The sequence below is a fragment of the Tissierellales bacterium genome (assembly GCA_025210965.1).
In the GTDB taxonomy this organism is placed as follows: Bacteria; Bacillota; Clostridia; order Tissierellales; family JAOAQY01; genus JAOAQY01.
Map to the genome: position 1 here is coordinate 1 of JAOAQY010000159.1, position 47,731 is coordinate 47,731.

The window sequence follows — 47,731 nt, forward strand, 5'->3', positions numbered from 1 at the left end:
ATCAAACCGTAAAGCCTAGTTTCACTATTTACAAATACATCACTCATCTAAAAACCACCACACCTTTCTGCAAGTATTTTTTACATTCTAGCAGGGAAAAGAAAGAAAAACAAGCAAAAAAGAAATATCAGGTAACGAAAAAGAATGAAACCATCTTACCTATTTGTGTTTTTCAGACTCAATTTTTATAAATTCAGGTAAATAGTTAGGAGTGCAACCTTTTGCTACCTTTTCACTCTTGTATAAACCAACTTTTTCTCCTAGAGCAACTAATCTATCTTTATAAATAGGCTCAAAAATTCCAATCCATGCAGCACACATATTCATAGTCCACTGAACAATCGGTTCTTCTGTCGCTAAGTCAGATTCTATGTCATGAACCAACCTATTGGTATTCTCAAATTCTGTTTTGCCTGTCCATCTTAATCTGGCTTGATAATACCAAAATAGTCTTCTAAGTATTGATTGATTATGGTGTTGAAAACTTTCTAGTAATTTGATTGTCTTCTTGCTTTTAGTAAGTTGGTTTGCCAGAAACCACTCGGATATTCTTAGAGCTTCGGTTTCTTCATGAACAGCCAAGTCCGACATCATGGTTTCGATAACAGACAATGACAGTGTATTTTTATCTAAAATAAGAACAGCCACAAGTCTCGGGTAATATTTTTCAGTTGACCACAGTTCCATAGCTAAGGCATGGTCTCTTTTAATGCCTTTAGCTATGGATTTAAGTTTTCCCATTGGTACACTATCTGCATTTAAGGTTTCAAGTACTTCATTTGCTTTAGTAGATAACATTTAGTCCTCCTTATATAAATGATTTTTATTGGTAGTTCAATTATATCACAGTTCTTTAAATTACCTCGCATAAAAATCTATTTACTTAGCAAATAGCTATGAATCACAACAAAAACAAAGCCAAGAATTTAAAGCAACCCTAAATTCCTGACTTCATCGATTATTCTTCGCTTTTCACTTCTCATCCGCAATTTTTAACTTATTTTAAAAATTGTCGTCAAACTGAACATCAACTATCTCAAATTGCATATAACAAAAATCTCCCTCTGGCAAATGCCAAAGCACTCTACCAAATTGAGGCACTTTAAAACCGTGAAATTCTTTCCAACCTTTAACTGGAACTGACCATTCGTAAGTTCCCTTTTCCTTGCCTCTATACTTGTATCTATTCGATACAAAATTAACTGGCACACCATCCTCTGTAAAATAGAACAGTGCAGATCTAGTTATCGTTCCCTTGGTAATTATAGCCCTTGCCGATTGATCATCAACAGGCTCCCAGTGAATATCTTGGTGCGTAAACGCTGTTGGAAACCAAAGTACATCACTTAGGTATTTTAGTACTGCTGCTTCATTTACAGCTCTTCCCGAGTGTTCGAATCGCTTTATACTTCCAAATACCTTATAAATCATATAACCCATAGCTTCCCCTAGTCTCTCATACATAAGCGTAAGCGGAAATCTACCTATGTAGCTTCTCTTACTCCATACATATGCTATAGGGTCTATAGTGTAGTACTGTTCTGATGTAAACGTTCTCCAAACCTCGTGCTCTGCGTGTCTTACCTTGCCTTTCATCTTGAGCTTAACTCTAGAAATTTTCTTTTTACCAAAAACACCTGCAAAATTGTAATATTTCCAAACTATTTCCGGTACATCTTCTATATCCGATTCTTTTATCGTCTCTTCTAAATTAATACTATCCTTCATCATATTCTCAACTGAAGTCTCAACCTTTTCATTGAGCATAATCGTCGATATAATAATCCATAAAATGACCATTACCATAAAGATTCCGAATATTGTTCCCATCCGAGCTCCCCCTCTTTATATCATCGATACAAATTATATCTATTCTCTTATCTCATAAGTCCATGTATCTAATATAATACATTCAAAGGGTAAAATCAATGCTTATTCCTACTTCTATAGCTTGAAATGACTTACCTCATTTGACAAATTTTTAGCTAAGTTTTCAAGAGCCTCTCCTGCACTCTGCGTCTCCTCCATAGATGCAAGCTGTTCTTCTGCTGCTGCCGACACATTTTGTGACTCTGCCGCCGTCTCTTTTGCATAATTTGAAAGCTCAGAAGATTTTTCCACTACGCTCTGCATTATAGCCCTTATATCAAGTATTTTTCTTTCAACTGAATTTATTCCTGAATTTACATTTGCTACTTGACTCTCTATATCTCCAAAATATTTTCCCGAAGTTTTTATAGCTAAAACACTCTCTTCCATGACTTCTGTAACTGCTTCAATCGATTTTATTATCCTCTCAGTATTAGAAGTATTCTTTGATACGATATCATTTATCTGTTCAGTAGAGCTCTTCGAATTCATGGCTAGTTTTCTAATCTCCTCTGCTACTACAGCAAATCCTCTTCCGTGTTCACCAGCTCTCGATGCTTCTATAGCAGCATTTAATGCCAACAAATTAGTTTGTTCAGTAATCCCCTGAATGACAGAAAGTATATCCCCTATTTCTTTAGAGCTTTTATCTAGCTCCTCTACAAAATTTGAAAGCTCGGCGATATTTTCACCAGTCTTTCCAAGTTTTTCTTCAGTAATTTCCAATGCATCTCTGCCCTTTATCGTTACTTCTTTCGTCTTTTTCGCTTCATTTTGCATATCTTTCGACGCATCCAATGTCAAATCCACATGACTATCTGCATCTACAAGCTTATCAGAAGCTGATTGCACCACTTCCATTTGTTCTCTAGAATTTTCCGCTACTAATCCTATAGATTCTGCTATCTGAGTAGATGCTTGACTATTTTGTTCTATAATCTCTCCTAATTGACTAGCTGAAGAATCAACATCCTCTGCATGCGATTTAAGATGTCCTATAAGTTCTCTCAATTGCCTCTTCATAGAATTGAAATCTCTAGACAATTCTCCAAATTCGTCATTTGTGCTTATTTGAAAATTTTCTCCATCTAATATTCCTTCTGAAATCTCATTTACCTCTCGTGTCAAATGCTTTAATGGTCTAAGGTAAAAACCAACAATTATTATAGATGTTACAAGTATAATTACTGCAAATATTATTATCATTGAAATTGATTTTAAGCTTTCCCTCTCTTGTATACCCTGTATACTCTCCATGTGCTTCGTCGCTATATCTAGATTCCTATAGTACTCCACTGTATCTAACTGTAACTTAAGAGCGTAAATCACCTTTCCTTGCTTTTCGATAGGCGCATATATAGTTACATTTCTTCCCAGGCCTTCTATTTTAGATTCTTTAGAGCTAAATACCTCATTTATAAACTGATCACTACTTTTCTCACCAATTTTTATGCTATTATCTATTCCCTCTGCTGATGATTCAATTAAAACCACACCATCTGAATTTACAAGGTTAAACAATTCAATCCCGCTTTTGCCATCAATTAACTCTTTTAGTGATTCTCCTATAGTATTAGCATCTATTGCCGCCTCAACTATTCCTCGTCCATCAGCTCTCGGAAGTGCAATAAATTTAAATATATCACCAGTTTCTGCTTGTATAGTAAGTGGCGTAATTATTTCATCAGTTTCCCCAGTAATTAATCCTCTATATCCTTCCCATATATCAAATAAATTATTTCCAACTGCCTGATTTGATGTCGAATAAGTAAATACGCCAGCAGCGTTAGTAACGTACAAATCATCCACATCAAAACGCTCTTTAAGCTCAACTAAATTTTTTAGTGCAAAATCCTTACCTCCATTAGTTCTCTCTCTGTCAATTACAATCATACTTTCTCCAGCGATCTTGAGCATATGCTCTAAATCATTCTCGAGAATTAGCACGTACTCACCAATCTGCTTTGATAATTCCATCAGCGTATTTTCTACATCTTTTTCACTACTTCTATTAAGTTCCCATTTGCTCTCTTCAACAGCTGTAGATGTCTTTTTTTGTATACTTCTAGCAAAAAAAGCACTTATCCCGGTTATAAGAATAAGTATCACTGCCAAATACATTGTCATTTTTCCTTTGATCTTCATTATCTGTCCCTCCAATAACTATTAAAAAACCCTATAAATACATCCCTTCTATTATATACAAATTATTAGCCACAATGAAGATATACAAAAAAAATTTGCAGTTTACTTTTCTTAATTTACGTTTATATCGTTTTTAATCAAATCTTAATTGGGTAATTATATAATAATGTGATTTCAAATTTTAGGAGGTTCAGTTTAATATGAAAAAACAGTCAATATTATTAGGGTTAGTTTTAGCGGCTGCAATAGTAGGTGGGGGAATCTATTTGCAAACATCTAAAACAGATACAGTATCTAACGAAATAGTTAGTTCTGAAAAAGATTCATCTCAGCAAAACACAAATGATTTAGTGGTATCAGAGTGGGCAAAAAATCAAAATGAAAAAGAAGTGAAAACAAGCTCAAAAAAAGCTTTAGACTTCTCCGCTTTTAAATCAGCTATGGATTCAATGAGTAACGAACGAGTTCAAGAATTAGATAAAATAGTGCTAGAAGCTAGCGTATCCGATTTACAAAAAGCACTAGATGACAAATCAATAACTAGCGTAGAGTTGGTTACTTACTATCTAAAGAGAATAGAAGCTTATGATGTAAATAAATTAAATTCAATAATAACTTTAAATTCAAAAGCATTGGAAAGAGCTATGGCTCTAGATAGCGATAGATTCTCTACAGATGTTAGAGGCTCACTATATGGTCTTCCTGTGTTATTAAAAGACAATATCGCAACTGGTGACCATATTCCAAACACTGCAGGTGCAAAGGCTCTCGAAAATGCTCTCAGCAAAAAAGAAGCGCATATAGTAACAAAACTTAGGGAACAAGGTGCTATCGTTCTCGGTAAGGCAAACTTGAGCGAATGGTCAAATTTTATGACTTCAAATAGCAATAACGGTTATTCGGCGCTAGGTGGCCAAACTCACAACCCCTACGGAACATTTGATGTAGGTGGATCAAGTTCTGGTCCCGCAGCTTCAGTATCAGCTAACCTATCAGCACTAGCCATAGGTACAGAAACTAGCGGATCGTTAATTTATCCTTCGGGACAAAATAGCGTAGTTGCATTAAAACCTACATGGGGTCTGTGGAGCACAGAGAACATAATCCCTATAGCAGATTCACAAGACACTGCCGGACCAACAGTTAGACACGTCGAGGATGCAGCTGCTCTATTGTATGCACTCACAGATAATGAGAAGTACAAAGGCAAAGACTATAAAAATGTTTTAGATTCTAGTTATTTGAAGGGCAAGAAAATAGCACTAGCTACTGGTGAAGTATTCTCTTATCTACAGAGAAGCGAAGATAAAGCTGCACTTGAAAATGTAAAAACAGAACTTGAAAAACTCGGCGCAGAAGTTATCGAAGTAGAAATTCCTATGTCCGCATTTAATATAGATTCTATGAATGTTTTGAAAAGCGAATTCAAATACGGAGTAAATGCTTATATAAAATCAAACGATATTGAATCTATACGTTCTATAGAAGATCTTATAGCATATAATAAAGAAGACATTGAAAATAGAGCTCCTCTTGGTCAAGATTTAATAGAATCAGCTCAAAAAGAAGCTCTTTCTGAAGATAAGCTGAAAGCTCTTGTAGATTCTAATAGAACTACAACTCGAACAGCTTTAGATGAAGCTCTGAAAGATGTGGATGCAATATTCTCTATTAGCAATCATTTATCTGGAGTCTACGCAGCAGCAGGATATCCAGCTCTAACCGTTCCTGCAGGGTATAGAGAAAATAATGAGCCTATTGGTGTTACTTTCGTAGGTAGAGCATTTGAAGATGATAAGTTATTAAGCATCGGTTATGCTTATGAGATGGGAACAAAACATAGAAATATTGAGAAGCAAACTCTAAACGACAAATAAAATTTTTTAGTACTATTTTAAAATAGGCTACCTATTCAATATATATTACTGGGTTATTTTTACCAATAATTATATAATCTGCAAAAGGTAGCTTATTTTTATTTTGAAATTTTTTAGAACACAAAAAAAGGAGATGCAATCGCATCTCCTTTCGTCATCACTCAGCAAGTGATGACACTCTCTGGTGCCGAAGGTGGGACTCGAACCCACACGATGTTTCCACCACTGGATTTTGAATCCAGCGCGTCTGCCAGTTCCACCACTTCGGCCTAGCATGTCAGCGGTTTGTCCTGCTGACAAGATATATAATACCACGGGCAGATTGATAAGTCAATACTTCTTTTCAAATTCAGAATTTACAGATTTTAGTAGCCCATTTCTTCAGTCAATGAGTCATCATTTTCAATCCAATCCGATACCAAAATCACTCTATATTCCTCATGGGTGTCTCGTATAACCACTTCTTTTATACCAGAGTTAATAACAAGTCGTTTGCACATTGCACATGAATTCGCATTTTCAACAAGTTTTCCAGTCTTTACATCTCTTCCAACTAAATACAATGTTCCATCAATCATCTCTCGTCTCGATGCATGTAAACAAGCATTTTGCTCAGCATGAACACTTCTGCACATCTCATATCTCTGCCCTCTAGGTATTTGTAATTTATTTCTCATACAATACCCCAAATCTGAACAATTCTCTCTACCTCTAGGAGCTCCTGTATATCCTGTAGAAATAATTTCATCATGCTTAACTATTATCGCACCATAATTTCTTCTAAGACAAGTCCCTCTCTCTAGTACAGTTTCTGCTATGTCCAAATAATAATTGTGTTTATCGCGTCTTGCCATTTTAATCCTCCTCAAATCTATCCAAACACCCATACAACCCATTATATGCTATAATTATAACATATAATGACACAGAATTTTAAATGTAAAATTGGAGACAAATAATGAAAAAACAGTTTATGAAAATAATCGGAGCAGGATTTTTAATTATTTTTGTATTTATTTTAATCTCATTATTAGCACTTGAGCCATCAAATATAGATATAGATTATACTTCTGCCCAAAATGGCTATTTAGATTTATCTGAATACGATTTTCAAAGATATATTCACTCATTAAACGGCGAATGGTCCTTTAACTATTTGGATTTAAAAAATTCTAGCTTAGGTGAATTTGCAAAATTACCAGGTTCTTTTTCTCAAAATCCAAATTATTCACCGCAAGGCTATGGTGAATATATGTTGAAATTAAAACTAAACCCGAACTACGAACTCTACTCATTTAAATTTATGGATATGCCATCAGCTTATAGCTTTTCAATAAATAATAGTGAATTGATATCATCTGGTCTTATCGGAAATGATAAAAGCTCTGAATTTGCTCAAATAAAACACCAAACAATCATATATAAACCAAGCAGTGATGTCTTATATCTGTCTCTAAAAATTTCTAATTTCCACCATTTTAAGGGCGGTGCTTGGACACCCATACTAATAGGTATCCCTGAAAACATACAAAATATTTCAAAACATGAATTGTTCAAATCTTCAATTCTTTTAGGAATATTTTGCTTCATATTTTTCTGGAATCTAAGTATGTCTTTTTTACAAAATCAAAGTCAACTATATTTTAAATTAGCTACCACATCACTCTTTTGCATTTTCAAACTAGCTTTGACTAGTAGCTTTATATTGAGTGCTTTTTCTTTAGACTTCTCTTTTGAAATGCAATTTAAATTGGAATATTTTTTTAGTGTGCTAATTATTCTTATTATATTTGAAATTATTTTCAGCTACTTTGAAAATATTATTCCTAGGGAACTATTTCTATTTGCTAGAATAACTCTTATTAGCTATTTATTTATAATATTGATTTTTCCTTTTGAAATCTATGGCAAAGTTCTGCTGATGATAGGCGCATCTATGATTTTGCTATCAATAATCATATGCTATTTTATAATTATTGAAATAAAATACAAAAAACACTATGCGATAGTTCTATTTGGAATTTTAACTTCGTGCACAATGATATGCATTGAACTCTTGTACACAAAAAGGACTGATAGTTTTTAATGAATATTCAAATCTATTCTCTTTGGGCATACTAGTATTTTTACTCTGTTTCTCACACTCTCTAAATTTAGATATATCTAAAGCATTTGAAGGAGCCAAAGAACAGACTAATTTCAAAATATCACTATTGCAATCTCAAATCGCACCACACTTTCTTCACAATTCCATAAACACAGCAATTTACATGATTGATACTGAACCAGAACAAGCAAAAGATTTACTGATTGATTTCAGCAATTACCTGAGAGCTAAGTTCAGATCCGAAACTCAAAATTTAGACAAAGTAGTCTCTATAAAACAAGAACTAGATGTAGTGCATTCGTATATCGCTCTTCAAAGAGCACGATTCGGCAATAAAATAAATGTAAATTATGATATAGATCCAAATTCTTATTTTTTAAGAGTCCCTCCACTTTTATTACAACCTTTAGTAGAAAATGCTATAGAACATGGGAATATAAATAATAACATATTTCTATCTATCTCTATAAAACATTCGAATTCAGGGGTAGTAATAAGCATACAAGACAACGGACCTGGAATATCAAAAACCAATGTAAAAAAACTTCTTTCGGGCAAATTAGTAGAATCACAATCTCAAAAAAGAGTTGGGCTCGGTCTCTATGCAACTCATCACAGGTTAGAAATGCTTTATGGACGTGGTCTAGTCATAACAAGCTCAAAATCAACTGGAACTAGAATTGATATACAAATTCCAATAACATCTAAAAGGGGTATTGAAAATGGTAAAAACATTCATAATAGACGATGAACCAAATGCTGCTAAATATCTAAAAAGTCTACTAGAGCATAACACAGAAGTTGATATAATAGGACTTTATACATCAGCACTTGAAGCTTTATCTGATTTTAAAACTAAAGCTCCGGATTTAGTATTTACAGATATTGAAATGCCTGATTTAAACGGAATATATCTTGCAGAGCAGCTTTTAAAGATAACTCCACATTGCAATATAGTATTTACTACAGCTTACGACGAATATGCGATAGAGGCCTTTGAGATAAATGCCCTTGATTATCTTTTGAAACCTATATCTACTCAGCGCTTAAATCAAACTCTATCTAGAATAGTAAATAAAAGCAAATCTATAAATCCCGACATTTTAGAAGAGATATCTACTAGTTCTATGAAGCCTCTGGGTAAAATAGTAATTTCTCAAGATGAAAGCATGATACTTATCGATATAAACGATATATCTTACTTCGAATCTAGAGGAAAAGAAATACACATCCATACTTCTGACTGCCACTATACTATTAACAAGACTCTTTCGTATTATGAGAAAAAACTCGTAGCTAGTAACTTTTACAGATGCCATAAAAGTTATCTAATAAATTTGAATAAACTTGTAAAACTATCTCCTACAATAGGGTATTCTTGGAATGCTTATCTCGAAAAACACAAAGAAAAAATCCCCGTGAGTCGATCTAGAGTCGGGGATTTGAAAGAATTATTAGCGCTATAATAAGCGCTATTTTTTTGATTTTTTGATTTTCCTAACTTTATTAGTTCTATTTTTGATATACACAACTGCCGTAGCTGGTATAGCACAAACTAGTCCTATACTTCCCGCAAGTGCTCTTATTATCTCCGACGCCATTTGATCCATATTCATTATAACAAATGGTGATATTTGATAAGCTAAAAATAGTAGCAATATCTGTATAGAACCACCTACATATGCAAGTATAAGTGTATTTGACATAGAACCCATAACATCTCTACCAACATTCATACCAGATTTAAAAAGCTCTGCATTGCTTATTTTAGGGTGTATAGTCTCTATTTCGTTCATAGCCGAAGCCATACTCATAGCAACGTCCATAACAGCTCCTAGAGCCCCTATTATGATTCCTGCAAACAAAAGACCTTGATAATCCATATTCCTATGCTGTGGTATATATGCAAGCAATTGTGCATCTTCATTTCCTAGACCTGTAAGCTGCGCCCACTGACCAAAGAAAATTGCAACGCAGCCAGCTATTACAACTCCCGCGATAGTTCCCATTATAGCAGTAGCTGTTTTCTTATTTCTACCACTAACTAGCATCAATGTAAACACCGATGTTATGGATGCTATACCTACAGCAACTAATATAGGAGAAAATCCACGTAATACCAGTGGCAGCATAACACAAAATATCATAAATATGGTAAAAATAAGTGTAGCTATTGATTTTAGACCTTTTTGTCGGCCAATCAATATCACTAAAACTGCAAACAATATTACAATAAGATAAATTGGAACTTCTCTAGATCTTCCGAAAAGTCTCAATCCTTCGATAGTACCATCTTCATACTCAGTGTAATACATTATTATACTCTCGCCCTTTTTATATATTATATTGTAAGGCATAACCATTTCTATAGTATTTCTAATAGTAAAAATTTCTCCTTTGTGCTTTGTATTAGATAACCTTACCTTTAAATTTTGATACCTAATATCTGACTCTATGGGCAGATTTGGTCTTACTTCATTAGTATCATCATATACTATGTCTATAATTTTAGCCTTTACAACATGCTCTCTAAGACGAACTTCTTCTTCAAAATGCTGTTTAAGTCCTGCTTCTCTGTCAAAATCACTATCACTATTATCTCCACTTGCCAAAACTGCTCCAAGCGGAAACATCATTGCAAATACAATCAATAAATATATGACCCTATGTATTTTACACTTCAATTTCATATCATCGACTCCATTTCACTCTATTATATGCTCTTTTAGATTTGTAGCAACAACAACATGTTTTATTCACTACATCTCTCTTTTTCTCAATTAGCTTTTCTCAATTAGCTTTTTCAATTAGCTTTTTCAATTAGCGAAAAAGAACCTGAGGTCTTCGCCCCAGGTTCTCCTACCTACCCCATGCTATAATTCAAAATTCGTTTCGTTCAATCCTATTTGCTAGGAACTTTTAACTGTTGTCCAACATGAATCATGTTCACGTCTTTTAAGTTATTTAATTCACCTAACTCTTTATAAGTCATACCGAATTTTTCAGCGATTTTCCAAAGAACATCACCTGATTGTACAGTATATACTGTGTAAGAAGCATCTGCTTTTTCTTTTTGAGCATTTACTTTAGTAGCTTCTTGATCTTCTGAAGCTGACTCTTTAACTTCCTCTTTAGCTACTTCTTTAACTTCTTCTTTTTTAGGTTCTTCTTTAGCTACCTCTGTAGCGTCTGTTTTGCCTTCTACATTTACTTCATAATCAACAACTTCTGGAGTTACAGTACCTTTTTCTTTGATGTAATCAGCCATAGCATCTCTGATTGGAACCATAAGATTCTTTGGATTTTTACCTTTAGAGAAATCGTATCCGTCTGCTCCTGGATTTTCTACCAAGAAGTCATTTGAAACAACTTTGTAGTACTTGTCTGCTTCGATTGGAGTTCCATCTTCAAGAGTAATTTTTACAATTCTCTCACCAGCTGCTTTACTCATGTCATATTCTACATAAAGACCTGAGAATGATCCAGCTTTAGCATTTTCTGGTTGTAAACCATTGTCGATATTCATCTTAAGATCTGCACCAGTTATTTCGATTGTGTATAGTGTATTGTCAAAAGGCATGATTTCATACATAAGTCCCATTGTCAAATCACCTTTTGGCATATCTCTTCTAAGTCCACCACCATTTTGGATAGCGATTGGAGCATCAGCTAATTCTCCCATCAATTTACAAACAAATGAGCCTAAAGCTGTTGTTTTGTTAACCGATGTGTCATGTCCAAATGTTTCAATAGCAACACCAACTTTTTCATGCATAATTGGCTTTAACTCTTCTTCCCACTTAGCATAAGTTTTAGTTCCTTCTTCGCTAGCAACTATATCTCCACTACGCTTGTATAATAAGTCGATAGATGGTGTAGCAACTACTGTTCCATCTTCTTTAAATTCTACTGACATTTTACCCATTGCACGTCCATACTTGTAAGCCTGTACAACTGGCATTTTTTCAACATAACCTGCTACAGTTTGGTGTGAGTGACCAGAAATAACTCCGTTAAGTCCTTCAACTTTAGCTAATTCTACCATTTCTTCACCTGTTACAGGAATAGTAGGATCGCTACCATATTTATCTTGCCATGATGGCACGTGAGTAAGTGCAAATATTGCATCTGGAGTTCCCTCTTCTGCTTTACCTGCTTTTAAGAATTCAACCCACTCTTTAGCAGTTTCTGCTGCGTTTTTGATATCTAAACCTTTAAGGCTTTTAGCACTTGTAGACTCTAAAGTATATACTGTAGAAAGTCCTATAAATGCAATTTTCTTTCCGTTTTTCTCAACAATTTGGTAAGGTTTAGCCCAAGCTGGAGTCTTACCAGTTGCTTCTTCTACAACGTTAGCTGCCAAGAATGAGAAATCTCCTCTTTCTTGCCATTCTTTCATATAGCTTGTACCCCAGTCAAATTCGTGGTTACCAACAGCTGATACTTCAACGTTCATAGCTTTGAACATATCATTTACTGGCTTACCATAAGTAAGATTTGACATAGCTGAACCTTGGTAGTTATCTCCACCAGATACAACAATTGTGTTCTCATTTGCAGCTTGCTTTTCGTTAGCTACAGCTATCATTTTAGCCATACCAACATTCTTTCCGCTCTCTTTCAAGTTTCCGTGGAAGTCATTGAAAGTAACGATGTCAATTACATTTGATGCTACCTCTGCTTTTACTTCTTTTTTCTCTGTTGCTGCTGTAGTCGTTTCAGCTTTAGTTGTTTCAGTTGCAAACGCTACAGGTGCAAACGACGTACCTACCATAGCTGAAACCAATAAAGCAGCTAGTATTGTCTTAAACTTTTTCATTCTACATCCTCCCCAACAAATAAGATTGAACGCAAATCGCGCTATCCTCATTTTACACAAAAATTACTAATTCTTCAACTAAATACGGTAAATTATCAAAAAATGATATCCATTATCAGTAACCGCTTTCCTCTAAGTTGACATCTGTCACTTGCCCCATTGCTAAAACACCATTTTTTAATCTATATCTCAATACATCCTCACTACGTTTAACACATCTTTACTGCTTTTAACACATCCTTACTGCCACTTTTTACCTATAACTTGCATTTCCACATCTATCTGCTATAATATTTTCATTGGATATTATAATAAAGGAGTGAATAAAATGAATTTAAATAAAAAAACAAGACAGGTAATCTGCCTTGTCATTACTGCGGTTATGGTAATCGCCACTGTTAGTATGGGACTTGCCGCTTTTATTTAGTTCCGAAAATTCTATCGCCTGCATCACCAAGACCTGGTACGATGTAGGCGTGATCATTTAAGCCTTCATCTACAGCAGCTACATAGATATCCACGTCAGGATGTGCTTTTTGAACTGCCTCAATTCCTTCTGGAGCAGCTATTAAATTCGCCATCTTGATATTTTTTGCCCCTCTCTCTTTTAAAAGAGTGATAGCAGCAATAGCAGAACCACCTGTTGCAAGCATAGGATCAAGTACTATAAGTTCTCTTTGATCTATATCTGAAGGCATCTTGCAATAGTATTCTACAGCCTCTAAAGTTTCTGGATCACGGTATAAACCAACATGTCCAACCTTTGCAGATGGAACTACAGATAACATACCTTCAACCATCCCTAAACCAGCTCTTAATATTGGTACGATGCCTACTGTCTTCCCTGCCACTACGTGAGCTTTTGTCTTACAAACTGGCGTCTCAATTTCAATTTCTTCAAGTGGGAAATTGCGTGTTACTTCATAAGCCATAAGGATTGAAACCTCTTTAACTAATTCCTTAAATTCCTTTGTTCCAGTACGCTTGTCACGAATAAATGTCAATTTGTGTTTTACCATTGGATGGTCCATTTCAAAAACTTTACCCATATGAGTTCCTCCTTTATTTTAATGAGCTATGCTCAAAATTACAAAAAAATATACAGCTAGTAAAAGCCAAGTCACAAAAAAACAACTTGCTAAAAACTAACTTACTAAAAACTAACCTTCGATTTTGCCAACACGTCTAGCGTGACGACCACCTTCGAATTCTGTATTAAGCCAAGTATCAATAATTTCAAATGCCAAATCTCTACCTACAACTCTGCCACCTATAGATATCATATTTGCATTATTATGTGCTCTAGACATTCTAGCAGAATAAACATCACTACAAATAGCGCATCTTATTCCTGGAACCTTATTAGCAGATATTCCTATGCCTATACCAGTTCCGCAAACCAAAATAGCAAGTTCAACTTCCTCTGCAATGACACCATTAGCTACTTTTTTACCTATTTCTGGATAGTCTACAGAATCCTCACTATAAGTTCCATAATCTTTTACATCAAACCCTTTTTCCTCTAGATGCGCTCTCAAATGCTCTTTAAGTTCAAATCCACCATGATCACTACCAATACCAATTTTCATCGAATGCTGCCTCCTCTAAATTTAATAAAATAAATGTAGCAAAATCTATCTAAACTATACCCAAACCCATCTAAACGATGCCTAATCTATAACAATTACTTGCCCCGCTGCCGCCTTTTTCAAGCGATTCATCGTTGCAAGATTGATACCCAATTGATTCAATCCCTCAGCCAAAATAACATCCACACCTAATTGATCGAATTCTCTTAATCTCTTAAATAACCTAGAAGATAAACTTATAGGATTTGATCTATCTCCCAATATCAGTTGAAGTCTTTCACCATAACTTTCACTAGTTTCAGCAGTCGAAAGTATTCCTGGTTTCTTGCCCTCTTTTACATAATCATCGTACACTTTAGATATACCTGTTGAAAGTTTATCTAAATCACTAGAAGTGTAAATTATGACCTCTGCCTCTGGTGAATAATGCTTGTATTTTTGTCCCGGTGATCTCGGAACTGCATCCGATACACCATACTCTAGCGCAGGATCTAAGCTCACCTTTTCAAATACTCCTCTAAGATCCTCAGCAGTTATTCCGCCTGGTCTAAGTATCATCAGTTCATCACCTGAAACATCAACAACAGTAGATTCTACTCCATATCCAGCATCTCCGCCGTCTATTATCATATCTACCCTTCCATCCATATCCTCTACAACATGGCTTGCTATTGTAGGACTTGGTTTTCCCGATGTATTTGCACTAGGTGCAGCTACAGGTACCCCTGCTTCTTTTATAAGCTCTAAGGCGATTTTATGATTCGGCATTCGAATCGCTACAGTATCAAGTCCTCCTGTAATAGAATCCAAAACCAATTTACTCTTCTTAAATACTATAGTAAGTGGACCTGGCCAAAATTTTTCCATAAGTCTCTCAGCTCCATCAGATACAGACTCTACCAACGAATCCAAATCTTCTCTGCGAGCTATATGAACTATCAGCGGATTATCAGAAGGTCTTCCCTTTGCCTTGTATATAGACATAGCTGCTTTTTCATCAAGTGCATTTGCACCTAATCCGTAAACCGTTTCTGTTGGGAATGCAACCAGTCCCCCATTTCTCAATATATCGCCTGCTTCTTCTATGGCTTTTTTATCTATATTATCTTGGGTCATTTTTACAATCTTTGTTTCCATATCCACTCACCTCAACTCTTATAGATCTCATTTCAAATAAAATTCCGATCAAAATACAATTTTTCTCCCCTAAACTTCTTCAGTTAACCTATTGTCCGTAAAAAAACCAGGAATACAGCTCCCCTGGTTTAAGCACTCTCTTTTAATTTCTTTTCACCCTTAAATGAAGCCTTAAGCATAATAGGAGTTACAATTGTCGATACTAATACTAACAATATAATAGATGTGAAAATCTCATGACCTATTATATTCATCTTTAGTCCCAAATTAGTAACAATCAACGCAACCTCTGCCCTAGGAATCATACCAATTCCGACCTGTAACGATTCCCGAGTAGAAAATTTGGAAACCCTAGCTCCAACAAAGCACCCTACTAGTTTACCTGCAATAGCCGCAATGATGATAGCAATAGCCACCCCTAGCGACTCGCTAAGTCCATCGAAATTAACGCTTAGCCCAATATTTACAAAAAATACTGGAGTAAATAACACATATGCAATACGCTGTGTTTCACTAGACACTCTATTTCTATAAGAAGTCGTCGAAAATACTACTCCTGTGAAATAAGCTCCTATTATAGCTGCTACCCCTAATTCCTCTGCTAAAACTGACATTACAAAGCAAAAAACAAGGGCTAATTGCAAAATAGTATTACCTCTATTTAAGTATCTATGGTACTTTTTCATCATCCTAACAAAAAGCACTCCTACAAAAAATGTCAATGTAAAAAATCCTATAATCTGTATAAGAACTAGGTATACACTAGATCCAGAATCAGGACTTATCATCCCAACTGTAATAGTAAGTAGTATGATACCTAGCACATCGTCAATAATAGCCGCACCAAGTATTCCTATACCTACCTTAGTTCTTAGCTGTTCCAATTCTCTAAGTGCCTGAACAGTAATACTTACACTAGTTGCAGTAAGTATTATCCCCACAAACAATCTCTCATTAAAACTAGAACTAGGTTCCGCAATCATTACCGCTAGGAAACCAAATAAAAGTGGTGTCAAAACACCTCCGATAGCTATGAGAGATGAAGACTTCCCTGAAGCCTTCAAATCCTTGAGATCCGTTTCCAATCCTGCTATAAACATAAGAAGTATTACCCCGATTTCTGCAAAATGAGCAATAAATGAAGATTGACCAATCAATCCAATAACCGCAGGTCCAATTATCACTCCAACTAAAATTTGTCCCAAAACACTTGGTTGCTTAAGTTTTTGTGCTAAAAAACCACCTAAATTTGCAAATACCAAAATTACTACTAAGTCGATCAAAAATTCGGATCCCCCATGTTCCATCTCGTTCATCTCCTTAAATTAGCCTACATGCACTCCCCAGAAAAACTCCTCTTCTAACTCTAAATTCTGATCTGTGTTGTGGTCCATAGGTGTCATTTTTAATGGTTGGACTGTATGGTGTCTAAGACCCAATACCAATCCCAAAAATACTGCGACTACTAAAGCATCTCTCAAAAGGTGCCTTTTACTTATTCGGTGCATCCATTTCATCTCCTACTATTAAACTAACTAAAGCTCATCATCTAAATGATTTAATTTATCTGTTTGCTCCTGCGTAGTAAGTGCATCAATCATCTCATTGATTTCACCATCTAAAAACGCGTCTAATTTATAAACAGTCATATTAATTCTATGATCTGTGATTCTACCTTGTGGGAAATTGTAAGTTCTAATCTTAGCACTACGATCTCCTGATCCTACCTGGCTCTTACGCTCAGCAGCAATCTCTGCTTGTTGCTCACTTTGATACTTCTCATAAAGTCTAGCCTTAAGTATTTTAAGTGCCTTATCTCTATTTTTCAGCTGAGATTTCTCATCTTGCATAGAAACCACTATTCCTGTTGGAATATGAGTCATACGAACAGCTGAATCTGTAGTATTTACACATTGTCCACCATTACCTGATGCACGGAACACATCAATCTTTAAGTCATTTGGGTTTACATCAACTTCCACATCATCAACCTCTGGAAGTACAGCTACTGTTGCTGTAGATGTGTGTATACGTCCACTTGACTCTGTCGCCGGAACTCTCTGAACTCTGTGAACTCCACTCTCGTACTTAAGTCTGCTATACGCACCGCTTCCCTTTATAAGTGCTATAACTTCCTTAACACCACCAACACCAGTGTCGCTCATACTCATTATCTCGATTTTCCATCTATTTCTCTCTGCAAATCTAGAGTACATACGGAACAAATCGCCAGCAAAAATACCAGCTTCATCTCCACCTGCTCCTGCTCTGATTTCCAAAATAACGTTTTTATCATCATTAGGATCTTGTGGTATAAGTAATAATTTAATTTCATGCTCTAGTTCTGGCAAACTCTTCTTAAGACTATTTATTTCTTCCTTAAGCATCTCTACCATTTCTTCGTCACTTTCAATCTTAACCATCTCAAGATTTTCTTCTAACGCTTCTTCCGCCTGCTTAAATTCACCGTATTTTTTAACAATCGGCTCTAAATTAGCATGCTCTTTAATCAATTTTTGCCACTCTGTAATATTGGCAATAACATTTGGATCGGCAATTTTTTCTGTCAATTCTTCAAATCTATCTTGCAAAAAATCCATATTCTTCAACATACTTTCACCTTCTTTCATTCTATGAGCTCCTGATTTTCGCTCATCAACAACTCTCTTTCCCTAATTGAGTATATTATCATCTTTTAACTACTTTGTCAATCTATACACTCCGGCCACAACTCTGTCTCTATCACCATAATCCTTCTTAATCTCAATATTTTCAAAATTATTTTTTAGTAATTCCGAAACACTTAATCCCTGATCATGTCCTATTTCATATGCCAATAATCCGCCACACTTAATCCACTCTGTCGACTCTCTCGTTATTTTTCTATAAAAGTCCAGTCCATCAACTCCACCATCAAGTGCATTTTGCGGTTCAAAAGAACGCACCTCTTTCTGTAGCCCTTCAATTACCTCACTAGGTATATATGGTGGGTTTGACACTATTATATCAAAAATTTTACCATTTTCATCTTCTAAACTTGCTCTAAATTCTTTTAGCCCTTCAAATACATCGCTCTTTACTATATTGACGCAATCTTCTATCTCGAAGTTTAAAGCATTTTCCCGGGCAATATCTATAGCTCTATCATTTACATCTACTGACCACGCCTCTACATTGAGCCCCATCTCCTTGACATAATACGCTAAGCTCAAAATTATGGCTCCAGATCCCGTTCCTATATCAAGTATTCTAATCTTATCTTTTTGAGGCAGTTTGTAAACCTTTATCCAGTCCAATACATACTCAACTAATATTTCTGTATCAGGTCTAGGAACTAAAACATAATCATTTAATTTAAAATCAAGCCCCATAAATTCTTGATGACCAAGTATATATTGAATAGGTCTCCCTGTGCTTCTATCTTCTAGCAAGTTCTCGTATTCTCTATACTTTTCATCACTAATCTCCAAATTGCCATTCATCATAAGATACAGTCGGTCGCAGTCTAGAATGTGTTCAAGTAGTAATCTAGACTCTAGTTTAGGATTATTGTACTCACGCTTTATCAAAATTTTTTCACCAACACTTAGACATTCATTAATAGTTTTATTCACTAAAGTTCTCCTCACTTTTAATCACATGGTGAAACCGAATTCGAATCAAGACCATTTTTTTCTGCCTCGTATTCTGCCTTATATTTGAAATAGCAACTTGGACAAAGCGACTGATACTCTACATCATTTTCTTGATCTATAGCCACTTGATTTCCTTCAAATACATATTTCCCATTTACTTTTCGTCCATTTAACGTAGCTTTCTTGCCACAAGTACAGATAGTTTTCAATTCCTCAACACTGTGAGCAAGCAGTAAAAGTCTCTCACTACCTTCAAATCCATTCATTTGAAAATCTGTTCTAAGACCATAACAAATAGTTGGTATCTCCAAGCAAACAGCAACTTTAAAAAGACCATCAATCTGCTCTTTTTTCATAAATTGAACTTCATCTACAAGTATGCAATCTGGTCTTCCTTTTTTTTCTATCCACTCTCTAATCATAGTATATACATCTGTTTCCATCGGAACTAGTATATCTACCTCACGCTGAACACCGAGCCTAGATATAACCGTGTTCCCTCCTTTAGAATCTATAGAAGGTTTTAGTATTATAGCCTTCATACCGCGTTCTCCGTAATTGTAAGCTACCTGCTGTAAGTTGGTAGACTTACCACAATTCATAGCTCCATATCTAAAATACAATTTACTCATCATCTTCACCTCATTTATTTCTACCCATACATTATATCAAACTATGTGCAAAGGGCAAAAAAAAACTAGAGGTTTTGAGAAACCCCTAGTTCTAAATATGACTACTTCATGCCATATTTCTTTTTAAATTTATCAATACGTCCGCCAGCCTCAACACGTTTTTGAGTACCAGTGTAGAATGGATGACATTCTGAACAAACCTCTACTTTAAGTTCATCTTTAACTGAACCAGTTTCAAAAGTGTTTCCGCATGCGCAATGTACCTGAATTTTTTTATATTCTGGATGGATTCCTTGTTTCATTCTTTTCACCTCTTTCCTTCGCTCAACCTTAATAAGTGGAATAGCCAAGCATAATCTTGACTATAAAAAACGCTATTTTCTAGCGCTTATTGTATCCAACAGATTAATCCTTCGCAATATTCGACCCCTATAGTATATCACGCCTACATATGGAATGCAAGCTTTTATTTCTTAGTTTTTTTACCTAATATTAAACCTACAAACTCCGCATTGTCACTAGTTTTCTTGAACCTTTCAAGTAGCGCTTCTGAAGCTTCTACCGTGTCCATTGAACCATAACTGCGTCTTATCTTTAGCACTGCTTCAAGCTCATCGTTCGAAAGTAATAAATCCTCTTTTCTAGTACCAGAAGATAATATCTCAATTGCTGGGAATATCCTTCTTTCAGAAAGTTTTCTAGATAATTTAACTTCCATATTCCCAGTTCCCTTAAACTCTTCAAATATAACATCATCCATTCTGCTTCCAGTTTCAACTAAAGCCGTTCCTAAGATTGTCAAACTACCACCACCTTCGACATTTCTAGCTGCACCAAAAAAGCGTTTTGGTTTGTGAAGCGATCCTGGGTCTAATCCACCTGAAAGCGTACGACCACTTGGTGATACTACTAAATTGTAAGCTCTAGCTAATCTAGTAATACTATCTAGCAATATAACTACATCCTTGCCGTGCTCTACAAGCCTTTTTGCTCTCTCTAGTACCATCTCAGCAACCTTTGCGTGATGTCTTGGTTCCTCATCAAATGTAGATGCTACAACATCGCCTTTAACACTTCTCTGCATATCAGTAACTTCCTCGGGTCTTTCATCTATTAACAAAACTATGACCTCAACCTCTGGATAATTCTTTTCTATACTACTCGCTATTCTCTTTAAAAGTATAGTCTTACCAGCTTTTGGTGGCGCTACTATCATACCTCTCTGTCCTCGCCCTATAGGAGCCATTAAGTCTATAATTCTATTGGCCAAATCATGTCTCTCTGTTTCTAAATGAAATCTATCATCTGGATAAATAGGAATTAAATCTTCAAAATTCGGTCGTCTAGTAGCTCTTGATGGATGCTCTCCATTAATTTTTTCTACATAAAGCAAAGCATCGAATCTTTCGCTCTGTTTAGGTGGTCTTATAATTCCAAAAACCTTATCACCTTTTTTCAAATTAAATTTCTTAATTTGAGTCGACGAAACATAGATGTCAGCATCACTTGACAGGTAATTATTACATCTTAAAAATCCATACCCTTCCGCATGCAAATCTAATATTCCCTCTGCCTTATTCACTTTTCCAGTTCCCTGAAGTTCTTCACCAATCTTATCTGGTAAGCGCTTGACCTCTTTTTCAAATGCACGTTTTTCTTCTTTTTTTTGATCTTCTGCAAAATTCAATATAGCTTCTATGAGCTCTGCTTTTTTGTAGGAAGAAACTTTAGATATTCCCATTTCTTTAGCAATTACTTTCAAATCTTCTAGTTTCTTTCCCTTTAATTTTTCACTATTCATCCAGTCACCACCGCTTTTATTAATCTTACACTACATAGTATCATGTTTTCGGTCATCTGTTCAAGTTCTTATGCAATAGAAAAATCCGATTCGCGTTTACACTATTTCACTTTTTATTTATACCCTTTATATTTTCATTGGTTTATTCTTCTGCAAAAATAGAAAGGGTATCAGGAACAAACCCGATACCCACATTTTCATTTATATGATTTATTTAGGAACACTTTCCCAATCTTTTAAGAATTTTTCTATACCAATGTCTGTAAGTGGATGCTTAAACATCTTCTCAAATACAGCATATGGAATAGTCGCAATATCAGATCCAGCCTTAGCTGATTCAACAACATCTTGAGGACCTCTTATACTTGCTGCAATAATCTCTGTTTCGATACCATGAATGTCAAATATAGCAACTATATCGTCAATAATGTTGATTCCTGGATTGCTTATATCATCCATTCTACCAAGAAACGGACTTACATAGGTAGCACCAGCACGAGCTGCTAAAAGAGCCTGACTAGCAGAGAATATCAATGTAACATTAGTTTTAATGCCCTTTGCAGAAAGTTCTTTAACCGCTTTCATTCCTTCTGGAATCATAGGAATCTTTATAACTATGTTTTCATGAATTTTAGCAAGTTCCAAAGCTTCTTTAATCATTCCCTCTGCCTCTAAGCTAATTACCTCTGCACTTATAGGACCATCAACGATAGATGTTATCTCTTTTACTACCTCTTTAAAATCTCTTCCTTCTTTAGCTATCAAAGATGGATTAGTTGTAACTCCACAAATAACCCCCCAGTCATTTGCCTCTCTAATATGATCGACATTGGCCGTATCAATAAATAATTTCATTAAAACTTCCTCCTCTATATCTAAAATCTTAAACAAACTACACTCTATACTAGAAGTCTATACCAATACAAACAAAAACACAATGGACTAGGTCACGCTTTTTCACTTTTTGCAAAAATTTGTGCGTTTGTTCACACCTAATCCGAATACATTTCTTTAATCTTTAGTATCTCATCTATCTCTTCAAAGAAAATCGCTGCAATTTTAGGGTCAAATTGAGTTCCCACCCTCTCTCTAATATAATCGAGAACTCTTTCTGTATCCCAAGCTTTCCTATATACTCTATCCGATGTCAATGCATCAAACACATCGCAAATAGCCATTATCCTACCAGATATATGTATATCCTCGCCTTTTAGCCCCATAGGATATCCCCTACCATCAAAATGTTCATGATGCTCTAGCGCAACAATAGCAGCAAGTTTTAACAGTTTTCGTTTTGAGTTCTTAAGCATCTCATATCCTATAGTAGTGTGCCTTTTCATTATTTCAAACTCTTCTTCTGTCAGTTTACTTGGTTTGTGTAGTATAGCATCTGGTATTCCGACTTTCCCTAAATCGTGCATAGGAGATGCTACCCTAAGTCTTTCAGCTTCTTCTTCTGAAAAACCAACTTTCAGAGCCAAAAGTTTGGCATACTCTGCAACTCTTCTTACATGATTTCCTGTTTCTTCGCTTCTAACCTCAACTACTTCTCCAAGTGTAAATATAAGCTCCGACTGAGTTTTTTCTATCTCTCTATTCAAAAATATATTGTCAAATGCAATTCCGACGTTTTTATCAAACACTCCCAAAAGATGTTTTTGCCAAGTCTCCAACTTTCCAAAACCATCAAGATAAATCAAACTCTCTTTTTCAACATGGCTTTTGAAATAACCCACGTAATAATCATCACCATATTGAGTTTTTCTTTGATTCATGCTCTTTTCAAGTCTAAGTTTTACTACTTCTTCACCTATATCATCTATATTGTCATAACACTTATCACAAAATCTACCGTACCCAGCAGTAATATTAACTTTTCTAACTTTTTCATCAACTATTAACGACAAACCCGAAACACCTTTTTTAGAACCAACATCTACTATCAAATCCAGCATACTTTTTAAAAGCCCCTCTGATAGATGTCTTATCGATCTAAGTTCAAATATATCTCCTGATGACTCTATTATTTTTTCAAGACCTTCGTTATTTCTATTTATAGCTACTATGTCCTTATATGCTCTAAGTGCCGAAATGACACTTGTAAATAACTTTTGGCTTGTAAGCTCTGTTTTCTCCTTATAATCATTAATATCATAATTAAGTATTACATCTCGCTCTGGTGCCTCTCCTGGATAACCAGTCCTAAGTATTATCCTTACAAACGGATTTTTCAAATCATCTCTTATATACTTAACTAAATCCAATCCCGAAGTATCTTTCTCCATAACTACATCTAGTAGAATAACTGCTATATCATCATTTTTACTCAATATCTCTTTTGCACTTTGAGCAGAATAAGCATTTATAAAATCAATCCCCTTACCATCGAACGAAACATCTTTTAGCACCATCTGAGTAACTTGATGTATATCTTTTTCATCGTCAATGACCATTATCTTCCAATATTTATCCAATACTTCCTCGCCTTCATCCTCAGCAAAAATGAGCTCATCCTCTTGAAATAAATATTTTTCATCACTCATAGATCTCAGTCCCTTCGCTCCCTAATTAACCAAACTTACACTTATCTCTTAATTTTTACCCAAAAGCCAAGCTCAGAAACAACTAAAAAAAGAGATGCAAAAGCATCTCTTAGTATTTACTATATAAATCTAATCTTCAAATATTGAAAGTGAATCTTCCAAGTAACTGTCTATTAGTTTTTGTACATGTGCATCTTTTAGTACTATTGATATCTCTATACGTCTATTTTTTGCACGACTCTTTGTATCACCATTGTCATCTATAGGCCTAAATTCTGAGAAAGAACTAGACATAAAATAACTAGCATATTTGCTTTCTAATGTAGGATTCTTATCCATCATAAACTTCACAACATTCGATGAACGACTCGCTCCTAAATCTCTATTGTCTATTGAACCCTTGACAGTATCTGTATGACCTTGAACATTTATAGCATCTATATTTTCTCTTATACTTTCATCATCTAGTACTTTTTCAAATGCATCTGCTAATTCACCTATCAAAGACTTACCTTCTGACTTCATCGAAGAACTTCCTGGCTCGAAGAATAAACTTTCATTTATTACAATATTTCCATTGTCCGCAATATTAACTAAAGTCTCTCCATCGTCATTTTTTCGGCCAAGTTCTTTTTCTATTGAATCTTTAACCTTCTCTACTATATTAACTCTCAAAACAGCAATATCTTGTAAGCTAGATCTTAAGTTTCCAAGCTCCTTGTTGCTTGCTGCAATTATATCTCTCTGTCTTTCAATTTCATCTCTCGATGCTCTAAGCGCTATTTCGCCCTGTTCCAACTCTGCTGATGTTTTTTCTACTTCATCCTCTAATAATCTCAAGCGCTCTTCCTTTTTAGTAATTTGAACGTTTGCATCTTCTAATTGACTCTGTGCGACATTCCAATTGTTACTCAAAATCAAATTTCCAACATAAGCTAAAATCATAAGGAAAAACAAAATCAACGCTATGGTAGAAATCATATCTGTAAAAGACGGCCAGAAGTTTTCTTCAGCTTCTTCGCCACCTAATCTTCGTACGCGTTTCTTCATGCCATCTCACTCCCTTAGTATTTTTCAATCGATTTCGCTGTAATTTTCTCTGCTGTAGTCTTAAATTGATCGCTCATATCTGCAAAATTTATGCTCATGCGGTCAATATTATTTCTAAGGTGGTGATTGAATTCTGAGAAATCTCTAGTATTGTCAGTAAATCTCTCAAGAGAGCTTTCAAATTTATGAACTGATGCAAGCAACGCTTGCGATGCTTCTTGCATCCCCTTTGTAGCTATCTTAACGTACTCTACGTATTCTCTAGATTCAGTTTTTATAAACTCAAGTGATATAGTATTATCTAAATACTCTTCCATATCTACCATAAACACTTCACGAACTGAAGCTGGTGAAGTTGTTAAATTGGCTATAGTAAGTATAATAGCCGATGTAATACCAAAAAGCGATGTTACAAAAGCAACACTCATACCTTGTATAGACTGCAATAAACCATCAATTATACCTTCCATTGAGTTAAACATATCCAAGTTATTACTTTGACCAAGAACCTTAACTATGTCTCCAATAGATAATGTAAGTCCATAAAATGTACCTAATAAACCCAATATTATCATAAGTGATATCGCTTTTTTACAAAATCTCTCGCCAAACATGGCTCCCTTTAAAGATCTACTCAAGTGTCTCTCAATAATAGCTTGAGTATTTACATCTCCATATTGGTCTTCTGCTGTTATTCTGTAGTCTTTGATGATATTGTCTACCACCGAGCCTTCGTCAAACCCTGTTCCACTTCTCCTTTTATCCAAATCCGCTTGAAGCGCTGAATATTTTCCCTTAGTTATAAACAAACTAATAAATGCAATAATTAAAATTGCTACGATAGTTCCTGCAATAAAAAGTGCTACAGGATTCAATTGTTGAATTACTTCCATCATATTTATTTCCTCCTATTCTATACGGCCAATTCATCATCCGATATGTATAGTTTAAGTAAATTTGACTCGTCTTTTGTTACAAACAAGTTACAATCGAATGAAAGAACAGAGGCAATTATCAATAAACTTCAAACAATCTTAATCCTCCAGCTACAAATAATGCAAAAACGATAGCCATTATTATAGCTCTTACGAACCAAGGAACAAATACGAACAAAGTACTAAGAGCAATAAGTATCAAACCAATTCCCAAATAAATATATACATTGGTTCTAGCTGGTAAATAAAATTTGGTATTCAAATAACTATTTATACTTCCTTCCATATCAAAAAATTCCAAAACGCCTTCTGATTTAAATCTGATCAATCCAATTATTCCCTCAAACCATACTAAACTCAGCAAAATTATAGGATAAAATTCAGAAAGAGAACCTTCTATAAGTGGCATCTCTTTTGACAATAGAAGCATCCATATCATAACAATTCCATAACAACCGCTCGCTCCAATTTGAATTTTTGCAGGATACAAATTAAAGAATAGAAAACCAAGAGATGACACAGCTAATACCAAAGCTAAATCTTCAGTAATTCCTTGACTCATATATATACCTACTCCGCTTATAGCTGCATATCCCGCAAGCTGTCCCTCAAAAGTATTTGCTAAATGCGCTCCCAATACTACCACTCCAAAAAATATGAGCGTTAATAATCCATTTACTGTTGAAAAATCAGTAAATGCAAGTGAAAATCCACCAAACCCAGTCATTAAACCCATTACAAGTACTGCTATTATATGCCAGCCTACTTTAAGTTTTTTAAAATCACTAAATATACCAAATACAGTAGCTAAAATTAATAAGATCAATCCCATTCCTACTCCAAGCTCAAATAACCAAGCAACTATTACCGGAAACATAATAGCAGCACCTCCTGATTTTGCAACTGGCTTATCAACCATTTCCTCTTTTAACGATCTTTTCATAATATTAAACGCTATCATTCCTAGTGTAGCAACTACCGAACCCACGAAAGAGCCTCCGATAAGCATCATTTTCCCCAACTCCCTTCACTTAATTATAAAATCACGTTTTATTTAATTATAACAAAAAAAGGCTGAGGCTCAAAGAACAAAACAATTCCCCAAACCTCAACCCAAAACTCATTTTTTATATCTAACTTCTAAAATAGTTCATCTTCTGTAGTGGTTACAATAGATGCCCCTACGACAAGTTTCAAATCTCCGTTATTTGTTTCAAAAACATCCGATGCGATAATCTCTGTCATAGCATTTTTAACTGTCTCCTCAGTCAAATCTGGTTTAGGATCATCCACACTAATCTTAGAATTCGAACCCTCCGAATCCTTAAAAACCATTTCTAATTTTTGTGTTTTTTCCACATCATCGCCCCCTCTCATTGAAATACATGACATTCAAATTTACAGGTCTTATGCTTTTTTTAATATTAAGCTTCTTTCAAAGTAACTTCATCAATTCGATGAACCTCTTTGATGTCATGCTCCTGTAAATTGCATAGCGTATTAGCAACGCTATAGATGGATTCATCAGTTGACTCTGATTTTACATGACTATACGTTTTATTCTTAGTCATGCTTTTACCATCTTCATCTACTCCATAATCGAGAGCTATCTTTAATTTCGAAGCAAACGCCTCATTTATAATTGCCATTTGCTCTCACCTCCTTTCACCCTATAAATAGAATGATCAAAGGTATTTACAAAAACAATTTTATTTATTCAGCCATTTCTTCAGACTCTGCCTTGGCACTAATCTCTGCAAAGAATGGATCTTCACCTTCTAGTCCTTTGGCTTTTCTAATTTTTTCAATCTCATTTTTCCACTTAGTCTGATCTTCGATATTTCCTAATATCTTAGCTTTCACCCAACGATCTCTGAGTGTTTCTATTCTAGTCTTATCAATATAGTTAAATTCATCATCTTGAAATAATTTTGCATACATCTCAAATGATTCTTCGTTTCTCATCAGTTTATCGTCAATATAAAAATTCTGTGGCCCTATCTTGTATCTTGGGTCCATCATATCAGTAGAATCTCCAGACAAAAGCATCTTTGCAACCTCTAATGCATCAAATCCTCTAGTGTTTATATCAGGTTCCACTCCTACATGATTTATAGTATTTTTATTTGGTGAATAAAAATGATCAATAGTAACCTTTAGCATATCGTTGTTTGAAAGAGGATACATCACTTGAACACTACCTTTTCCAAATGACAAATTCCCTACAAATGTCGCTTTTTGGTAATCCTTAAGAGCTCCACTAAGCACTTCTGAAGCACTAGCGCTATATGGATTTATAAGTACTATGACTTTTCCATCACCTATATCTCCTAAATTCACACCAGTTTCAGCACTTTCTCCTTCGCGCCCCTTTATCACTACAACTTTTTTAGAATCAACAAAATAACCGGCTAATACGCGCGCGGCCCATAAATAACCTCCGCCATTACTCCTCAAGTCAAAAATCCAGCTATCCACATTTTCTTTTTTTAATGCTTCAACCGCATCTCCAAAATGCTTAGGAGTCTCATTTCCAAACGTATTTATATCTACATAACCTATGTGATTATCCAATACCTCATGCGTAACTTCGGGCACTTGAATTTTAGCTCTAGTAACTTCCAGCTCAAAAATCTCTTCTCCACGCTTTATTTTAAGCATTACTTTAGTACCAGGCTCTCCCATAGTCTTAGCAGCTGCTTCTGCATAAGAAGCTCCTTTCAAATCATAGCCTCCTGCACCTATTATTATATCGCCTTCTTTTAGTCCAGCTTTTTTTGCAGGTGAGCCCTCTATAGGGCTGGTAATCATCATTCCCTGCTCTATCATTTCAATATAAACCCCTATTCCAGAAAACTCATTTTCAATTCCGTCTATGAAATCTTCATATTGTTCTCTGGTTTGATAAACTGTATAGGGATCTTGATATCCTTCTAAAATCTCATCTATCGTCGATTTCGCCAATTTTTCTTCTGGAATTTCCTCTACATATGCCTGTTTCAAAATGTTTCTTATTTCGCCCATCATTTCTGGTGGCGCATCCTCATTTGCTGCAAAAACCGGTGCTCCAGCACTTACAACCATTGTTCCTGCTAGCAACATAGCTATCAATTTTTTCGCTTTATTCATAAGTCCGATCCCCTTTCTGCTTTAATTATCGGCATTATTTTCAAAATCTACAGAAAAACTAAATGTAGAACCATTCTCTGCATCACTCATTATATAACTGCCACCAATTTTTATTGTAATAGCATCTAATACTTTATCTTCTATAGTTAAATCTTTCAATTTAGGTTCTTCTATATTCATTAAAATCTTATATTTTCCACTAGATTCTCTAATTACATCTGCTACCACTAAATGATAATCATCACTTGGAAAATACTTAGCTATTGTAATTTCAAGTTCTATAGCTCCTGTCTCTTTATTTTTATTCGCTTTAGAAAAAATTCCTTCTGAAAAAGCTTTTCCCTCATGTATAGTGTAAAATATATCATCCAAAGCCTCATCTGTTTTTTCTACCTCTGTATTATTTTGTTCCTCAATATTTTCTTTTGTGCGATCAGCACGCTCTTTTTCTATTTTTTCAAGTTCTTCTATTCTCTGTTTTTCAGAAATTTTATCCTTAACAATTCTTTCTATTCTCTGCAAAACTATGATTCCCTGAGCGTAAGTAACTCTTTCATCTGGTTTAAATTCGGTTTCACTATAACCTCGCAGTATATGCTCTGCACTTAGAACATTTATAGCCCTTTGTTCCTCTTCATTTAAATCAATTATATCTATAAATTTCTTAGGTTCATCATTATCAAATTCAATATCATATTCCTCTAGAGACTCTATTGTATCAACTGCTAATTGTTTTCTCGTCAAATTATTTTCCCAAATACCAACAATCTCAACATCCCCATCTCTACTCTTATCCTCTTTCACATCTACATTATTCAGGTTTAAAAGCATCGATTTCATGGCCTTCTGATATAATCTCTTCTCCATTTGCCTATCTAATAAGTCAACCGACAGCGTCCCACTATAATCATATAAATACTCACTATAGAACTTTTTATCAATAAGTGGTTCAGCCCAGTGCTTATAATCTATATTCGTTGCCAAAGCGCTCTCTGCACAAATAGCAAATATCAACACTAATAATAATACTATTTTTCTAATATCAAAGCACCTCACCCACTCACCTCCTAAAACCTTGGGTTTAGCATTTTCAAATACCATACTTAATTATATCATCAAATGGGCACTTAGATATTTCATTCCTATTACAAAAAATATTTTTTGATTAATATCCCTGATCTTCTATCCATTTTTTTATACTATCTGGATCAATTGTGAGCTTCCCTAAATCTCTATTTTTGCTGACATAAGCAACAAAGCTTCCCTTATATAGAATTTGTGGTGGATTTTCTGCAGACTCGTTGAATGCACTGACATCAGAACTTTTATCTCCATAAACCCCACTTTTATTCCAGATACTCATATTACTACTCTCCATACCATAATCTCCTAGTGTATTGAATATCGAATTTGGTGCCGTCTGGTCAGAAATGAGTTGTCCCAAATATTTTCCCTCACCATCGACTAAATACATTTCGCCTTTTTCCTCTTCATCCATTTCCTCCGCATCCTTCGCATCTACCTCAACCTGCGATTCTGTTTGATTTGTATTTTGTGTTTGATGTATTATAATTCCAGATAGTGAAATCAAAAGACCAAAAAATGAAAACAATGATATTAAAAAAATTCTTGTTTTTCTCTTTTCCAAATCAACTTCCGCTTTATCAAAATCATGTCCACAATTTGGGCAAATCTCTATTATTTGAGCCAATTTGATTGCACATTCAGGGCAATGCTTCGTTTCAACCTCTCCCTTTATACGTTTTAAAACCGCACCACAAGAACAAACTGTACCATGCTTCATTTTATATCCATCATAAGATATGTCTAAATCTTTTCTCTTTATTTTATATTTTTTCTTGCAAGTTTCACACTCCCCATAAACATGGGTCTGATCTTCATTTAAAAAACGCACCTTGACTCCTCCAGTATTTTTAATCTTAATTTTGATTTAAAATTCACAAAACAACTTTACACTCTTCTATACCTATTATACAATAAAACCAGAATATATTTTATTGATTGTTCTGAAAATTCTATATTACATTTTCATGTCAATTTGTAAAAACATTCAAATTCGAGTAAGTTTTTTGATAAAATTTACGATAACAATAGTAACTATACCAAAGCACGAGTTCCTCTGAATCAAGAACTCACATATAAGACAAGGATGTCTTAAATCTATTATAGCACGGATGGCTTTGAAACTAGGAGGGAAACCATGAAGCGTTTCAAAAGCTTTAGTATTATTCTAACTTTATCTCTTATTTTACTTTTACCGATTACTGTTTTTGCAGTAAATAACAATCAATTCAAAACCTATCCTGATCAAGTAGTAGATTCTCTACAAAAAGGATGGATATTTGAATTTAATAACGAGATAAATCCAATAACAGTAAATTCAAATAACATATACATCGAAGACCGAAATGGACAACATATAGATTTAGATTTAGGCATAACAAATTACAACAATGAGTCTAATGTTTTAATCATATATCCTAGCAAACCATATAAAAATTTTTGCGAGTATACTTTGTATATAGATAGAAATTTAGAATCTGTCGATGGCGAAGCTCTAGATATGCCTATAAAGCTAGTATTTAAAGTTGAGGTTTCAAAAAAAAACATACCCACTTCTATAAAAACTGTAATAAAAGATAGCTTAATAAATTCTGAAAAAGAAGTCGATTTAAAAAATTTCAAAATTAATTACAAAGATGTGCGTTTGTTAGTAGATGAGGTTCTAGACTCATCTCCCGAAATTTTCCATTATGATCATTATAAAATCTATTTTGATCCTGAAACTGAATATGCGAAGTTTATAAGGTTGTATTACACTGAATCTCATAAAACCCAACTATATCAGCGTAATAAATTGCAAAACACCGCTGGAGCTGCCGTTTTTAGTCGAAAAGAACTATATGCTGACGATATACAATTAATAAGTTCTCTATATGATTTTGTTTTATCAACTGCAAACTATTATCCTGAAAGCGAAAATTCAGTAAATGCTTATGGCACACTCATAGAAGGACGTGCTTGCTGCAGTGGTTATGCAAAATCATTGCAACTCCTTCTAGACGAAGCAGGATATGAAACTAAGCTCGTAAAAGGTTATGGTAAAGAAGAAGCTCACATATGGTTAAAGGCCAAAGTAAACAACATTTGGTATCACTTTGATCCAGCTTGGGATGATTCAAACAATTCTCCAGTCAGACGTTACTTTATGCTTTCAGAAGAAACTATACAGAAAGATCATACAATCGTCTCTAACACAAATACTATATACGAAGTACATGATGATGACGGTCTTAAATATATAAAAAATCTCAAAATTGATTTTTATGATGAAGGCGATAATTAGTATTTAATATTGGTATTTAAAAACAGCTACAGACTAAAGGCATTGTGATGTGACCCCTAAAAGTTAGATTCTTAGTTCTAACTTTTAAGGATCGGTTCATTATCGCTCTCAGTCCATAGCTGTTTTTTTATTTAATTTCAAATTCGTATTTAAAATCTTTAGATAAATTTCTCCCTTTTATATCCTTTAATTTTGAATTTAGTAAAATGTAATATCTTCCTCTTTCACTAAAAAGCTCATCGTGCTCCAATTCCATTTCTTTCGAACCTTTCTTTATTGATGGGATAACTCTTATAATATCTTTTACTTTTTCACTTTCATCATCAACTCTAACTACATTTATATTTCCATCTAGACTCGATACATCAATCTCTTCATTGAACTTTATTACCCAAACCTTTTCTTCATTTACATCCTTTGTTTGAAACTCTATCCGTTCATAAGAACTTAAATTTGGATTTTTATCAATCAAAACATCACCCCAATTGACTGCAACCCAGCCCTCTTTCTTGTACTCAGAATCATAAAACAAGACTTTATATCTATTGTATCCATTTTGTAAATAAGGTCCTTCTAACACATACATAGGAGTTCCTACACTCACTCCGCCAATTACCCTCCAGTTATCATCCTTATCCCTTAAATTCAATCCGTTTCTACAAATGAGAACTTGTCCCCATTCATAGTCATTCAAATCTCCATAATGTATTTCATTTGGTAAATCAAACGTTCTACTAGCGCTTGGTAACCCAGACTTAGGAAGTTCAAGTTTATCTATCTCTGTAATTTCAGTATCAAATCGAGTTTCTGCAAAATAAATAACTCTATCTTGATAAGCATAAGGCTTTGTCCAAGAAGCCTCATCATTTGGATTATTTACTCTACTCCATCCATTGTATGCCCATATCGTAAAGTACCAACTTTCTAATATATTAGGATCGTTTTTGCCAATTCTAGGAATAACAGGCCTTGATCCAAGTGCGTATCCCCATTTTCCAAGAAGAATATCTGCCCCTTTCTCTATGTTATAATCTATATCATATTTTAACCTCTCAACATCATAATATCCAGAATCTATTTGAGATTGAGATGGCGTAACTTGCATTATTCCATATCCTCCATCAAAACTTATCACTGGCTTACCATTTCTAAATTGAAGCCAGTTACTCTCTGCATACGCTATTGATTTTAATATCACTGACGGAATTCCTCTATTTTTAGCAGCCTTTTCTATTTTATTTTCTATAATCGCCTTATCTGGGTTCTCATAATATTTTGTATCCTCTACTCCCTTAGTCATAAGTTTAGGCAATTCGTACTCTACAGGCTCACTTAATTCTATTTTGTCATCGTTTTTTAAAACATATACCTTTTCAGCTCTGTCATAAAATGCATTCGAAAAATAATCATCATTGTATAACGGATATGCTATCCAAAAACCATTTTCATCAATTCCGTATATCCCTTTGTAGAATTCTTTATAGAATCCTTCAACTTTAACACTTAAAACACCAGCACTTCCAAACGTTTTTTCTATCTCTATTTCTTCAAAATTATCATCACTATCTAAATCTATCTCTTCAACAAATTTTTGACTCTTTTCAATTTCCATTTCAATCATCAGTTCACCCTCATTAGCAAAAACTCCTGTTGGAAATAGTAAAGCAAATAAGATAGCTATACAAACAAGTTTGATTTTCATGTTAATCTAACTCCTTTCTCAAAATTTAAAAAGCTCTAACCCTAAATATGTACTATTCTAAGGTCAGAGCTAAATTGATTATTCGTTAACTACAACTCGCTTCGTATTAAACACTTCTTCTACTATCTTCAATTTTACATTATCGTCTTTTTTGAGTTTCGAAATATCTTTTTTAGATTTTAGTTCAACACTGCCTTCTTCAATTAAGAAATTTGCAATTTCTCTGAAATCATTTATTTTCATACCAGTCGTATTTAATATATGCTTGACAGGTCCCTGAACCAATCCATTACTATTAACAATAAGAGTCAAAAGCAAGTTCATCTTTTCATGATGTTTAAGTTCAAATCTTAGAGTATTTACCATAGCTCGTTCTTCCTCATCGTATTCAAACAAGTCTTCTGGTTTTTGTATAGGCATCTTGTATTTATAAACACCCTCATTTCTGTCTACTTCTATTAATTGATAATCCTCTAAAAGTTTCAAATCATCTTCGATATTCTGAGGATACTTCTTGCCAATCTTAACAAGAGCTTTCATTTTTTCAACTTTCATTACAGGGTGCTCTTCTCTCTTTGGTGCAACATTAGATTCTAAAAAATCAACTGCTGCCTGCCCTTTAAGCTCATTTTGATTTACCAATGAAATCATAGCATAAGTAAAAACAGTACTAGTTGGCATGTATCTAACCCACAAATAATCGTTTAACTCTCTCGGCAATTGTATATTTATATTATTCTCTGACATAATCTTCCTCCTACTGTATCATAAATTGTTTTGCATATATTACTTTTTCATCTAAGATGAGACGCATCTCATATATACCACTTGGAAATCCCGTTTCGCTATTTAGTGTAAGTGAACCCTGCGCTAACTGACTAGCTTTTATAGGAAATTGCATAATTCCTTGCTGATTTTGTATATCTATCATCTGACCTACAAGCATTGCGTCACCTTCACCATCAATCTTAACTTGTATTCCTAAGTTTAAAGCATTTGACTTCCCGTCATATACATCTACAAACATTATCGGCATATTTATGCGTTGTTCTTCACTAATTTCTATTAAAAGTGTAATTACCCCTTTAGTCCAGCCATTTTCTGGACGCTTCATCTGAATTTGACATTTTCCATCTGACTTAACTGGTACTTCAAAAGATTGTTTCAATCTCTTGTTTACAAATAAATGTACCTTTACACTTTCAATACCTGGTTTTAAATTCAAATCAAAATTCACTTGTTCCTTATTTTTAGGTAAAAATTGAATATTGGAATTAGCTGCATTTTTATCTTTTTCAGCCTTCATCTGTTTTTTCATTTCCTCAAGTTTTGCTGTATCCTCCACATAGAAATCTATGCTTTTAGCTAGTTGCCCAATTACATATACCCTAGCTTGATACCAACCTAGTTTCCAGGTGCTACCTTCATTTAAATCGAATCCTAATTTAAATTCACCATCTATTATCTGGCTAGAATCATGTTCAGACAATCTTTCTTCCAATCCATCTCCAAGATAATAAAGCTTACTAGTAATTTCCAGCTCTTCATTAGCATTTATATCTACATCAAATTCTATTCTAGGTAATGCATCAGGTACCCTAGGTAAATGCTTTTGCTCTAACTTGAATTTTTCTTCTAGCTGTTCTATTCTCTCTAGTTTTTCTTCCTCAGTTTGCGACTTTTTGATATGTTCTATCTTTTCCGCTTCTTGTTCGTCTGCAGATTTAAGCTTAAATATTTCTTTAAAAGTCTCATACTTAACTCTCTGAAGTGTCTCTTCAAACATATAGTGAGCTTCCCTATTATACTCGTCAATAGGGTTTCTAACACCTATATATTGCATCGCGACACCCTGCTTCATTTGATCAACCAAATCAATATGCTCCATCCAGAGTCTATCAAGTGTTCTCATAAGAATAAGTCTCTCTACAAATCGCATCTTAGATGGAGTTATAGCATTCTCCCTTTCACCGTATATTCTAAGAGCTTCTCCTTCATAGTACTCAACCAACTCTTTAAAATCAAGCTCTTCAACTTCGTCTTTTTCAAGACTAGTAAGACTGTAGTCAATGTCTAACCCAAGTTCATCTTTAATAAAAGATTCCATAGATTTCAAATCCCATTCTTCTGGGAATCTTGCCTCTCCTACAATTTGACTTAGTCCGTCAGATATACTTCTGCCAATCGCCGATTTAATCCACTCACTCATATCTTCGCTATCAAGTATTTTATCTCTTTCTTCGTAAACTATCGCTCTTTGTTTGCTTAGTATCTCATCATATTTCATCGTATTTTCACGAATACGTTTAAACATCATATCAACATTCAATTGAGCAGAATCTATAGCTTTTTGGAAAGCTTTAGCCTCAAGTCTTTCACCTCGCTCTAACCCTGCTTTATCTACTAATTTCCTTACATCATCTAGTCTTTCTTCATCAAAATAATCAAATATCTTATCTTCCAATGATACAAAAAATCTAGATTTACCAGGATCACCTTGTCTTCCAGATCGACCTCTAAGCTGATCATCTATACGAACAGCATCATGCTTCTCTGTACCAACAACATAAAGACCGCCAAGTTCTGAAACTCCATCGCCAAGTTTTATATCAGTTCCACGGCCCGCCATATTAGTAGCTATAGTAACTGCTCCTTTTTGCCCAGCAAGAGCTACTATCTCAGCCTCTTCTTTATTTTGCTTCGCATTTAATAAATGATGTTTAATTCCTGCTTTTTTAAACCTCTTGCTAAGTGCTTCTGAATCCTCTATATAAATAGTACCAACTAGTACTGGTTGTCCTTTTTCATGTGCTTCCTTAACCTCTTTCGTTACTGCCTCGTATTTTTCATCACGAGTAGCATATATCCAATCTCCCTCGTCCACTCGAGCTAATGGTTTGTTTGTAGGTATACTAACTACTCCCATACCATAGACTGACTGAAACTCTGCTTTTTCAGTTCTAGCAGTACCTGTCATTCCTGATAATTTATTAAACAATTTAAATAAATTCTGATATGAAATAGTAGCAAGGTTTTTAGATTCTTTCTGAACTTTTACATTTTCTTTAGCCTCTATTGCTTGATGTAAACCGTTGCTAAATCTTCTTCCTGGCATCAATCTACCTGTAAACTGATCTACTATTATTATTTCTCCATCTTGAACTACGTACTCTTTATCAGCTTTATAAACATAATTCGAAATCAAACTCTGTCTGATATGATGAAGTAATTCAACATTTTTCTCTGAAGCAAAATCCTCAAGACCAAAAATCTTCTCTGCCTTGTCCATTCCTGATTCAGTCAAATCTACTTTTCTTTTATCATCATCTATTTCATAATCATCTTCTAATTTTAAACTCTTAACAAATCTATCAACAGTAACATAATATTGCGATGGTATATTCCCCGTTCCTGAGATTATAAGAGGAGTTCTTGCTTCATCTATAAGTACACTGTCAACCTCATCTATGATTGCATAATTAAGTCCTCGTTGAACTATTTTATTTTTTACAACAGCCATATTATCTCTCAAATAGTCAAAACCTATCTCGCTATTTGTTCCATATGTTATATCCGCTGCATAGGCTTCTTTTTTCTGCAAAGGTTGCATTTGTCTTAAAACTATACCTACTTTAAGTCCTAAAAACTCAAATATTTGTCCCATTTCTTCTCTATCTCGACTCGCCAAATACTCGTTTACCGTTATAATATAAACACCTTCACCAGCTAGTGCATTCAAATAGGCTGGCAGTGTTCCAACTAATGTTTTTCCCTCTCCAGTCTTCATCTCCGCAATATTTCCACCGTGAAGAGCTATTCCTCCTATGATTTGAACCTTAAAATGCTTCATTCCAAGCACTCTCCAAGCTGCCTCTCTTACAACAGCATAGGCATCAATCATTATATCATCAAGCGTAGCTCCGCCACTCAACTGCTCCTTAAATTTAGTTGTCATTTCTCTTAGTTCATTATCCGTAAATTCTGCGTATTTTGATTCTAATGCCAATATTAATTCCGCAGTTTTGTCCATTTTTTTTAATATTTTTTTATGATCATCAAACAAGTTGCCTAGTAAATCAAACATTTATAAAACTCCTCGCATAAAATATTTATCATTCAATACAATTTATCTATATTCTAAATAGACAAACTAGTCACACTATTGATTCTATCATGTTTTGAGGTCTCCAACAAGAAAAAAAGAGCCTTTCGGCTCTTTTTTTAGTTTTTTTAATCAACAGGTGATTCATCTGCCAATTCATCTGGTCTACTTACAACTTTAACCGCCTTTATTTCATCATCATCTAAATAAAGTCTAACAAATTCGCCCTCATCTAAATCTCCAAATATTTCAGCACTTCTATCCATATCTACTTCATCTTTATCACTTTTGCTGAAATCATCTGTATCAGTTCTAGGACTATCATCAAATCCTAACTCTAAGCTATCTCTGTTTACATCTATAACTTTATAAACATCATCTTCATCATCTTCATCAATCAGAACATCAAAATCCGATATCTCATCTTCATCTTCGTCCCAAGTCATGTTTATAACAGAATCTTCTTCTAATCTATCTTTTTCTAAGTCATCTTCTGCATCATCTATAGCCGTAAGTTCATATCGTTCTTCATCTTCATCTTCAACTTTAATTACATAATCTCCATCTTTCTTTCTGATATCCTTAACTATAACTATCATCTCATCATCAGAAGATTTCCCTGGTTTACTACTTGCAAGTTTCTTAGGCTCGTCAACTTCAGCAAGAAGCTCAATTTCATCATCATCTAATTCCACTTTCACGAAATCGCCTTCTCTAATCTTTCCAAATTCAATGTAATCTTTGTCTTTATCAAGTGTAACTTTGTGCTTAGAACTAAAATCATCTGTATCAGTATCTGGATCATCATCATATCCAAGCTCCACCTCATCAGAGTCTATATCTATAACTTTATAAACATCTTCATTTCTATCAATTCTCACATCAAAATCTGTTATTTCTTCATCATCGTCATCATAATCAATCTCTACAAAGTCACCTTCATGAACTTTTTTATCTTCAATCATATCTTCAGCATCGTCAGTAACTTCAATTTTATACTCTTTGCCAGAACTACCTATTACATCTACATAAGTTTTACTTCCACTATCTCTTATATCATCAATCAAAACTATACTGCCATCTTCAATATCAGACATAGAAGCAGATGGTGCCTTTTCAGCATAATAGTCTTCATCTAAATTCTTATCTCTATAGTTTAAGAACGCTAATGAAAGAGCATCGACTTTATCATTATCAGTAACATGAACTTGAACAAAGTTTCCTTCTTCTATATCATCTGCACTAAATTTTATTTCAGCAATATTTCTAGATTTTGTCAATTTCACGATATTGTCATCATCATAGTCATCAGTCTCAGTATCTAGATCCTCGCCAAATCCTAATTCTATTTCATCATCATCATTATCAATTACATAATAAACTGGATTTTCATCAAAATCTCTATCTTTGATCAACAATTCTATAGATTCTGCATTGTATTTCTTATTTCCTTTTTCAGCTATTACCTTGACTATATCATCATCGTCAATATCATCTTCAATATCCTTATATCCATCCGCATCTTTATCAACTTTTACAATATAACTTGTCTCATCGTCATCATCATACTCTTGACTCGTCAATTCTAACTCATATTCATCATCATCATCATCTATGCTAGTCAATCTACCAATAAGCTCTATCTGACCTTTTTTGCCATCACTTACTAGCGCTGCATCAGCATATTCGTCCTTCTTAACATCATCTTCATCATCAGTAACATAAACTAGTGCCTCTAGTTTATCGTCACTATTAGCATATGCTCTTACAAAATCACCTTCGTCTACATTTCCATACACTGCAAATATGTCGCTTAGTCCCAATCTTTGAGCATAGTCTTCATCTAAATCACCATCATCATAATACTTTCGTTTAGAATCATCAATATCACGTCCAAAACCTATAGCAACATCGCTTTTATTTAATTCTAGTAATTTATAAACCGAATTGTCCTCAATATCATCTTCTTCAAATAACATTTTCATGTCAACTAATTCATAATCACCATGCTTGTCTCTTTTAAGACTTGCTAACACGATATCTTTCTTTTCATATTTTCCATCTTTTAAATCATCATAATAGCTTTCATCATCATCTATTTCAGCTTCTATTTCGGCTCCAAATTGATTTTCAAAATCAACACCCTTGTTACTACCAGATAAATCTATGTCTTCTATTTTTAAAACTCTTTGTAAATCGCCCTCAGCTATTTCTTCTGCAACTTCAAATGTTATTTTCTTTTCACTTCCAAGTTTTTCAGCTTCATCGTTTATCAAATCTGACTCAACTTTTAAAGAATAGCTCTTTCCAAAATCATAACTATTTTTAGGCTCAACTTTAATCACTTTGTCATTGCTAGAAAACTTAAGTTCAACCTCGACCTCTTTGCCATTTTCATCTAATACTTTTATATGTGATTCTGCAGAGTTCTTGTTAACAGAATCACTAAATGTAATCGTCCAAACTTTATCTGGTGATACATCTTTAAGATCGCTACTGCTTGGCATAGACGCAAACGCTAAACCACTACTATTCACAACCAACATAATACCCAGCACCGCTGCTATTAGCTTCTTTTTCATCTTTCTCTCTCCCTATTATCTAATCCCCAAAAGACTTAGGAATATACCTAAGTCTTTTGAGTAATACTAACTATTTTCTCACTATTGTTCTACAATTAACTCTGCCTTTATTTCGTCATTATCCTTGTCACTTCTGTCGTAAATCACCCAAATATCATCGCCTTTTGATAGATTATCTTCAACTTCGTCTCCATCAAACTCATCTTCATCATCATCATATAAATCCGCTCTAGAAACATCTACAGTGTATTCATCATCGTCGTCATCATTGTCTTCAACTTTAATTTCTTCATCGTCATCATCTAAACGTTTTACTTCTGCATCAAGGACTTTGTAATCATCATCTTCAACTTCAACGCTTTCTAAGTCTCCACCATCAACTTCGAATGTTACTTTATATCCTTCTTTCAAATCATCAAACTCATCATTTCTTTCGCCATCTACATCTAAGTCATCGTCGTCAAAATCATCATCGTCATACTCTTTAATTTCACCATCTTCAGTAACAAATTTTATAGAGTAGTTTCTTCCAGTATCAACTTCTACAATATATCCTGTGTACTCGTCATCCTCGTCGTCATCATCTGGCTCTGCTAACAATACAATAACTCTATCATCATCATCTAGTATGAAGTCTACCTCGTCTCCACGCTCTAACTCTTTGATTTTGCTCTTTTCTTTGCCTTTTCTCTCAATATAAACGCTTCTAGAAACATCATACGTCTTTTCTTTGCCATCTACTTCAATTCTTATTTCATCATCGTCATCATCTATTTTTTTAATTTTCCCAGATAACTGAGTAGCATCTTCTTTATCTACTATAGTGACTACATCTCCTGATTTATCGACAAACAATGTAACATCGTCACCTTCATCTACGTCTTTCAATTTTTTCTTATCACCATGCAAGTATACATTAACATCATCTTCTACATCAAACTCATCATCATCGTCTAGTTCTATTTTATCTTTAGAACTACTAACATCAGTTACTTCTCCACTGTATGTCTTATGCTTAGATTTCGAAGAACTCTTACTTGATGACTCCTCCTTAATCTCAGCCTTTATAACTAAGCCATTTCTGTCTGTAGTAATCTGAATAGTTTTTCCTTCTTCAAAATCAGACAATTCAGCTTTTCTATCATCTTCATCATACTTATCAGTAAATTGATCTATTGTAAACATTTTTTTCACAGTAGATGTAGCATTTAAATATACATATGCTTTGTTTCCAACTACTGTAACACTATCAATCTCACCCTCATGCTCCGTAGTTCTTGTTTTATCAAATGTAGGTGTAGTCGGTACATATGATGAAGCAACTGGTTTTATAAGCTTTTTATCTGCTATTGAAAGCATTTTAGCCGCTTGTGCTCTCGTAATCATCCCTTTAGGATTGAACATTCCATTATCCATCCCACTTATGATTCCGTGTTTATTTAATTCATAAACCGCTGGAACTGCAACTTGGTTAATCATCATTTTATCAGTAAATGTCATATTTCCAAGTGCTATTTGTGTATTAGTATTTCCAATTCTATAAGATCTTGCTAAAAACAGCGAGAATTCCTCTCTAGTAATATTTCCTGCTGATATCTCATTTTCAAATATTATACCTCTGCCTAATGCAACCGCCATAAATGGTTGTACCCATTTATTAACCCCTTTTTGTGTCAAATAGCCCTTATATATATCCATATATTTTGATTTTTCACTAGCAGTTGCTCCTATCATATTCATCATAAGCGCTATAGACTGCTCCTTCGTAACATAAGTCGATGGTCTAAATGTCCCATCAGAAAAACCATTTAATACATTTTTACTACTCAATTCGTGAATATACTGATACGCCCAGTGACTTTCAGTCACATCCTTAAAAGATTGTGCAAATGCAGTAGTCGCTGGCCCTACAACCATCATCCCTACTAATGCAATTGCCATCGCTTTTTTAAATTTCATCATAACACTTTCACTCTCCCTCTACGATTTTTACTAGTTCAATTATATATCAAAACCACTACTATTTAAATGACAATCTCAATACAAGTTCCTTAAAATAACATTAAAATATTTACCACTTGTATGGATATTGTGATATCAAATTTCCGTGAGAATCATATAATTTACCCATATCTGGTCCATCATCATCCCATATTTCTAAATTAGTCCAATTTAAGACATTAGAGTCTGAAAAATTCTTCGAAACATGAGATCTTATTACAATTCTTTCATTTGGTCTAATTAATTTACCTTTACCAAACACATACTTTTCTCCACCATTCTCTGATTTCAAATACCAATCAGTCAGCTCAACGCTCTCATCTCCGTAATTTTTAATATAAACTAAATCTTCTTTTCTATCTATTTTTTCAATTACAATTTTTGAATTCCAAGTTTTCCCTCTTGATAAATGTGGTAACCATGGTTGAGGCATCCAGCTAAATCTGTTTCCTTTCGTTCTTGTTACGACACTTCCCATTATATCAGGTCTATACATAACTATATACTCTTCAAATAGTCTATCTAAACTTTGAACATCTATACCTCCAACAATATCATAATAACTAGATTGTAAAACTAAGTATTTAGCACCAATACTTTTTATAAAACTCATCTCATTTTCAGAAATATAATCTTCTACGATACTTACAGTTTCTATCGATCTGAATTCATGCCTTTCTAATAATTCTTTAATTCCTGCTTCATTCATCAAACCAAAAATAAGACTCTGCATATTCCCTTGAGAATACAATAAAACAGAACTATTATTTCCAGAACCATCAGTCCCTTTAAGTATCTTTAATTTAGCATCTTCGAAACTAAAAACATCTCCTCTAGAATATCTTTCAACTTCTAAATTCCTAGAAATTGCCCATCCTTTTAAATCACTAATATGACCTGTTCCTTTTTTAAAGTTTCCTATTAATATCCTCTTTGCCGGTACAGATTCCATTATATTAACTGCTCCGCCCGAAAATTTAGGATCTTCGTCACTGAGCATTAAAACATCTAACTGCTTTATTCCTAAGTTTTTCATGTATTTCAAAACGTCTTTCGAATCTGCCTTCGAGCCAGTGTCCAACAAAACATTTTGTCCATCCGGCATCTGAAACAATACAGCTCTTCCATTTTTTAAGTCCAAAAAATGAATAAGCCCTTCGCCATCATGACTCTTTGTTGCAGTAAATTTCAATCTATACTTCTTATTATCATTTAAATGAAGTTTCATGATGTATTCAACTCCTGGCAAATATGGTTTTAACGCATCAATTTTTGCCACATTTTCAAAATAAGAAATATCAAAATCAACAGATCTTTGGAAATTATTGAGCTCTATGTGTTCTATTTGAGAATCTCCAACATTATTGTTGAACTCAACTTTCCAAACGTAATTTAAGTCTACATTTTCAACATTACCATAGTCTATCCATTCATCCGCCTTTGCAGACACACTTATCAGTAATAATAAGCAACAAAACATACTTACAATTTTTTTCATAACTATTCCTCCACTGATAAAAACTATATCAACTCCATTGTAGCACAAATTTATTAGTTTTTTATCTTATTTTCGTATTGTCATCAAATTTTCACAAAAAAAACACCCAGGCGTCACATCCTAGGTGTTTTTACTCCAATTTCTATTCATACATTTCTATCGGATACGTTTTTTCACTATTTTTGTCAATTCTTACCTCTATTTCTCCAATAGCTTCTTTTTCGTCGTCATATAGGTATATTTTCACATAGTCCTCATCATCACGAGCATCATAGTTCTGCGCTTCACCATATTCTCTGAAAAAATCTTCGTTCATTCTCTTTAATCTATAATACTTCCCAACTGGAGCTGATTGAACAACTATCTTTTGCAAATTAAACATAAAATTAGATATTCTAACTTCTGCAAAATAAGTTTTTCCACCTTCAGCAAGCTTATCTGGTTCCTCCATTTCAACTATTGCATCAACTTTTTGATCTTCATCATAGTGAATTGAAACAAAATTACCCGCTTCTATATCTCCAAAAGCTTCGTGCTCTGAACTAAATTCAACTTCAAACTGGTTATCATCATCAAATTTATTAACTGGAGTATCTGTATCTTCTCCAAATCCAAGAGTAATGTTGTTCTTATCTACATCCAACACTTTATAGACATAATCAGTATCTCCTTCAATCAAAACTTTTGCTTTTACTATGTCTTTTGCATCATTATATATTACATTTCCAAGTACAATGTCTCCAACTTCCAATTCCTTTTCTGCTGCCATTTTAGCAACTCTAGAATCAGCTATCTTGTGTACTCTCTTGACATCATCCGAACTCTCAAGTTCTATATAATCAGCATCATCATTTAAATCAATATCTACAATCTTTCTGATAATTTCTTTTGTTCTTGCTCCATCAGAATTACCACTAGGTTTAGCAAATAGATATCGGACTCTATTGCTAACATTTTTATAAGGTATCAATGCTGCACTTAAAGGATACTTCTCACTAACAGCATATTTTTTGAGAAAATACTCTGGTGTCATTCCCTGCAAATCTGTACCCAATACTACTACTCTTGTGTCAACAAAATCATATTCATCAAACTCATAGTATTTTTCGTTAACTGGATCCTGAACTAATATATAATCATCTTTTGCTCTTTTAGTTCTAAACCAAGCCTCATCCATATCTACAAATGTCAACTCTGTGATTATATTCCCTTTTAATTGTAGGTAAACAAGAGCATCTTTCTCTGCATCCTTTATTAATTTTCTCAACTCTCTAATATTCTCTGAAGGCGTTCCCTCCATTTTTTCAAAATTATCGCTATCGTATAACTCTTCAAGTTTTACCTTATAATACTCAGTATCTAAATCAATATCATACGTTCTCTTCGAATTGTTCGAATCCTTAACAACTACTTCATCTACAAAAATATCTTTTACTAAAGCAAACACTCCTGTATCATACTCTATACCCGCTGTAATCATCTGTACTTTACCATATATATCCAAATTTATGGTTACTTGCTTATCAAAACTATCATCTATAACCTTATGGAAATTATTTTCTTCTAAAGTTTCATATTGAACTCCATTTTCAGAATAAATACAATTACCGATAGGTTCATCTTCAAAACTTAATTCATATTCTTTACCATTAACTATGATTTTCTTCTTGCTTATACTTATCTTCTCCAGCTTTCCTAAAATTTGGGCTTGATGATCTATTATTGCAAATTCTCCTTCATCATAATAAGCCATATCACCAGCTTTAACGTTAGAAGCTTTCCCTCTTTTCAAATCATAATAATCACCATTTTTCTCAAATGAAAGCACAAAAATATCTTCTAGCTCTACTGCATCTTTGATTCCGCCTCTTCTATCATCTCTCACTCTCATACTGCCATTTCTCACTGAATCTATTGGTCCAATTTCATCAATATCATAAGCATCAATAAACATTACTTTACCATTTGATACCGTTACTTTTGCAAAATCTACAGATTCATAATCAACAAAATCAACATATGATATATCTTCACTATTTACATACACTTGATAAATTCTATTTGAAGTCTGATTACCAAATCTATCTTCTTTTTGAACAGTATATTTTCTATCATTTATCGTTATAGAATTTTTACTTATATCTTCTACTTTCCCAGTTAAATAATCATACTCTGGGTCTATTCTTATAGATTTTATACTGTCACCTAAAAAATCTACTTCAACTACTTTCCCAAGAAAAACCTCTGGATCTTCATTTTCTTTAAGTATATACTCAAATTGCGTACCACCTTTTGGTGATTTCCTAGCTTCTCCAATACTTTGGATCAACTCTATTACTAATTTACCTGAATCTATACTCTCAACCCTATCGTTTTCTATAACAAGACCTTTAACTACCGTCGATTTAACTTCTCCATCCTCTGATTGATGGAATAAACCATTATATACCAGTCTAAATACAGTTTCTCTTTTCGCCGGAGCCTTCGCTTCACTCATTCTGACATCTTCAAAAATCCCAAGGTCAGAAGCTCTAACTAAATAATTTGTAGGCCAATTTCCAACTGTTATTTCTCCATCAACAATTCTAACAACTATAGTAACTGCTTCAGCTAATGTAATTTTCTTTTCTGGTCTAAACGTTTTATCGTTATATCCCTTCAAAAGGCCCTTTCCCGCAGCTACATTCACATAACCCGTATACCATCTACCCGCTTCTACATCTTTAAAATTACTATTATAGCTTGAACTTTTTGCAAGCCCTTCTAGGTCAAGCATACGAACCGCTATCGCTGCAAATTCAGCTCTAGTAATCTCCTGGTCTAGTCCAAACGTCCCATCTTCATATCCTGAAATAATCCCTTTTTCACTTAACACTTCAACAAAATTGTTTTCCGAGTTTTCTACTGCCAATATACTATTTGAAATGCCCAAAATTAAAACTAAACACAATAGCAGGCTATATAATTTCTTCAATTTTAAATCCTCCTTTTTCACTTACATAACTTTTAATCAACCTTAATTATACCACGAATCAATAAAAAAAAGTGTAGATTTGATGACAAATCAAGATTCTATTTGTGTTAAATTTCACCAAAAAACAAGCACACTATTTATTTAATCAAACCACTTTCTCAAAGTTTGAACTAAACATAGTATGCTTGCAAATTATAATTTAATCTTTAGTTAAAAACTACTAACTTTTTATTCACC

General features: G+C 34.1%; 38 protein-coding genes and 1 tRNA gene. 5 read left to right on the forward strand and 34 right to left on the reverse strand.

The features are described from left to right. Positions 1-159: 159 nt before the first annotated feature. The 3 genes from N4A40_11115 to N4A40_11125 all read right to left on the reverse strand — a co-directional run bounded on the left by N4A40_11115 (position 160) and on the right by N4A40_11125 (position 4,014). Positions 160-798 (reverse strand): DNA alkylation repair protein, encoded by a 639-nt coding sequence (locus N4A40_11115; protein ID MCT4662402.1) that lies wholly within the window; start codon positions 796-798, stop codon positions 160-162. A 204-nt stretch (positions 799-1,002) separates the two neighbouring features. After that, positions 1,003-1,830, reverse strand: a complete 828-nt coding sequence (locus N4A40_11120) for a hypothetical protein (protein ID MCT4662403.1) — start codon at positions 1,828-1,830, stop codon at positions 1,003-1,005. A gap of 114 nt (positions 1,831-1,944) precedes the next feature. Continuing rightward, positions 1,945-4,014, reverse strand: coding sequence for a methyl-accepting chemotaxis protein (locus N4A40_11125; GenBank protein ID MCT4662404.1), 2,070 nt, complete (start codon positions 4,012-4,014; stop codon positions 1,945-1,947). 200 nt (positions 4,015-4,214) lie between these two features. Between N4A40_11125 and N4A40_11130 the strand changes: the two genes are divergently transcribed. Next, on the forward strand, positions 4,215-5,891 hold the full coding sequence (locus N4A40_11130) for an amidase family protein (protein ID MCT4662405.1): 1,677 nt from the start codon (positions 4,215-4,217) through the stop codon (positions 5,889-5,891). A 182-nt stretch (positions 5,892-6,073) separates the two neighbouring features. Here the strand turns inward: N4A40_11130 and N4A40_11135 are convergent. Together N4A40_11135 and N4A40_11140 are read right to left on the reverse strand one after the other, a co-directional pair. Beyond that, positions 6,074-6,160, reverse strand: a tRNA-Leu gene (locus N4A40_11135). A 96-nt stretch (positions 6,161-6,256) separates the two neighbouring features. Beyond that, a complete protein-coding gene (locus N4A40_11140; GenBank protein ID MCT4662406.1) occupies positions 6,257-6,745 on the reverse strand; it encodes a deaminase in 489 nt (162 codons plus the stop codon). 104 nt (positions 6,746-6,849) lie between these two features. On the opposite strand from N4A40_11140, the gene N4A40_11145 reads away from it, so the two are divergent. From N4A40_11145 to N4A40_11155, 3 genes are read left to right on the forward strand one after another with little or no spacing between them, the layout of a single operon-like run. Further along, the gene (locus N4A40_11145) at positions 6,850-7,977 is read left to right on the forward strand and encodes a hypothetical protein (GenBank protein MCT4662407.1); all 1,128 of its coding nucleotides are present in this window, start codon (positions 6,850-6,852) and stop codon (positions 7,975-7,977) included. A gap of 22 nt (positions 7,978-7,999) precedes the next feature. After that, positions 8,000-8,749, forward strand: a complete 750-nt coding sequence (locus tag N4A40_11150) for a histidine kinase (protein ID MCT4662408.1) — start codon at positions 8,000-8,002, stop codon at positions 8,747-8,749. Then, a complete protein-coding gene (locus N4A40_11155; GenBank protein MCT4662409.1) occupies positions 8,721-9,464 on the forward strand; it encodes a LytTR family DNA-binding domain-containing protein in 744 nt (247 codons plus the stop codon). The genes N4A40_11150 and N4A40_11155 overlap by 29 nt, the downstream gene beginning before the upstream one ends. 6 nt (positions 9,465-9,470) lie before the next feature. Here the strand turns inward: N4A40_11155 and N4A40_11160 are convergent, their stop codons facing one another. The 22 genes from N4A40_11160 to N4A40_11265 form a co-directional block, all read right to left on the reverse strand. Further along, positions 9,471-10,688, reverse strand: a complete 1,218-nt coding sequence (locus tag N4A40_11160) for a YibE/F family protein (protein ID MCT4662410.1) — start codon at positions 10,686-10,688, stop codon at positions 9,471-9,473. 212 nt (positions 10,689-10,900) lie between these two features. After that, entirely contained in the window at positions 10,901-12,817 is a 1,917-nt protein-coding gene (locus N4A40_11165) for a 5'-nucleotidase C-terminal domain-containing protein (protein ID MCT4662411.1), read from the reverse strand. A gap of 419 nt (positions 12,818-13,236) precedes the next feature. Further along, on the reverse strand, positions 13,237-13,866 hold the full coding sequence (upp, locus tag N4A40_11170; protein ID MCT4662412.1) for a uracil phosphoribosyltransferase: 630 nt from the start codon (positions 13,864-13,866) through the stop codon (positions 13,237-13,239). A gap of 111 nt (positions 13,867-13,977) precedes the next feature. Beyond that, on the reverse strand, positions 13,978-14,406 hold the full coding sequence (rpiB, locus tag N4A40_11175) for a ribose 5-phosphate isomerase B (GenBank protein MCT4662413.1): 429 nt from the start codon (positions 14,404-14,406) through the stop codon (positions 13,978-13,980). An 81-nt stretch (positions 14,407-14,487) separates the two neighbouring features. Beyond that, complete coding sequence (locus tag N4A40_11180) at positions 14,488-15,543, reverse strand: L-threonylcarbamoyladenylate synthase (GenBank protein ID MCT4662414.1); 1,056 nt, start codon at positions 15,541-15,543, stop codon at positions 14,488-14,490. A 128-nt stretch (positions 15,544-15,671) separates the two neighbouring features. Continuing rightward, positions 15,672-16,850: a cation:proton antiporter gene (locus N4A40_11185; GenBank protein ID MCT4662415.1), complete on the reverse strand. Its 1,179-nt coding sequence runs from the start codon at positions 16,848-16,850 to the stop codon at positions 15,672-15,674. 18 nt (positions 16,851-16,868) lie between these two features. Beyond that, entirely contained in the window at positions 16,869-17,051 is a 183-nt protein-coding gene (locus tag N4A40_11190; GenBank protein ID MCT4662416.1) for a hypothetical protein, read from the reverse strand. 27 nt (positions 17,052-17,078) lie between these two features. Continuing rightward, positions 17,079-18,155, reverse strand: a complete 1,077-nt coding sequence (gene prfA, locus N4A40_11195; protein MCT4662417.1) for a peptide chain release factor 1 — start codon at positions 18,153-18,155, stop codon at positions 17,079-17,081. An 87-nt stretch (positions 18,156-18,242) separates the two neighbouring features. Next, positions 18,243-19,157: a peptide chain release factor N(5)-glutamine methyltransferase gene (prmC, locus tag N4A40_11200; GenBank protein ID MCT4662418.1), complete on the reverse strand. Its 915-nt coding sequence runs from the start codon at positions 19,155-19,157 to the stop codon at positions 18,243-18,245. Positions 19,158-19,174: 17 nt separating this feature from the next. Continuing rightward, complete coding sequence (locus N4A40_11205; protein MCT4662419.1) at positions 19,175-19,810, reverse strand: thymidine kinase; 636 nt, start codon at positions 19,808-19,810, stop codon at positions 19,175-19,177. 101 nt (positions 19,811-19,911) lie between these two features. Next, a complete protein-coding gene (gene rpmE, locus N4A40_11210; protein ID MCT4662420.1) occupies positions 19,912-20,112 on the reverse strand; it encodes a 50S ribosomal protein L31 in 201 nt (66 codons plus the stop codon). Between the two features lie 164 nt (positions 20,113-20,276). Then, positions 20,277-21,611, reverse strand: coding sequence for a transcription termination factor Rho (rho, locus tag N4A40_11215; GenBank protein MCT4662421.1), 1,335 nt, complete (start codon positions 21,609-21,611; stop codon positions 20,277-20,279). Positions 21,612-21,821: 210 nt separating this feature from the next. Next, positions 21,822-22,466, reverse strand: a complete 645-nt coding sequence (gene fsa, locus N4A40_11220) for a fructose-6-phosphate aldolase (GenBank protein ID MCT4662422.1) — start codon at positions 22,464-22,466, stop codon at positions 21,822-21,824. 137 nt (positions 22,467-22,603) lie between these two features. Further along, the gene (locus N4A40_11225; GenBank protein MCT4662423.1) at positions 22,604-24,154 is read right to left on the reverse strand and encodes a DUF3369 domain-containing protein; all 1,551 of its coding nucleotides are present in this window, start codon (positions 24,152-24,154) and stop codon (positions 22,604-22,606) included. Between the two features lie 129 nt (positions 24,155-24,283). Beyond that, on the reverse strand, positions 24,284-25,204 hold the full coding sequence (locus N4A40_11230) for an OmpA family protein (GenBank protein ID MCT4662424.1): 921 nt from the start codon (positions 25,202-25,204) through the stop codon (positions 24,284-24,286). A gap of 14 nt (positions 25,205-25,218) precedes the next feature. Then, the gene (locus N4A40_11235; GenBank protein ID MCT4662425.1) at positions 25,219-26,100 is read right to left on the reverse strand and encodes a MotA/TolQ/ExbB proton channel family protein; all 882 of its coding nucleotides are present in this window, start codon (positions 26,098-26,100) and stop codon (positions 25,219-25,221) included. A gap of 118 nt (positions 26,101-26,218) precedes the next feature. After that, entirely contained in the window at positions 26,219-27,151 is a 933-nt protein-coding gene (locus N4A40_11240) for a hypothetical protein (protein ID MCT4662426.1), read from the reverse strand. A 128-nt stretch (positions 27,152-27,279) separates the two neighbouring features. Next, positions 27,280-27,498, reverse strand: coding sequence for a DUF2922 domain-containing protein (locus tag N4A40_11245; GenBank protein ID MCT4662427.1), 219 nt, complete (start codon positions 27,496-27,498; stop codon positions 27,280-27,282). A 65-nt stretch (positions 27,499-27,563) separates the two neighbouring features. After that, the gene (locus tag N4A40_11250; protein ID MCT4662428.1) at positions 27,564-27,788 is read right to left on the reverse strand and encodes a DUF1659 domain-containing protein; all 225 of its coding nucleotides are present in this window, start codon (positions 27,786-27,788) and stop codon (positions 27,564-27,566) included. Between the two features lie 64 nt (positions 27,789-27,852). After that, positions 27,853-29,268 carry a S41 family peptidase gene (locus N4A40_11255; protein MCT4662429.1) on the reverse strand — a complete coding sequence of 472 codons (1,416 nt, stop codon included), beginning with the start codon at positions 29,266-29,268 and terminating at the stop codon, positions 27,853-27,855. A gap of 21 nt (positions 29,269-29,289) precedes the next feature. Next, entirely contained in the window at positions 29,290-30,324 is a 1,035-nt protein-coding gene (locus N4A40_11260; GenBank protein MCT4662430.1) for a hypothetical protein, read from the reverse strand. A gap of 109 nt (positions 30,325-30,433) precedes the next feature. Next, a complete protein-coding gene (locus N4A40_11265; protein MCT4662431.1) occupies positions 30,434-31,183 on the reverse strand; it encodes a zinc ribbon domain-containing protein in 750 nt (249 codons plus the stop codon). A 306-nt stretch (positions 31,184-31,489) separates the two neighbouring features. Here N4A40_11265 and N4A40_11270 point away from each other — a divergent pair, with 306 nt between their 5' ends. Next, positions 31,490-32,635, forward strand: a complete 1,146-nt coding sequence (locus tag N4A40_11270; protein MCT4662432.1) for a hypothetical protein — start codon at positions 31,490-31,492, stop codon at positions 32,633-32,635. 127 nt (positions 32,636-32,762) lie between these two features. Here the strand turns inward: N4A40_11270 and N4A40_11275 are convergent, their stop codons facing one another. From N4A40_11275 to N4A40_11305, 7 genes are all read right to left on the reverse strand, one after another. Next, positions 32,763-34,337 carry a lytic transglycosylase domain-containing protein gene (locus tag N4A40_11275; protein MCT4662433.1) on the reverse strand — a complete coding sequence of 525 codons (1,575 nt, stop codon included), beginning with the start codon at positions 34,335-34,337 and terminating at the stop codon, positions 32,763-32,765. 78 nt (positions 34,338-34,415) lie between these two features. Continuing rightward, positions 34,416-35,084, reverse strand: coding sequence for a DUF6042 family protein (locus N4A40_11280; protein ID MCT4662434.1), 669 nt, complete (start codon positions 35,082-35,084; stop codon positions 34,416-34,418). A gap of 10 nt (positions 35,085-35,094) precedes the next feature. Further along, positions 35,095-38,421: a preprotein translocase subunit SecA gene (gene secA / locus N4A40_11285; GenBank protein MCT4662435.1), complete on the reverse strand. Its 3,327-nt coding sequence runs from the start codon at positions 38,419-38,421 to the stop codon at positions 35,095-35,097. 146 nt (positions 38,422-38,567) lie between these two features. Then, positions 38,568-41,021, reverse strand: a complete 2,454-nt coding sequence (locus N4A40_11290) for an Ig-like domain-containing protein (GenBank protein MCT4662436.1) — start codon at positions 41,019-41,021, stop codon at positions 38,568-38,570. A gap of 81 nt (positions 41,022-41,102) precedes the next feature. After that, positions 41,103-42,983, reverse strand: coding sequence for an S-layer homology domain-containing protein (locus N4A40_11295; protein MCT4662437.1), 1,881 nt, complete (start codon positions 42,981-42,983; stop codon positions 41,103-41,105). A gap of 109 nt (positions 42,984-43,092) precedes the next feature. After that, positions 43,093-44,520: a lamin tail domain-containing protein gene (locus N4A40_11300; GenBank protein ID MCT4662438.1), complete on the reverse strand. Its 1,428-nt coding sequence runs from the start codon at positions 44,518-44,520 to the stop codon at positions 43,093-43,095. A gap of 142 nt (positions 44,521-44,662) precedes the next feature. Next, the gene (locus N4A40_11305) at positions 44,663-47,494 is read right to left on the reverse strand and encodes an S-layer homology domain-containing protein (protein ID MCT4662439.1); all 2,832 of its coding nucleotides are present in this window, start codon (positions 47,492-47,494) and stop codon (positions 44,663-44,665) included. Between the last annotated feature and the right edge of the window lie 237 nt (positions 47,495-47,731).

Bases quoted from the DNA above. Each gene is read 5' to 3' on its own strand.
- N4A40_11115 (MCT4662402.1), bottom strand. From the start codon at position 798: ATGTTATCTACTAAAGCAAATGAAGTACTTGAAACCTTAAATGCAGAT.
- N4A40_11185 (MCT4662415.1), bottom strand. From the start codon at position 16,850: ATGGAACATGGGGGATCCGAATTTTTGATCGACTTAGTAGTAATTTTG.
- N4A40_11290 (MCT4662436.1), bottom strand. From the start codon at position 41,021: ATGAAAAAGAAGCTAATAGCAGCGGTGCTGGGTATTATGTTGGTTGTG.
- prfA (MCT4662417.1), bottom strand. From the start codon at position 18,155: ATGTTGAAGAATATGGATTTTTTGCAAGATAGATTTGAAGAATTGACA.
- N4A40_11230 (MCT4662424.1), bottom strand. From the start codon at position 25,204: ATGAAGAAACGCGTACGAAGATTAGGTGGCGAAGAAGCTGAAGAAAAC.
- N4A40_11130 (MCT4662405.1), top strand. From the start codon at position 4,215: ATGAAAAAACAGTCAATATTATTAGGGTTAGTTTTAGCGGCTGCAATA.
- N4A40_11295 (MCT4662437.1), bottom strand. From the start codon at position 42,983: ATGATGAAATTTAAAAAAGCGATGGCAATTGCATTAGTAGGGATGATG.
- N4A40_11300 (MCT4662438.1), bottom strand. From the start codon at position 44,520: ATGAAAAAAATTGTAAGTATGTTTTGTTGCTTATTATTACTGATAAGT.
- upp (MCT4662412.1), bottom strand. From the start codon at position 13,866: ATGGGTAAAGTTTTTGAAATGGACCATCCAATGGTAAAACACAAATTG.
- secA (MCT4662435.1), bottom strand. From the start codon at position 38,421: ATGTTTGATTTACTAGGCAACTTGTTTGATGATCATAAAAAAATATTA.
- N4A40_11225 (MCT4662423.1), bottom strand. From the start codon at position 24,154: ATGAGTGATGAAAAATATTTATTTCAAGAGGATGAGCTCATTTTTGCT.
- rpmE (MCT4662420.1), bottom strand. From the start codon at position 20,112: ATGAAACAAGGAATCCATCCAGAATATAAAAAAATTCAGGTACATTGC.
- N4A40_11190 (MCT4662416.1), bottom strand. From the start codon at position 17,051: ATGCACCGAATAAGTAAAAGGCACCTTTTGAGAGATGCTTTAGTAGTC.
- N4A40_11145 (MCT4662407.1), top strand. From the start codon at position 6,850: ATGAAAAAACAGTTTATGAAAATAATCGGAGCAGGATTTTTAATTATT.
- N4A40_11235 (MCT4662425.1), bottom strand. From the start codon at position 26,100: ATGATGGAAGTAATTCAACAATTGAATCCTGTAGCACTTTTTATTGCA.
- N4A40_11120 (MCT4662403.1), bottom strand. From the start codon at position 1,830: ATGGGAACAATATTCGGAATCTTTATGGTAATGGTCATTTTATGGATT.
- rpiB (MCT4662413.1), bottom strand. From the start codon at position 14,406: ATGAAAATTGGTATTGGTAGTGATCATGGTGGATTTGAACTTAAAGAG.
- fsa (MCT4662422.1), bottom strand. From the start codon at position 22,466: ATGAAATTATTTATTGATACGGCCAATGTCGATCATATTAGAGAGGCA.
- N4A40_11165 (MCT4662411.1), bottom strand. From the start codon at position 12,817: ATGAAAAAGTTTAAGACAATACTAGCTGCTTTATTGGTTTCAGCTATG.
- N4A40_11205 (MCT4662419.1), bottom strand. From the start codon at position 19,810: ATGAGTAAATTGTATTTTAGATATGGAGCTATGAATTGTGGTAAGTCT.
- N4A40_11180 (MCT4662414.1), bottom strand. From the start codon at position 15,543: ATGGAAACAAAGATTGTAAAAATGACCCAAGATAATATAGATAAAAAA.
- N4A40_11160 (MCT4662410.1), bottom strand. From the start codon at position 10,688: ATGAAATTGAAGTGTAAAATACATAGGGTCATATATTTATTGATTGTA.
- N4A40_11255 (MCT4662429.1), bottom strand. From the start codon at position 29,268: ATGAATAAAGCGAAAAAATTGATAGCTATGTTGCTAGCAGGAACAATG.
- N4A40_11275 (MCT4662433.1), bottom strand. From the start codon at position 34,337: ATGAAAATCAAACTTGTTTGTATAGCTATCTTATTTGCTTTACTATTT.
- rho (MCT4662421.1), bottom strand. From the start codon at position 21,611: ATGAATAGTGAAAAATTAAAGGGAAAGAAACTAGAAGATTTGAAAGTA.
- N4A40_11240 (MCT4662426.1), bottom strand. From the start codon at position 27,151: ATGATGCTTATCGGAGGCTCTTTCGTGGGTTCGGTAGTTGCTACACTA.
- N4A40_11250 (MCT4662428.1), bottom strand. From the start codon at position 27,788: ATGGCAATTATAAATGAGGCGTTTGCTTCGAAATTAAAGATAGCTCTC.
- N4A40_11270 (MCT4662432.1), top strand. From the start codon at position 31,490: ATGAAGCGTTTCAAAAGCTTTAGTATTATTCTAACTTTATCTCTTATT.
- N4A40_11155 (MCT4662409.1), top strand. From the start codon at position 8,721: ATGGTAAAAACATTCATAATAGACGATGAACCAAATGCTGCTAAATAT.
- N4A40_11280 (MCT4662434.1), bottom strand. From the start codon at position 35,084: ATGTCAGAGAATAATATAAATATACAATTGCCGAGAGAGTTAAACGAT.
- N4A40_11140 (MCT4662406.1), bottom strand. From the start codon at position 6,745: ATGGCAAGACGCGATAAACACAATTATTATTTGGACATAGCAGAAACT.
- N4A40_11125 (MCT4662404.1), bottom strand. From the start codon at position 4,014: ATGAAGATCAAAGGAAAAATGACAATGTATTTGGCAGTGATACTTATT.